Source organism: Koromonas soli (genome assembly GCF_059726265.1).
The window spans coordinates 1953398-2011068 of record NZ_AP040872.1; the positions used below are offsets into that span (position 1 = coordinate 1953398).

General features: G+C 57.7%; 47 protein-coding genes (2 of these 47 running past the window's edge). 22 read left to right on the forward strand and 25 right to left on the reverse strand.

All coding sequences use genetic code 11. The features are described from left to right. A protein-coding gene (locus AC6IY8_RS08550; protein WP_497778373.1) for a transglycosylase domain-containing protein crosses the window boundary here: on the forward strand, positions 1-1315 show its 3' portion. It extends 1295 nt beyond the left edge of the window; only the last 1315 of its 2610 coding nucleotides appear in the window; its start codon lies off the left edge, out of view; its stop codon occupies positions 1313-1315. Positions 1316-1447: 132 nt separating this feature from the next. Beyond that, entirely contained in the window at positions 1448-2251 is an 804-nt protein-coding gene (locus tag AC6IY8_RS08555) for a tetratricopeptide repeat protein (protein ID WP_497778374.1), read from the forward strand. Between the two features lie 6 nt (positions 2252-2257). Here AC6IY8_RS08555 and AC6IY8_RS08560 read toward each other — a convergent pair whose 3' ends face one another. Next, the gene (locus tag AC6IY8_RS08560) at positions 2258-3112 is read right to left on the reverse strand and encodes an EcsC family protein (protein ID WP_497778375.1); all 855 of its coding nucleotides are present in this window, start codon (positions 3110-3112) and stop codon (positions 2258-2260) included. On the opposite strand from AC6IY8_RS08560, the gene AC6IY8_RS08565 reads away from it, so the two are divergent. The 6 genes from AC6IY8_RS08565 (at position 3111) to AC6IY8_RS08590 (ending at position 11778) form a co-directional block, all read left to right on the forward strand. After that, a complete protein-coding gene (locus AC6IY8_RS08565) occupies positions 3111-4781 on the forward strand; it encodes a ribonuclease J (RefSeq protein WP_497778376.1) in 1671 nt (556 codons plus the stop codon). The two genes, AC6IY8_RS08560 and AC6IY8_RS08565, sit on opposite strands and share 2 nt — an antisense overlap. Before the next feature lie 208 nt (positions 4782-4989). Further along, positions 4990-6210: an alpha/beta hydrolase family protein gene (locus AC6IY8_RS08570; protein WP_497778377.1), complete on the forward strand. Its 1221-nt coding sequence runs from the start codon at positions 4990-4992 to the stop codon at positions 6208-6210. Between the two features lie 13 nt (positions 6211-6223). Beyond that, entirely contained in the window at positions 6224-7195 is a 972-nt protein-coding gene (locus AC6IY8_RS08575) for a threonine ammonia-lyase (RefSeq protein WP_497778378.1), read from the forward strand. Further along, positions 7192-8187, forward strand: a complete 996-nt coding sequence (locus AC6IY8_RS08580; RefSeq protein ID WP_497778379.1) for a tetratricopeptide repeat protein — start codon at positions 7192-7194, stop codon at positions 8185-8187. Before AC6IY8_RS08575 ends, AC6IY8_RS08580 begins: the two co-directional genes overlap by 4 nt. Positions 8188-8238: 51 nt before the next feature. Then, a complete protein-coding gene (locus AC6IY8_RS08585; protein ID WP_497778380.1) occupies positions 8239-9105 on the forward strand; it encodes an undecaprenyl-diphosphate phosphatase in 867 nt (288 codons plus the stop codon). Between the two features lie 195 nt (positions 9106-9300). Next, positions 9301-11778 (forward strand): DNA translocase FtsK, encoded by a 2478-nt coding sequence (locus tag AC6IY8_RS08590; RefSeq protein ID WP_497778381.1) that lies wholly within the window; start codon positions 9301-9303, stop codon positions 11776-11778. Between the two features lie 34 nt (positions 11779-11812). On the opposite strand, the gene AC6IY8_RS08595 is transcribed toward AC6IY8_RS08590, so the two are convergent. Both AC6IY8_RS08595 and AC6IY8_RS08600 read right to left on the reverse strand, forming a co-directional pair. Next, positions 11813-13135 (reverse strand): PQQ-dependent sugar dehydrogenase, encoded by a 1323-nt coding sequence (locus AC6IY8_RS08595; RefSeq protein WP_497778382.1) that lies wholly within the window; start codon positions 13133-13135, stop codon positions 11813-11815. Positions 13136-13180: 45 nt separating this feature from the next. Beyond that, positions 13181-15019 (reverse strand): DUF2339 domain-containing protein, encoded by a 1839-nt coding sequence (locus AC6IY8_RS08600; protein ID WP_497778383.1) that lies wholly within the window; start codon positions 15017-15019, stop codon positions 13181-13183. 63 nt (positions 15020-15082) lie between these two features. On the opposite strand from AC6IY8_RS08600, the gene AC6IY8_RS08605 reads away from it, so the two are divergent. From AC6IY8_RS08605 to AC6IY8_RS08620, 4 genes are all read left to right on the forward strand, one after another. Next, positions 15083-15496, forward strand: a complete 414-nt coding sequence (locus tag AC6IY8_RS08605; RefSeq protein WP_497778384.1) for a secondary thiamine-phosphate synthase enzyme YjbQ — start codon at positions 15083-15085, stop codon at positions 15494-15496. Between the two features lie 128 nt (positions 15497-15624). Beyond that, entirely contained in the window at positions 15625-16647 is a 1023-nt protein-coding gene (locus tag AC6IY8_RS08610) for an energy transducer TonB (RefSeq protein ID WP_497778385.1), read from the forward strand. Positions 16648-16668: 21 nt separating this feature from the next. Continuing rightward, positions 16669-18384, forward strand: coding sequence for a M48 family metalloprotease (locus AC6IY8_RS08615; protein WP_497778386.1), 1716 nt, complete (start codon positions 16669-16671; stop codon positions 18382-18384). A gap of 105 nt (positions 18385-18489) precedes the next feature. Beyond that, positions 18490-20304 (forward strand): ABC transporter ATP-binding protein, encoded by a 1815-nt coding sequence (locus AC6IY8_RS08620; protein WP_497778387.1) that lies wholly within the window; start codon positions 18490-18492, stop codon positions 20302-20304. Positions 20305-20308: 4 nt separating this feature from the next. Here the strand turns inward: AC6IY8_RS08620 and AC6IY8_RS08625 are convergent, their stop codons facing one another. Continuing rightward, positions 20309-21271: a PIG-L family deacetylase gene (locus tag AC6IY8_RS08625; RefSeq protein WP_497778388.1), complete on the reverse strand. Its 963-nt coding sequence runs from the start codon at positions 21269-21271 to the stop codon at positions 20309-20311. Positions 21272-21389: 118 nt separating this feature from the next. On the opposite strand from AC6IY8_RS08625, the gene AC6IY8_RS08630 reads away from it, so the two are divergent. Next, positions 21390-22847, forward strand: a complete 1458-nt coding sequence (locus AC6IY8_RS08630; protein WP_497778389.1) for an APC family permease — start codon at positions 21390-21392, stop codon at positions 22845-22847. A gap of 25 nt (positions 22848-22872) precedes the next feature. Here AC6IY8_RS08630 and AC6IY8_RS08635 read toward each other — a convergent pair whose 3' ends face one another. The 3 genes from AC6IY8_RS08635 to AC6IY8_RS08645 form a co-directional block, all read right to left on the reverse strand. Then, a complete protein-coding gene (locus tag AC6IY8_RS08635) occupies positions 22873-25086 on the reverse strand; it encodes a TonB-dependent receptor (RefSeq protein WP_497778390.1) in 2214 nt (737 codons plus the stop codon). Positions 25087-25394: 308 nt separating this feature from the next. Next, positions 25395-25808 carry a nickel-responsive transcriptional regulator NikR gene (gene nikR, locus AC6IY8_RS08640; protein WP_497778391.1) on the reverse strand — a complete coding sequence of 138 codons (414 nt, stop codon included), beginning with the start codon at positions 25806-25808 and terminating at the stop codon, positions 25395-25397. 18 nt (positions 25809-25826) lie between these two features. Beyond that, positions 25827-28049, reverse strand: a complete 2223-nt coding sequence (locus AC6IY8_RS08645; RefSeq protein WP_497778392.1) for a glycoside hydrolase family 57 protein — start codon at positions 28047-28049, stop codon at positions 25827-25829. A 128-nt stretch (positions 28050-28177) separates the two neighbouring features. On the opposite strand from AC6IY8_RS08645, the gene lptF reads away from it, so the two are divergent. Next, positions 28178-30553: an LPS export ABC transporter permease LptF gene (gene lptF / locus AC6IY8_RS08650; protein WP_497778393.1), complete on the forward strand. Its 2376-nt coding sequence runs from the start codon at positions 28178-28180 to the stop codon at positions 30551-30553. Positions 30554-30662: 109 nt separating this feature from the next. Continuing rightward, positions 30663-32426, forward strand: coding sequence for an ABC transporter ATP-binding protein (locus AC6IY8_RS08655; protein ID WP_497778614.1), 1764 nt, complete (start codon positions 30663-30665; stop codon positions 32424-32426). Here AC6IY8_RS08655 and AC6IY8_RS08660 read toward each other — a convergent pair. Together AC6IY8_RS08660 and AC6IY8_RS08665 are read right to left on the reverse strand one after the other, a co-directional pair. After that, a complete protein-coding gene (locus AC6IY8_RS08660; protein ID WP_497778394.1) occupies positions 32423-33112 on the reverse strand; it encodes a methyltransferase domain-containing protein in 690 nt (229 codons plus the stop codon). The genes AC6IY8_RS08655 and AC6IY8_RS08660 overlap by 4 nt on opposite strands. Positions 33113-33141: 29 nt before the next feature. Next, a complete protein-coding gene (locus AC6IY8_RS08665) occupies positions 33142-33708 on the reverse strand; it encodes a bactofilin family protein (protein WP_497778395.1) in 567 nt (188 codons plus the stop codon). Positions 33709-34010: 302 nt separating this feature from the next. Here AC6IY8_RS08665 and AC6IY8_RS08670 point away from each other — a divergent pair, with 302 nt between their 5' ends. Further along, positions 34011-34877 (forward strand): hypothetical protein, encoded by an 867-nt coding sequence (locus AC6IY8_RS08670; RefSeq protein ID WP_497778396.1) that lies wholly within the window; start codon positions 34011-34013, stop codon positions 34875-34877. Here the strand turns inward: AC6IY8_RS08670 and menC are convergent. Genes menC through AC6IY8_RS08685 form a run of 3 tightly spaced genes read right to left on the reverse strand, consistent with a single transcriptional unit; the run spans position 34867 to position 38034 of the window. Further along, positions 34867-36009, reverse strand: coding sequence for an o-succinylbenzoate synthase (menC, locus tag AC6IY8_RS08675; protein WP_497778397.1), 1143 nt, complete (start codon positions 36007-36009; stop codon positions 34867-34869). The two genes, AC6IY8_RS08670 and menC, sit on opposite strands and share 11 nt — an antisense overlap. A gap of 18 nt (positions 36010-36027) precedes the next feature. After that, entirely contained in the window at positions 36028-36963 is a 936-nt protein-coding gene (locus AC6IY8_RS08680; protein ID WP_497778398.1) for a DUF5996 family protein, read from the reverse strand. 54 nt (positions 36964-37017) lie between these two features. Further along, positions 37018-38034 (reverse strand): SpoIIE family protein phosphatase, encoded by a 1017-nt coding sequence (locus tag AC6IY8_RS08685; RefSeq protein WP_497778399.1) that lies wholly within the window; start codon positions 38032-38034, stop codon positions 37018-37020. A 118-nt stretch (positions 38035-38152) separates the two neighbouring features. Here AC6IY8_RS08685 and def point away from each other — a divergent pair, with 118 nt between their 5' ends. After that, positions 38153-38734, forward strand: coding sequence for a peptide deformylase (gene def, locus AC6IY8_RS08690; RefSeq protein ID WP_497778400.1), 582 nt, complete (start codon positions 38153-38155; stop codon positions 38732-38734). An 11-nt stretch (positions 38735-38745) separates the two neighbouring features. On the opposite strand, the gene AC6IY8_RS08695 is transcribed toward def, so the two are convergent. The 3 genes from AC6IY8_RS08695 to mazG are packed head-to-tail and all read right to left on the reverse strand — an operon-like array spanning position 38746 to position 42029. Beyond that, complete coding sequence (locus AC6IY8_RS08695) at positions 38746-39522, reverse strand: GNAT family N-acetyltransferase (protein WP_497778401.1); 777 nt, start codon at positions 39520-39522, stop codon at positions 38746-38748. A 39-nt stretch (positions 39523-39561) separates the two neighbouring features. After that, positions 39562-41097: a 4-alpha-glucanotransferase gene (gene malQ, locus AC6IY8_RS08700; RefSeq protein WP_497778402.1), complete on the reverse strand. Its 1536-nt coding sequence runs from the start codon at positions 41095-41097 to the stop codon at positions 39562-39564. A 59-nt stretch (positions 41098-41156) separates the two neighbouring features. Continuing rightward, positions 41157-42029, reverse strand: coding sequence for a nucleoside triphosphate pyrophosphohydrolase (gene mazG, locus AC6IY8_RS08705; RefSeq protein WP_497778403.1), 873 nt, complete (start codon positions 42027-42029; stop codon positions 41157-41159). A gap of 112 nt (positions 42030-42141) precedes the next feature. Here mazG and AC6IY8_RS08710 point away from each other — a divergent pair, with 112 nt between their 5' ends. Both AC6IY8_RS08710 and AC6IY8_RS08715 read left to right on the forward strand, forming a co-directional pair. Next, entirely contained in the window at positions 42142-43788 is a 1647-nt protein-coding gene (locus AC6IY8_RS08710) for an FAD-dependent oxidoreductase (RefSeq protein WP_497778404.1), read from the forward strand. Between the two features lie 59 nt (positions 43789-43847). Next, a complete protein-coding gene (locus AC6IY8_RS08715; RefSeq protein ID WP_497778405.1) occupies positions 43848-44288 on the forward strand; it encodes a phosphatase domain-containing protein in 441 nt (146 codons plus the stop codon). Between the two features lie 8 nt (positions 44289-44296). Here AC6IY8_RS08715 and AC6IY8_RS08720 read toward each other — a convergent pair whose 3' ends face one another. The 3 genes from AC6IY8_RS08720 to bshC all read right to left on the reverse strand — a co-directional run bounded on the left by AC6IY8_RS08720 (position 44297) and on the right by bshC (position 47053). Next, complete coding sequence (locus AC6IY8_RS08720) at positions 44297-44992, reverse strand: glycerophosphodiester phosphodiesterase (RefSeq protein ID WP_497778406.1); 696 nt, start codon at positions 44990-44992, stop codon at positions 44297-44299. A 71-nt stretch (positions 44993-45063) separates the two neighbouring features. Continuing rightward, entirely contained in the window at positions 45064-45393 is a 330-nt protein-coding gene (locus AC6IY8_RS08725) for a hypothetical protein (protein ID WP_497778407.1), read from the reverse strand. Between the two features lie 76 nt (positions 45394-45469). Beyond that, entirely contained in the window at positions 45470-47053 is a 1584-nt protein-coding gene (gene bshC / locus AC6IY8_RS08730; RefSeq protein WP_497778408.1) for a bacillithiol biosynthesis cysteine-adding enzyme BshC, read from the reverse strand. A gap of 276 nt (positions 47054-47329) precedes the next feature. Here bshC and AC6IY8_RS08735 point away from each other — a divergent pair, with 276 nt between their 5' ends. The 3 genes from AC6IY8_RS08735 (at position 47330) to mqnC (ending at position 49592) form a co-directional block, all read left to right on the forward strand. After that, the gene (locus AC6IY8_RS08735) at positions 47330-47980 is read left to right on the forward strand and encodes a YqaA family protein (protein WP_497778409.1); all 651 of its coding nucleotides are present in this window, start codon (positions 47330-47332) and stop codon (positions 47978-47980) included. A gap of 54 nt (positions 47981-48034) precedes the next feature. Beyond that, entirely contained in the window at positions 48035-48433 is a 399-nt protein-coding gene (locus AC6IY8_RS08740; RefSeq protein WP_497778410.1) for a ComEA family DNA-binding protein, read from the forward strand. Between the two features lie 112 nt (positions 48434-48545). Then, positions 48546-49592: a cyclic dehypoxanthinyl futalosine synthase gene (gene mqnC, locus AC6IY8_RS08745; RefSeq protein WP_497778411.1), complete on the forward strand. Its 1047-nt coding sequence runs from the start codon at positions 48546-48548 to the stop codon at positions 49590-49592. Between the two features lie 60 nt (positions 49593-49652). On the opposite strand, the gene AC6IY8_RS08750 is transcribed toward mqnC, so the two are convergent. From AC6IY8_RS08750 to leuS, 7 genes are all read right to left on the reverse strand, one after another. Continuing rightward, positions 49653-50993, reverse strand: a complete 1341-nt coding sequence (locus AC6IY8_RS08750; protein WP_497778412.1) for an MFS transporter — start codon at positions 50991-50993, stop codon at positions 49653-49655. A 200-nt stretch (positions 50994-51193) separates the two neighbouring features. Further along, positions 51194-51700: a chemotaxis protein CheX gene (locus tag AC6IY8_RS08755; RefSeq protein ID WP_497778413.1), complete on the reverse strand. Its 507-nt coding sequence runs from the start codon at positions 51698-51700 to the stop codon at positions 51194-51196. Between the two features lie 64 nt (positions 51701-51764). Next, on the reverse strand, positions 51765-53180 hold the full coding sequence (locus AC6IY8_RS08760; RefSeq protein ID WP_497778414.1) for a rhomboid family intramembrane serine protease: 1416 nt from the start codon (positions 53178-53180) through the stop codon (positions 51765-51767). Between the two features lie 107 nt (positions 53181-53287). Then, positions 53288-53599: a hypothetical protein gene (locus tag AC6IY8_RS08765; RefSeq protein ID WP_497778415.1), complete on the reverse strand. Its 312-nt coding sequence runs from the start codon at positions 53597-53599 to the stop codon at positions 53288-53290. A 182-nt stretch (positions 53600-53781) separates the two neighbouring features. Continuing rightward, entirely contained in the window at positions 53782-55338 is a 1557-nt protein-coding gene (guaA, locus tag AC6IY8_RS08770) for a glutamine-hydrolyzing GMP synthase (RefSeq protein WP_497778416.1), read from the reverse strand. Between the two features lie 39 nt (positions 55339-55377). Continuing rightward, positions 55378-56331, reverse strand: coding sequence for a hypothetical protein (locus AC6IY8_RS08775; protein ID WP_497778417.1), 954 nt, complete (start codon positions 56329-56331; stop codon positions 55378-55380). Between the two features lie 97 nt (positions 56332-56428). After that, positions 56429-57671, reverse strand: partial view of a leucine--tRNA ligase gene (leuS, locus tag AC6IY8_RS08780; protein WP_497778418.1) — the end only. It continues 1499 nt past the right edge of the window; 1243 of the gene's 2742 nt are visible here — the last part of the coding sequence; the start codon falls outside the window, past its right edge — the gene reads right to left on this strand; the stop codon is at positions 56429-56431.

Sequence of the window (57671 nt, forward strand, 5' to 3'; positions counted from 1 at the left end):
GCGAGTGAAAATCGGCAAAGGCAAGGACGCGAAGGTGCAGGAGACGAAGGTCTCAGGCCCGATTCCCCAGGTTGCCCTCGTAGCTCTCGACCCGCACACAGGAGAAGTGCTGGCTCTGGTAGGCGGCCGCAATTACGGCTTCAGCCAATTGAACCATGCGATTGCAAAGCGGCCCACGGGATCGATCTTCAAGCCATTCGTCTACGCCGCGGCCATGAATTCCGCGATCACCGCGCAAGGCACCGATCCGGTGTTTACGCAGGTTTCCCTGCTTGATGACTCGCCAACGACTTTCGAATTCGATGGCAAGGTTTACGATCCGCGTAATTACAAGAACGAGTACCACGGGCAGGTCACCGCACGTTACGCGCTGCAGATGTCGTTGAACAATGCCACCGTGAGAATGGCTGAGATGACTGGCTACGACAAAGTTGCAGAGCTGGCAAGAAATGCCGGCATCGCAAGCGTTAAAGCCACTCCGGCTGCGGCGCTTGGAGCTTACGATGCCAGCCCGGTCGAGATGGCCGGTGCCTACACGGTGCTCGCAAACGGCGGCGTCAGATTGGATCCATTGCTGGTTCACTCCATGCGCGCCGCCAACGGCGACGTGGTAGAGGACTTCCACAACGGCAGCCGTCCAGTGCTGGATCCTCGTGTCTCTTACGTCGTCACCAACATGATGCAGAACGTGATCGATCACGGTACTGGCTACACGGTTCGCGCGAGAGGATTCACAGCTCCCGCGGCCGGCAAGACGGGCACCTCTCACGACGCCTGGTTTGCGGGATACACTTCAAACCTGCTCTGCATAGTGTGGGTTGGCTACGACGACTACAGCGATCTGAAACTGGCAGGCGGAACCACTGCTGGGCCGATCTGGGCTGAGTTCATGAAGCGGGCGGTTCGCTTGCCTCAGTACAGCAACACGAAGGACTTCACACCCCCTACCGGAGTTGTCACAGTAACTCTCGACAAGGCGACCAATCTGCTCGCAACTGCGAGCTGTCCAGAAGCCTACAATTCCGTATTCGTGGAAGGCTCGGAACCGAAAGACACCTGCGATCACGCCGATCAGCGCAACATCTTCCAGAAGATCTTCGGCGGCGCGCCTACTCCTCCTCCGCCAGTGAACCAACCCGGACACGTGATTTCCCCAAATCAACCCAGACAGGCTCCGGGAGCACCAGTTGCGGGACAACAGCCACCTGCTCAGGGCGAACCAGCTGAGAAGAAGAAGGGGTTCTGGGGCAAGTTGGGAGGAATCTTCGGCTCTGGAGATGACAAGGACAAGGATAAGGACAAAGATCGAAAATAAAGCGAAAAAAGGAACAATATCAGGCCGAGATCGGTCTAATATTCTCAGGCGCGTCTAGCAAGTTCCTGGACGTAAGTTTCAGATCCGCCTGGGGGTAGAGATATGGCTCTCGGTTCGCTCCAAATCGGCTGCTTGTTTCTTGTCACTTTTGGCCTCAATGCTGGAATCGGACAGCAAGCGAATTCAACGAGCCCGAATTCCAGCGCGCCCGCCGCGCAGATTGCTACTGTAGTTCCCGCCGTGGCGCCATCGTTGCCAGAAATGCGCGCGATGAGCGCCGAGCAACTGGATGCCGAGGGCGACCGCCTGCGGGCAGCCAAAAACTTTCTGGCCGCCATCGACTGCTATCGCGAGGCCATTCGCAAGCACGCCACCGCCGATTACTACAACAAGATCGCGATTGCTGAGCTGCAGTTGAGGCATGCCGCAGAAGCCGAGAAAGCCGCAAAGAAAGCAGTCCGCAAAAATAAGCGCTTGGCAGAAGCCTGGAACAACCTGGCCGTGAGCTACTATATGCGGCACAAACTCAATGACGCGATCCGAACCTATCAGCGCGCCATCTCACTGAAGTCTGACAGCGCGTCTTTCCATAACAATCTTGCGGCTGCGCTGATGGACAACAAGCAGTTTGACCGCGGAATGGCTGAGTACCGTAAGGCTTTCGAGCTCGACCCATCTTTCTTCGAGCATGCTTCGCGTAACGGGATCAGCGCCCACATGAGTTCGCCGCAGGATCGCGCACAGTTTTCGTTTGTGATGGCTCGATTGTTCGCCGCCAATGGAGACCTCGACCGCGCACTGCATTTCCTGCGCAGCGCGATGGAGGACGGCTATCCCCGAATCGAAGAAGTGTACAAGGAGAAAGAGTTCGCCTCGGTCGTGAAAGATGAGCGCTTCCAGGCGATGATGAAAGATCGCCCTGTGGCAATTCGCTAACCGCGATTACTCCAACCCCGAAGCCGGGAGCAGAATCGTCTGGTTGGAACGACGCGCGCGTTCTTCCATGTGCCGTTCGCGGAAATGAGCCAGGGCGCGATTGCCCCAGGCTCGCACGAAGTAGTAATTCAGCACTGCTCCCACCGCGGAGCTCAATACTGGGACGGCACGGGCCACCATCTTCTCTGCAAACTCGGCACTGAAACGCGACGCCATTCGCCCGATAACCCGCTGCACGAACTTCTTAAGTACAGCTCGCTCGATGAGGTCTTTGCTCACGTCAACCCCGGCCGCGGTGGCGGCGGCAATCCAGAGTTCTGCAACCTCCTCATCGGTGTTGTACTGGAAACCGTAGATGAGACTGAGCTTCTGCACCGTGCGCATCGTGATCGCAGCCAGGATCCCCAAGTCAGGCACTATGGTTATGAAGCCGCCGAGCCCGAAGCCCGCTCCCTGCGCTCCGGCCATTTTCATCGCCCCGCGGACGGTCTGGGCCGCGATGGAATCGAGTTCCGTTACAGGCAACGAGAACAATCCTTCATAGCTGGCTACCGGCACGGCATGCTCGCTCCGAAGCTCCATCAGGTACTCGTCGGGATCGACGCGCACCCCCTGATACGCGCGATTAAGTGCCGACCTGACTGCCATCTCCAGTCGCCGCGCCACCCATGAATCGTTCTCTACTGTTTCACGCATAAGCCACCAGTCTATTCGGATGCGGAAGAAGCGAAAAGGTGGCATATGCAGACGTTCGCGGCGTATGAAACGTTGGGAATTCACGCGCCGGAATGATGCATAACCAGGACGCGAGGCAAGCTGTCCGCCGCCGCCCTGTATGTATGTGCTAGCATCAAAGGTCATGCCTGCTGGAAAGCTTCACATAGTACCTCTCGGTGGCCTGGGCGAGTTCGGAATGAACTGCATGGCCATTCGCTGGAATAACGACATCATCATCATCGACGCGGGAATGATGTTCCCTGAAGGCGAATTGCTTGGCGTGGATATCGTGGTTCCCGCGCTCACCTATCTCACCGAAAATCGGGACAAGGTTCGCGGCGTACTGCTCACGCACGGTCACGAAGACCACATCGGAGGTGTTCCATGGCTCATCTCCGAGCTCAACGTGCCGATCTACGGCACGGAATTCACGCTCGCCTATGTGGAAGACAAGCTGGAAGAGCACGGCTTGCTCGATAATGCCGAGCTAAACGAGATGCTGCCGGGTAAGCGATTTCAGATCGGCCCGTTTACGATTCATCCCATTCAAGTGACCCACTCGGTGGTGGATGCAGTTTCGCTCGCCATACATACTCCTCTCGGCGTGCTGATCCATACCGGCGACTTCAAAATCGATCCCACGCCCACGGATAACAAGATGTTTGATCTGCACACCTTTGCCGAATATGGCAAAGAGGGCGTGCTGGCCCTATTGCAGGACTCCACCAACGTGGAGCGGCCCGGATACACGCCGAGCGAGCGGGCTGTCAGACCTAAATTTGAAGAGATATTTGTACAGGCGAAGAAAAGGCTGTTCGTATCGTGCTTCTCGTCCTCCATCCACAGGATCAAGATGGCGACCGAGATGGCGCACCAGTTCCACCGCAAGATTGCGCTGGTCGGCCGCAGCCTGACCGAGTCCACGGAAATTGCCCAGGATCTGGGGTACATCAATCTGCCGTCTTCGGCGTTCATCTCTCCGGGGCAGATTCGCGATTTTCCGCCCGAGCAGGTTCTGGTGATGATCAGCGGCACACAGGGCGAACCGATGAGCGCGCTGTCTCGTGCTGCGGTTGACAATCACCGGCATGCCAAGATCGAGCCCGGAGACACGGTTGTTCTCAGTTCGCGCGTCATTCCGGGGAACGAAAAAGGCATCTACCGCGTTATCGATCACCTGTTCCGCCGCGACGCGAAGGTGATTTACGACGACGGCTCGAAGCCTCCGGTGCACGTGAGCGGACACGCCAGCCAGGAAGAACTAAAGCTGCTGATCAACCTTGTGCGGCCGCAGTATTTCATACCTGTTCACGGTGAATATCGGCAACTGAAACGTCATGCCGAGCTGGCCGCGGGAATGAAGGGAGCGGTCGGTAGCGTCATCATGATCGAGACAGGCGACATCCTCGAGTTCGACGAGCTCGGAGCGCGGCGCGTAGGCGAGGCTCCCGTAGGACGGGTCTGCATCGACTCGGGCTCAAACTCAGACATCGTCGAAGACCTCATTATCCGCGATCGCAAACACCTGAGCGAAGACGGCTTCGTCATGCCCATCCTCGCAATCAACAAACTGACAGGAAAACTCGAAGGCATTCCGGAGATCGTGATGCGCGGCTTTGCCGGTGCTCCCGACGATAATGGATTCGTGGACGAGGCGCGAGGGACGGTGCGACGGACGTTGGAACACTCAACCAAGGAAGAGGTCGCCGACTACGGGTTGATCAAGGAAAAGATCCGGGTCGATTTGAAGCGTTATATCAACCGAAACACCTCGCGGCGACCGTTGATTATTCCGGTTATCGTTGAAATCTAGGTACAAAGTATCGCGGTTTAGGTAAAGTAAGTGTCTCAATATGAGTTGGGAAGGTGTGCCGAACTTGGTACGCCTTCTTTTTTGGCTGTTTCTGCAGATCGCGCGAACTTTCCCTGCATCAGAACCTAAGGTTTCCTTGCCCGTGAGCTGAGCAAAAACTTACGAGCGGGCCTTCCCTTGTTGAGGGCAGGCAGAGTACAACGATTGTATGTCTCCTGCTGCAGCAGCCCCGGCGTTAGCACCCGTAGCGCGTCCAGCGCCACTGCCGGCACCACCGACTCCAGTCATCCGGCCCATTCCCCGGATCTTCGTCATACTGTCCTTCTTCCCGCTTCTAGTTCTTGCGCTTGCGCCGACCGTATATAACCACGTGCGCGCAGCGTCCATCCTGATGGTCATCGCCGACATGCCTGACTCAGCGGTGTCGCGGTTTGATTCGAATCCCGTAACCGAAGAGGAAATCACATTTCCCACGACTCACACCGCGCGAGCAAGGATCTATCAACCACTCGGGATCGCACATCCCAGTCCTGTCGTAGTTGTCCCGGGCGTGCACCACATGGGCATGAATGAGCCACGATTGCAGCGGTTTGCGCGGGCGCTCGCTTCTCATGGATATCTCGTGCTGACGCCGCAGGTGGACGATCTCGCCGATTACAACATCACCAAGGATTCCGCTGTTGTAATCGGAGATTCTGTGCATGAACTGGCACGGCGGAGCGGCGCTCCAAAGGTGGCGCTGCTCGGTCTTAGCTTTGCCGGTGGCATGTCGCTGATTGCTGCCAGCGATGAACGGGTTCAACAGCAGCTATCAGGAGTGATCGCAATTGGAGCGCATGACGACCTGAATCGCGTGCTGGAGTTCTTCGAAACCGATGAGACCAAGGCTCCCGATGGCACCGTGCTGAAGATGAAAGCACACGAGTATGGCTCACTGGTAACTGCCTATTCGCATGCTTCGGCGTATTTCGCGCCAAGAGATGTGCCAAAGGCACGCAAGGCGCTCCGCACGCTGCTGTGGGAAGACGTACCCGAGGCTCACGCCGAGGCCGAGAAATTGAGCCGCCCGGGCCGTGAGCGCATGGAATTGCTCTTCGATCACAATACGAAGTCGCTGGTGGAAGATACGCAACGCGCACTGGCGTGCGTGCAACCGGAGTTGGAAGCGGCCTCACCGCACTACTATTTGTCCAATGTCCACGTCCCCGTCATGTTGCTTCATGGTGCGTCGGACAACGTGGTGCCTCCGACGGAAACGTTGTGGCTGGAGCGCGACCTGCCAAAGGGCGTGTTGAAAGCAAGACTGATTTCTCCAGCTATCGGGCATGTGGAAGTTGGCGGCGCCAACGCCATGGACAAAGTCCGGCTGATACATTGGATGAAGCAAATGCTGGACGTACTGGATACTTCAACCGCTCAGCACAGCTAAGACAATTCACGCGATGATCACACTCACAGACTTGCAGCAGGCGCAGCAACGACTGAATGGCATTGCCGTGCGCACGCCTCTCGTGCGCTACTTTGGTCCGGCCTCAGGCCCTGCAGATGAACAGCTCTATTTGAAACCCGAAAGCCTGCAGCCGATTGGCAGCTTCAAAATACGCGGCGCCTACAACAAGATTGCCTCGCTGAGCGCAGAAGAGCGCGGTCGAGGCGTTATCACGTATTCCTCAGGTAACCACGCGCAAGGCGTGGCCTATGCCGCACGTGCGCTGGGCGCTAAGGCGGTGATCGTGATGCCGCGTACGTCTCCGAAGGTCAAAATCGACGCCACGGCGGCTCTGGGAGCAGAAATCGTGATGGTCGGCAGCGGCAGCGATGAGCGCCGTGAGAAGGCTCTGCAACTCGCCGCCGAACACGGCTATGTTGTGATTCCGCCGTACGATGATGAATACATCATCGCTGGTCAGGGCACGGCGGGATTGGAAATCTTCGAAGATACGCCAGACGTGGACCTTGTGCTTGTGCCGATCGGCGGAGGAGGACTCTCAAGCGGTGTGGCATCGGCCATAAAGTTACGCGGGAGCCGGGCAAAAGTCATCGGCGTTGAGCCTGCACTTGCCAATGACGCCCAGCAAAGCTTGCGCGAGGGCCGCATTGTGGCGATAGCCGCCGAACAGGCGGCCAGCACGATTGCCGACGGCCTGAGAACTCAGAGCATCGGGCGGGCAAACTTTGAGCATCTCACAAACTACCTCGATGGAGTCGTCACTGTAGGCGAGGATGAGATTCGCCGGGCAATGCGGCAGGTGATTAGCGGCGCGCGGCTCATAGCAGAACCAAGTGGCGCAGTTACCATGGCAGCATGGATGTTCCATCGCAGCGAACTGCCCGAAAGCCGGAAAACAGTGGCGATCATTAGCGGCGGAAACGCCGATCCGCAGCAGATAGCTGAGGTACTGGAGAGTCGATGACTGCAAAGGCGCGTCCCGTGGTTGCGAAACTTGTGTTTTGGCGTACGTTCTCGATGTGCCTGCTGGTTTGCGCCTCGCTGAGCAGTGTCGCGATGGCGACCGAACGCGGAACCGTCATTCGCCGGGCTATTCTCTACGTGGCTCCCGACGTGACCAGCGCAAAACTGGCTACGGCTGACCGGGGTCGCGAAGCGGTAGTTCTGGAGCGCACCAAGGGCTGGGTTCACGTAATCGCCACGCTGATGGATGCCCCCTACAACCCTGATCCTGAGGCTACCGGCGAACGCAACGTCACCGGGTGGATTCTGGAAAAGGGTTATATCAGCGACCAGACTCCGAAGGGCGATGAGATTCTTTTCGGCGAAGCGGCGGCCTGCGAGGAAGAGGCCAGCCAGGCGCACGGACGCAAAGGCGCGGCAGGCGATGCCAAGCGACTCTACTATCGCGTCTATGACATCTTCCCAAAATCCCCTCTTGCCGGTGAGGCGCTGTTCCGCGCGGCCGATATACAGTGGCAACTGGACAAAGAAGACATGCGAACGCGCCCTTCCTACAAGGCAATGAGTCCCAACGACCGAACGCCGATAGATGAGCAGGCAATGCGCATGGTGCAGAAGAAGTTCCCCGGGACGAAATGGGCGGACATGGCGGCCTTCGAAATGCTCGAAAACAAGATGTGCGGCGACTGGGCGGGAGCCTCGAAGTGTCCGGAGCGGGAAGCTGAGGTTTACGAGAAGTACGCCAATGAGCATCCCAATTCCCCGAATGCAGCCGAAGCCTATTGCAACGCGGCAGAGCGCTGGGCGGCCGTCATGGTGATATACAACGGCGAGGGGCAATCGAAGAAGATTCCTGAGGCGCAGCGGCGTGCTGTGGCTGCGGCGCAAAAGGCGCTATCGAAAAACAGCAGCCCGGAATGGAATGCCAAAGCTGAACGCCTGCTCTACGTTGCGCAAAACGATGTTCCTGTTTACGGATCGGCAGTGGAATAAACGAAAACGTTCACCGCGCGCATTGTGAGCTGATACACTCAAAACACAGTCATGCACAACTATGTTCTAGCCCTCGTCCTCGGAATTGTTGAGGGGTTGACCGAGTTTCTTCCCGTCAGTTCCACCGCTCACCTTCGTATCTGCGAGTCTCTGTTCGGTATCGCTCTGGACGATGGCTATTGGAAGATGTTCGCCATTGTCATCCAGTTGGGCGCGATTTTGACGCTGCCCATCTACTTCCGGGCGCGCATCGCCAAATTCGTAGCAACATTTCCTAACGGCGAGCGTGGCAATCGCACTGTACTGACCCATCCCCTGACACTGGTGGTCATCGCGTTTCTGTGCACGGCGGCACCGGCATTTTTGTTGACGAAGATCATCGGTAAGCATCTTGAAAGCCTGGTGATCATGGGCTCTTCCCTGCTGATCGGTGGCGTCATCATGTGGGTGGTCGATGCACTGTATTCGCGTGGAGCACTGGCGCACAACACCGACCATGTCGAGGAAATGTCGCTGGGACAGGCTGTGTGGATCGGCCTCTGTCAGACGCTTTCCGCCGTGTTCCCCGGCACCTCGCGTTCGATGTCAACGATCGCCGCGGGACAACTGGCGTCGATGTCGCGTGCGTCGGCCCTTGAATTCTCGTTCTTCCTGTCGATCCCCACAATGGTGGTCGCCACCTGCTATGACCTGTTCAAGAGCGTGCGACCGCACCACGGCGAACCTGCCGCAATCGGTCATCTCGCCATGAATGGCCAATCCTGGCTCACGCTGGGCATTGGATTTGCGGTCAGCTTCGTGGTGGCCTACGGCGTGGTCGCGTGGTTCATGAACTGGGTTCGCACTAGAGGCTTCGTGCCTTTCGCTGCTTACCGGATCGTGGTCGGGTGTGCGGTTCTCTGGTGGGCTCTGAAATAGCCGAGCTGGCGTCGGGGTCGAGCGTAAGGAAACGTCCCGCCGGGAATCCTTCTCATAACCGGGGTAAGCTGATTCGGATTCGTTTTCCGCACTGATTGCGTCATAATGATCTAGCTCTGGCGTTGATCGGACGGGTTTTGGCGTAGTTTCACGCCCAGGCTCTTGTGCGTCCGGTCGCTGTCCTGCACGCCACATATGATGGTTCTCTCCCGATTGTTTGTTCCCACGCAGAGCAAGAGGCTCAACGAGCTGATCGGCATCCTGCTGCTTGCGCTCGCTATGCTCATGACGCTGGCGCTCGTTTCGTACTCTCCCATGGACCGCTCGTTGAACACGGCGACCAATCCCCCGGTTGGCCGTCCGGCACACAACTGGATCGGCCTTGTAGGAGCGTACTCCGCCGACCTGGTCCTGCAAGCGCTCGGCGTAATGGCCTTTCTGGTCCCGATCATGCTCGTGTTTCTGGCCGTACGCTGGATGCGTTCACGAACGGTTGAGAATCCAGTGGTGACCGCCTTGGGGGGCGTCGCTCTGCTGGCCTTTATGAGCGCGCTGCTTGCGTTGCTGCCCTGGCCGGTGCGATGGATGCACGCCGTACCCATCGAGGGATTGCTAGGACGGTTGCTAGGCGACCTGATGGTGCATTACCTGAACTATGCGGGAGCCTACATCGTAGCGTTCACTGCGATTGCCGCTGCGCTTTATCTTGCGACGGCGTTCTCGCTGAGCAGCCTTCGCCTCTGGATGCAGACACGGCTGACGTTCTTCTACGCGTTGCGAGACCGTTACAGAGAATGGCAGGAGCGCAGAGTCAAGGCTCGCGAACTGAAGCTGCTCGAGAAGAAGCAGCGCATGCGTGAGAAGCAGGACCAGGCTGCAGCCGCCGTAAAAGCTCGCGCCGCCGCGAAGCAGAACGCGCGCGAAACCGAGTCGCCCATCCTTTCGGCTCCTCTACAGGCAGAACCGGCGGTGCAGGCCACATTTGCTGAGGCGGTCGAGACCGCGGAACGCGATTTGCAACCCACCTATCGTCCTCCAGAGCGAGTTAGCGAGCGGCGCCCCTCGGCAATCGATCGCATGCAGGTGGATGAGTTCGAGCAAGATACGCCCATCCCTGCAGAGTCCAATGAGGCTATTTCGTTTGGGACACGCGCCGATACAGGACAGACGCAAACGCGGACAACTTTGCCGAAGCAACAGGGCTCATGGAAGCTACCTTCGAGCACACTACTGAAGCGTCCCGAGGCGAGGCAGGCGTATGACGAGGACGAACTCAAGGAACTCGCGCTGACGCTGACCCAGAAATGTCAGGAGTTCGGCGTCCTCGGCTCGGTTGTGCAGATCAATCCCGGGCCTGTGGTGACTACCTTTGAGTTCAAACCCGAGGCCGGAATCAAGTACAGCCGAATCGTGGGACTGCAAGATGACCTCTGTCTTGCGATGCGCGCCGAAAGCATTCTCATCGAGCGCGTGGCGGGGAAATCGACCGTCGGCATCCAGGTTCCGAATGAAAAGCGCGAGACCATTTGGCTCCGCGAAGTCGTGGAGAGCCCCGAGTTCAGCGCTTCAAAATCGCGGCTCACCATCGCCCTTGGCAAAGACATTAACGGCCGATTGATGACGACCGAGATGAACTCCATGCCGCACCTGCTGATCGCCGGATCCACGGGCAGCGGCAAGTCGGTGGCGATCAATGCCTTCATCATGTCGCTGCTCTACAAGAGCACGCCCGACCAGGTGCGACTGATTCTGGTTGATCCGAAGCGTGTAGAACTGGGCAACTACGATGGTGTCCCGCACCTTTACACGCCAATCATCGCCGAGCCAAAGCAGGCGAGCAACGCTCTGCGCAACGCCGTTCGCGAGATGGAGCGCCGCCTGAAGCTGCTGGCGCAAAAGGGCGTCCGCAATATCGATCAGTACAACAAACTCTTCGAAGAGGGCTACACACCCTCACTCTTCGAGGATGGCACAGAAGAGAAGCCGCTTCCCTACATCGTGATCATCGTCGATGAGTTGGCCGACCTGATGATGGTGGATGGAGCAAACGTTGAAGAGTCCATTACTCGCCTCGCCCAGATGGCTCGCGCCATCGGCATTCATCTCGTGCTTGCGACGCAACGGCCTTCGGTCGATGTCATCACCGGCTTGATCAAAGCGAACTTCCCTGCCCGCATGTCGTTCCGCGTGGCGACAAAGATCGACTCGCGAACGATTCTCGATGCGAACGGTGCTGAGTCATTGCTGGGACGCGGCGATATGCTCTACCTTCCCAGCGGTTCTTCGCGCGTGCTCCGCGTCCATGCACCATTTGTGACCGAAAAAGAGATTGCCGCAACGGTGGAGTTCTGGAAAGCTCAGGCACCGGCGCAGTATGAACACGGCTTCCTTGCCGCTCCGAAGGAAGAAGGCAACAGCGTAATGGACGAGGCCGGACTCGAAGCTGACGCCGACGACAACGACCCGCTGTTCAACGATGCAGTGCGGTTAGTGTTCGAGTTCGGCAAAGCCTCGACTTCCCTGCTCCAGCGTCGCCTGCGCATCGGATACGGGCGCGCCGCACACCTGATCGACTTAATGGAGCGGGATGGAATCGTCGGCCCGGCCGACGGTCCGAAGCCGAGGGAAATTCTAAAGCCACCAAATTGGATTTCAGAGCTAGAGCAGAACTAAAAACAGGCGCGGATCAACTCCGCGCCTGAGCTATTTAAGGCTTGCTCACACGCCACACAACATCTTCTCCATCATCGCTCACCAGCAGACTGCCGTCCGCCGCAACGGCAACCCCTACGGGCCTTCCCCAGACCTTGCCTTCAGGCGTTACGAATCCGGTGAGGAAATCCTCGTAGCTTCCATCGGCGCGAGTGCCTCCGTGCATGGGAATGCGAATCACTTCGTATCCGGTGCGCGTATCACGATTCCACGACCCGTGCTCCGCAGCAAAAATGTCTCCCCTGTACTGCTGCGGAAACTGCTGTCCCTGGTAGAAGACCATCTCAAGCGAGGCATCGTGCGGTTGCACGAGAACGTCAGGCGTGATGACCTTAGCCTTCAGTTCCGGATGTTTTCCCTTGCGCCGCGGATCCTGCACTCCACCCATGTAAAACCATGGCCAGCCATAAAACCCATTCGGCTCCAAGTGAGTGATGTAATCCGGCACAAGGTTGTCGCCGAGTTCATCGCGCTCGTTGACGGATGCCCAGAGCTCGCCGCTGGTCGGATGAACCGCGATCCCCACCGCATTGCGAATGCCCCACGCAAACACCTTCTCTCCGCTGCCGTCTGGATTGAATTGCAGGATGTCGGCACGATTCTTCTCTGCCGCATGCGTGTCGGAATCATCGACATTGGAGTGCGATCCTACAGATACATACATCGTCTTACCATCGGGAGAGAAGGCGATGTCGCGGGTCCAGTGACCGCCACCGCGCAGACGTCCGCCTCCCGGAAGGTCGCAAATCTTCTCGGCAGAGCCTCGAGCTTTCAAATCGCCATTTTGATATGGGAAGCGCACAACTGAATCGGTATTAGTCACATAAACGTACCGAGGATTCGGCCCTGGAGGATAGAACGCGATTCCAAAAGGTTGGGCCAGCCCGTAGGCAAATACTTCTACCTGCTTAACAGCTCCTTTGCCATCGATTCCACGCAGAACTTTGATATCGCCCGCATAGCTTTCGGCGAGGAACACATCACCGTTTGGAGCGGTACGCAACAGCCGTGGGTTCTTCAACCCCGTGGCATAGAGTTGAACCGAGAAACCTTCCGGCGCCTTCGGCCATGCTTCCGCGGGACGCGGGATCACGCTCGATGGTGTATCGGCAGACTCGGTGGCGAAGGGCTTGGGCAGGTCTTGAACCGTAATGTGGTGCACTCGCCCCGGCAACTGCGCGCGGAAATCCGTAAACGGAGTCGAAGCTGCCGCAACGTGGTCGCGATTGAGCGAACGGTGATAGAGAAAGAAGGAACCAAACAGAAGCAGTGTGAGGGTGAACAGCCAAACGTAGCGCTGCAGATCACGCGATCTCATGCAGGTTTAGATGCAGCGCCTCATGAGCCGGTTCGGGCGACAACTTCATCCAACGCGCGGTCGTTGCAGTCCAAGCCAATCGCGCTGGTACGCATAGGAAACCGCGAGCAGCAGCACGCCAAGAATGATAAAGCTCAACACACGCCAGGCGTGTTCCAGCTCCGAAACATCGAACAGAAACACCTTCAGCACCGTGACTCCAATCAGCAGAATCGCCTGCCAGCGAAGCGCTGCCCACTTTCGCATGAACCCCGTCCACATGAGCGCCGCGCCGTAGAACATGAATAGCGCCGAGTAGGAGAAGTTTCGCGCGATGGCGAGCGAGTGGCTTATTTGGAGTCCATTGCCTGCAGCGGCCAGACGAGCGTTGATCGACAACTGGAAGTAATCGTGGATTTCCAACCCGAGTGCCACCAGCGCAAGCACGTTCACCACAATCACTCCGACCACTTCGACAGAGCCCTCCCTGTCGCGGTCGAGATACCCCATCCAAAGCAGGACAGCGATAGCAACCAGGAACGTCGCAAATCGTGCATTGAAGATCAATAACTGCAGTCCCCAATCCATGAGGTCGAGCGTCAGAAGACGAAGCGTGGCGAGCGCAACCACAACCGTCCCAAAGAGTTTGATCCGGAGGCGGCCAGTGCGCGCTCCGGCCCAGAACAACATTGCGCCTTCGAGCAGCCATCCGAGTGTAATCCAGTGCTGTTCCAGCCTGAGTGCGATGGCTACGGTCAAGAACGAGATCGCCAGGCCGTAGTGCGCCATCGGCAGCAGACGCTCCACGCCGGGATGCTCCGCAACGCGCCGTTCCAGCGCAAGCGCCAGTGAGAGGAATACGACTGCAAGCCAAAAGCTATACGCTGCCGCCCTCGGTTGCACGGCGCGACCGGAGGTCAGCAACATAGAGTAAATGAAGGCGAAATAGGTGCCCGCGTTGAGAATTGCTAGCAATAGCCCGGTCTGCCGCGTCGGACGGTCGCGCTCAGGCTCCAGAATCGAGTACAGAGGAGCGACGGCAAAGAGCGCAAACAACAATGACAGGAAGAAAAGTGTTTCGCCGAACTGAGCGTCAGTGTAGAACTTGTCGAACCATCCGGCTGCCAGCAATGCGCTGCCGACGAAAGCTGCGAACAGTATGCGAGGCCAGGGCTTTACCCTTTGCAGGACAAATGCTCCCACGGTAAGTAAAAGCAGGTAGCTGAAGAGCGTAGCCTCGTGATTTTCTCGAGTGCTGCACAACACTGGCGTCAGCAGGCCGCCAAGCAGCGCCAATCCGGCGAGCAATTCGGCGTCCTGCGCGAGAGCCATTACCGCTGTCGCCGCAGTCACCAGCACCATGGCTAGGAACGCAATCGTGTCAGGAATCAGGCTGTAGAGCTGAAACGAAGCCCAGAGCGAAAGGTACAGGATGCCGATTCCTACTGCCTTGAGCGAATACGAAAATGTTTGCGACTCGGGACGCCGGAAGCGCTCGCTCCACCAGCACAAGCCCGCGCCGCAGATCAACCCAATGATAACGCGCAGGCCAGGGCTGATCCATCCGTAGTCAAATGCCAACTTAAGGAAATATGAGACACCGACCAGAACAGCGATAACACCTACGCGATTCAGCCATTGCGAACAGATACGTCGCTCAAGGGACTCAGCTTGCGACACACGCGAGACCTTCGAGAACTCTGGCCGATACTGTGACTGCGGAGGAGGAGCAATCGGGACTTGAGCAATCAGCGGTCCCGTGGGTGCGACAGTGGTGGAAGCACTCTCAGCTGCGGAATCGGCCATCGTCGAGGTGCGCTGCGCGAGTTGCTCGAGGTGGTAAACGCGTTCGGTGAGCCTCGCGATAAGTTCTCGTAACTCGACGATCTCGTCCTGTTTGGCCATCGCGGGGATTATACCCGCCGATCACGGCAAATCAATGCCTCGTTCTGGCTTACACTTACGCGTATGAAATCGCACACCGAGTACCTGACCTTCAACACGCGCAACGAACACGAATACGTACATATCACGCCGCAGGTGGAGAAGATCGTTCGGCAGAGCGGCATCCAGGAAGGGCTGGCGCTGGTTTCGGCCATGCATATCACGGCCGGCGTCTACGTCAACGATAACGAAGAGGGCCTGATCGAGGACATCGAAACCTGGCTCGAGAAACTCGCTCCAGCAAATCCCGCATATAAGCATCACCAGACCGGCGAGACCAATGGAGATGCCCACCTGAAGTCGATGCTGGTCCACCACCAGGTCATCGTTCCCATCACAGCGGGACGGCTCGATCTTGGTCCGTGGCAACGTGTGTTCTACGCAGAGTTTGACGGACGCAGAAATAAGCGGGTCCTGGTGAAAGTGATTGGGGAGTGAGGCCTAGGTAGGAGGCTAAAACTCCGGTAACTTGACCATTCCCAAGAAGCAGCTCCATCCTAAATACCTACACCGATAACAAGCAGCTCGGCGATGCGACGCCGTGTTCTGTTCAGATGGGGATTAGGATGAGCGGTTCAGTCGGCCCTTTGTTCGCGAGTGTGCAAGACACTTCGAACAAGGTTCAATGGGGATGTCTTGGATTGAGCTACATCGTGCAGGCGACCGCGCTGGCAGCGTTGGTCGTATGCACTGTGGCCGCTCCGGCCATTGCTCCCAAGAGGGCGACAAAGATCGATCTAGTCGTACCAGCGCCGGAAAGCGCTCCCGCCGTATCCGTAGCCAAGGTCAAATCCGCCACCTATCCCGTAGCGGTAGAACTCTCGCAGCCGAAGCTCGAAGTGCCCCAAGCGCCGCTGCAAGCGCCACAAAGAATAAATCGACCTACCCCGGTAGCCGAGGTCGCACAACCGCAACTCGCAGCCCCAAAGCTCGATCCGAAATTGTTGAGTGTGGCTCCCCCGCAGAAGGCTATTCCGCGAATTGTCGCTACGAATACGTTCCCGGGAACGATGGACTCCGCGCCTCAGAAAGTAGCCTCCAACAAGGTTCAGAGCGCGGGCTTTGGCGATCCGAACGGAGTCGCTACAGCAAAGCGAGGCAGCACTCAGCCGACGCTCGCGGCCACTGGTGCTTTCGACGCGCCGCGCCATGATGTCCCCACCAGCGTGCGCGGAAACGTTTCCAGCGCAGGATTTGGCAACACCGTGACCGCCTCGGCCAGCCCGGCCCGGCCACAGGCGCGCATTCAATCAACCGGCTTTGGCGATTCAGCGACAACAACAGCATCGAGCGCTCCGCGTCGGCAGAGCACGCAATCGGCAACGACGGCGGTCTCAATTCAAAGTAAGCCGATCCCCGTATATACCCCCGAAGCACTCCAGCTTAGAGTGGAAGGGGAAGTCTTGCTCAACGTGGTTTTCACTGCAAGCGGACAGGTCCGCGTACTCAACGTAATTCGCGGGCTTGGTCATGGGCTCGACGAATCTGCACAACGCGCGGCTCAGGGATTAAAGTTCAGTCCGGCCATGCGCGACGGACATCCCGTGGATTCGACTGCAACATTGCGCATTGTTTTTCAGCTCTCATAGGAAACTGGATCGAGGATAGAGATGGATCGAAGACTGAAATATCTGCTGCTGTGTGCCGCAATGGCGGCGACCAGTGCTGCTTTTGCTGCTGATAAGCCTTCCCCGGCGCCCATTGCCACGACGTCATCGGCATTCGACCGCGTTGTGGACCGCGTGCTTGCTCGCGAAACAGAAAACGTGAAAACCTTGCGCACGTTTTCGCCGCTCGTTGAGACCTATCTTCAATCCATGCGCCCGGACAAAGAACTCGGGCTGGTTCCTTATGGCGACCAATATTTCCTCACTCGCGTCGCATTCAGGAAATCGCTGGAGGACATCTCCTTCCAGCCTCAGCCAGGATTCCTGTCTCGAGCCGTTAGCGGTATCACGAAGGGATTTAAGAGCCAGTTTGTAGCGCAAGGCTTCTCCTGGATGATGCTGATGGATATGCGCGGCGTGGACCGCGCCCATTACACCTTCGACTACCAGGGCCGTGAATTCGTCGGCGATCTGCGCTGCATCGTGATCGACGTTACGCCGAAACCGCACTCGGGCTCGGCACGATTTGTGGGCCGCATCTGGGTCGAGGACCGCGATTACAACATCGTCCGATTCAACGGCACATTCTCCTCGGGCAGCGCGGGACAGTACCTGCATTTCGATACCTGGCGGCTCAACATGCAGCCCGGCGTTTGGCTGCCCGCATACATCTACACCGAAGATCACGACTCCAAGGTCCGTGGCGGCGTTTATAAGGCTGAGACCCGCATCTGGGGATATAACGTCGGGAAGGGCCATGCCGAAAACGAATTCACCGAGGTGCTCGTCGATGACTCCAGCGCGGTGAAGGACAACAGCGAAGCCGTGCAGGACCTTCCACCTGTGGCCGCTCAGCGCGCGTGGCAGCGCCAGGCAGAAGACAACGTTGTCGAACGCCTGGAGCGCGGAGGATTGCTGGCAAGAACCGGCGAGGTGGACAAGGTTCTCAACACGGTGATCAACAACCTGGAGATTACGAATAATCTCGACATTGAGCCCGAAGTTCGCTGCCGCGTCCTGTTGACCTCGCCCGTCGAGAGCTTCACGATGGGGCACACCATCTTCGTCAGCCGGGGATTGCTGGATGTGCTTCCCGATGAGGCATCGCTGGCCGCGGTGCTCTCGCATGAATTGGCCCACATTGTGCTTGGCCATCCAACTGACACGACCTTCGCGTTCAAGGATCGCACCATCGTGCCGGACCAGCAGCTTCTGCGACGCATGCATTTCACCCGCACGCTGGAAGAGGAGCGCGAAGCAGACTCGAAGGCTTTGGCTTTGCTCCAGAACTCTCCCTATCACGACAAGCTGGATACGGTTGGCCTGTTCCTGCGCCAAGTCGAAGCACGCCGCAATTCGCTCTCACATCTGATTCGCTCTGAGATGGGCAACTCCCTGGCGATGGGTAGCTCGGGCGATCTCCGCATGCGCGCTCTGACCACCACCGCCCCGCGGCTTGAACCGAGGAAGGTCACGCAAATCGCCGCACTTCCGCTGGGTGGCCGCATCAAGGTCGATCCTTGGAACAACCGCATCGAAATCACGCGAAATAAGCCGGTTCCACTGCTCACGGCGCGAGAGAAGATGCCGTTCGAGGTAACGCCGATGTTCCCGCACCTGAGCCGCATCGCAACCGACACGCCGGAACTTAAGCCTGCTGAAAACGCGCAACCTGTGGACCAGCAGCCGCTCGCAACGGCTCCGGCTGCCACCGAATAGATTGCGAAAGATCACGTTTTAATCAGGGTCCGCTTCGGCGAACCCTTTTTTGCGTGTTGAAAGTAGGATTTCTTAGTGAGAGGCCCTAGATGAGAGAATACGGAGGTGCATTATAGGTCCAGCTCCGAACCCTACAAGGGCCCTCCGATAAAAGTATTCAAAGCACTTCCCGAGATCTGGGCGCTCATGCGTCCCCGGCGCAGGCTGCTCGTTGTCGGCTTTATCTTGATGGTGATCAACCGCATCACCGGCCTTGTGCTGCCAGCCTCGACCAAATTCCTTGTGGATGACGTCGTGGGTAAGCATCACGCCTGGCTGTTGGGGCCGCTGGTGGGAACAGTGCTGCTTGCGACAATCGTGCAGGGCATCACATCCTTCGCCCTCACTCAAACGCTCTCCAAGGCCGCACAGAAGCTCATTGCTGAACTGCGCAGTCGCGTGCAGGAGCACGTTGGGCGATTGCCACTCCAGTACTTCGATTCCAACAAAGTCGGAACTCTAGTGTCACGCATCATGACCGACGTGGAAGGCGTGCGCAACCTGATTGGCACCGGCCTGATCGATTTTGTTGGCGGCCTGCTCACGGCAGTCATTGCGTTCGTCGTACTGGTACGCATAAGCCCGGTGATGACGGCCATCGCATTCGGATTCCTGCTGGTGTTCGGAGTAGTGCTGCGCAAGGCCTTCAAGATCATTCGTCCTATCTTTCGCGAGCGCGGCAAGATCAACGCTGAAGTCACTGGACGCCTCACCGAATCCCTCGGCGGAGTTCGCGTCGTAAAGGGATACCACGCCGAAGCCAGAGAGCACGACGTATTTGCCGCCGGCATCGACCGCCTGCTACAAAACGTCTTCCGCACCCTGACTGCCTCCTCGCTCATGGGTCTGTCGTCGGCCATGCTGATGGGCGTCGTGGGTGCCATCGTCATGTTCATGGGTTCGCGCCAGATTCTTGCCGGCAAGCTCACCATGGGCGGCTATTTCACTTACATCATGTTCCTTGGCTATCTCGCCGCGCCGCTGTTCCAGGTAGTTGGCATTGGCACGCAGATCACTGAAGCGCTGGCTGGGCTGGAACGCACTCGCGAGGTGCTGAACGAGCATCCCGAGGACGAAGACCCTGAGCGCACGCAGACAATGGGCCGGATCGAAGGAGAGATCGAGTTCCGCGATGTGACCTTTGGCTACACGCGCGAAAAGACCGTGCTGCACTCCGTAAGCTTCGAGGCGTCACCCGGAACTTTGACTGCTCTCGTCGGCTCCTCTGGTTCAGGCAAATCGACCATCATTTCCCTGCTCGCAGCATTTCATAAACCGCAATCGGGTCAGGTGCTGGTGGATGGAATTGATCTGTCGAAAGTGCGGCTCGAGACCTACCGCAGCCAGCTCGGTGTGGTGTTGCAGGACTCATTCCTCTTCGACGGCACGATTCGCGAAAACGTGGCTTTCTCTCGCCCTGGTGCTACCGAAGAACAGATCATGGAAGCCTGCCGCATCGCGCGCGTCGATGAGTTTGCCGAATCCTTCGACGACGGATACAACACGATCATCGGTGAGCGTGGCGTCAAGCTAAGCGGCGGTCAGCGCCAGCGACTCTCCATTGCCAGGGCGATCCTGGCCGACCCGCGAATCCTGATACTCGACGAGGCGACGTCGAGTCTCGATTCCGAGTCGGAAGCCATTATCCAGAGCGGCCTCGCATACCTCATGCGCGGGCGCACCACATTCGTCATCGCACATCGACTCTCCACAATTCGCAAAGCGGACCAGATTCTGGTTGTCGAGGCGGGACGTATCGTGGAGCGCGGCACCCATGCGAAGCTGCTGCTGCACGAGGGCCGCTATTACGATCTCTACACGCGCCAGCACGGTCTGGAAGAAAACCTGTTTCTGGCGCCCGGAGAAGGCGATCCGCGCTGATGCACTAAGGCTTAGCCGCCTCAGCATGAGCATGGGTTGGTGCGACTCCCGCGGGATGCGCGGCGTGTTCGGAGAGCTGATGAAACAGAGCCGCCGCTCGCGCCGTATCCTCGGGAGTGCCCGTCTCCAGCACGACAAAGTCTTCGCGGTCCGCTCTGTTCACATTTGCCTGGAAAGCTCCCTGTGATTTATGCGCTGCCACTTCCCAGCTCACGACGATGCGGTAGTCGAGAGCATTGTTGAATCCGAACTTCACAGTGCGATCTGTAGAAAAGACTTGCGGCAGTGCGGTTATCGGGTGCTTCGGGCTCTGAAATGGCTGCCATGCCAATTTCGTCTCTGAGTCGCTGCGCGTCGCCTGGCACCCCAGCACGACGGGCTTGCGTCCCGTCAACTGCTGAACGGCATTGATCGCCGTGACGGTCGCTGCCTTGTGGCCGCCATGAGTTTGCGGCGATGGAAAAAGCGTGAATACAAAATCATAATTACCCGACGCAAGCCGCCGTCCTATTGCTGGCAGCACTACGCCCGGGTGCCAGTGCTGGCCTAGCACCTCTTCGATATCCTGCGTGTAGCGGAGGTCTGGCTCGTCGAGGAAAAAATGATTCGCAATCCCCAGCACGCGCCCCGCTTCCAGCAGTTCCCGTTTTCGGATCTCCGGCAGAGCGGCGTGTCCCGTAGCCTCATCCGTAAGTGCGACACCGTAGTAGGACTCGGCCAGCAGCGAATAACGATATCCGCCTTCGCCATTGGTGACCACCAGTTGATCGACTGTACCACCAAGATTGTGCGTGATCTCATACACGGTTGCGGCAAAGCAGGTCTCATCATCCGGATGTGCTACGACAATCAGGGCACGAATTGGCGATGCTGTCGTGGCGGGCTGTTGCGCAACGGCGATTCCTGTCAGCAGCAGGAAAATCAGTGAGAACACGATCGCACGCACGACCGAAAACGATTTCTCCATCAAACGCTCCGAAAGTGAATCAGATGTTGCGTCTCTGAGTGTAGTCGCAAGCGGCGCATCACACCAAGCAGGCACTCCGGTTTGGGGGATTCGCGTAACACGAAGTATATTCAAAGCAATGCACACGAGCCCTCAGCAAGGTCCTCCCGCAGCACCGAATGGCAAGTCGGGACTGGAACGCGGACTGACATTGCTTCCGGCAACTGCGCTCAACATGGTGGACATGATCGGCGTCGGTCCTTTCGTGACGCTACCCCTCATGGTCGCCGCCATGCATGGTCCGCAGGCCGTTTATGGCTGGATCGCCGGAGCCGTGCTGGCCCTTAGCGATGGCCTCATCTGGGCCGAACTCGGTGCCGCAATGCCGCGCGCTGGCGGGTCGTATGAGTACCTGAAGCAAATCTACGGACCGCAAAAATTCGGACGGCTGCTTTCATTCTTGTTTGTGTTTCAACTCGTGTTCAGCGCTCCGGTCTCCATGGCCACCGGATGCATCGGGCTTGGGGGCTACGCGGCCTACATCGTGCCTGCCCTTGCAAAGGTCTTCTGGCACACAACCGTCGCCTTCCCCATGATGGGAACAGTACGGCTGGTCTTTGAACTCTCGGGCGCCACGCTGCTCGCCATGTTGGCCGCGGCCTTCGCGACGTTTCTCGTGTACCGGCATATAAGCGGCGTGGGTCGCGTCTCGAAATTCCTATGGGTGGGAGTGCTGGGCACGCTTGCCTTTGTCATCTACGTTGGGCTCTCGCATTTCAACTACTCTCTGGCCTTCCCAACCGGATGGGCCAAGCCCGTTCCCGGATTCAGCGCGGCCTTTGCCGGCGCACTGCTGGTAGCTCTCTACGACTACTGGGGCTACTACAACATCTGCTTTCTTGGCGAAGAAGTAGTCGATCCCGCACGCACAATCCCGCGCTCGATGCTGCTCTCGATTGCCGCCGTTGCGACGCTCTACATCGCCATGAACGTCAGCGTGCTGGGCGTGATGCCTGTGTCGCAAATCGCGGCGATGTCTGGCAGCACTGCGCACAACTCCGTTGTGGCAAAAGCTGCCGAGATCATCTACGGACGCTGGGCCGGCACGCTGGTTTCGTTACTGGTGATCTGGACGGCCTTCGCCTCGGTCTTCTCGTTGCTGGCGGGGTACTCAAGAATTCCCTTCGCTGCCGCACGAGATGGAAATTTCTTCGCACTGTTTCGCCGCGTGCATCCTAGCGGACACTTCCCCACCGCGAGCGTTCTGCTGCTTGGCGGACTCGCCTGCTTGTTCTGCATCTTCCAACTGCGCGATCTCGTCAGCGCACTCGTTGTAATCCGAATTCTGCTGCTCTTCCTGCTTCAGGCCGTTGGCGCAGTGGTGTGGCGCATCACACATCCAGCACAGCCCAGACCCTTCCGCATGTGGCTCTACCCTCTTCCTGTTTTGATAACGATCAGTGGTTTCTCGCTCGTACTGCTGGACAAGTTGCCACTTGTGGGCCGCGCAATGATTTTCGCCGGAGTTGGCATCGTTGCGTTTCTATTGCTCTCGCTGCGGACAAAGAATTGGCCCTTCGCCACCTCGCAGGAATAACGAGCAAAGCGGGCAGTGAAGTTCGTCACTGGAAGTGCAACGTAAGCCCTGCACTCAATCCAAACGGATAGCCGGGAGTGCCGTGAATCCGCGCTTCCACCGGTGCGCCTGGCACGATGCGTGAGTCAAACAGATTCTGCGTCTCGTAATAGCGCTTGTTGTTCAGATTATCGATCGCCAGGTTCCAGTCGAGCCCGTGACGCAATCGTTTGGTCAGCGCGAAATCGATGACATCGAGCCCGCTAGCGTGTCCGAACGCCGAAGTCGAGTATGGCCCCGCGGCGGCTACCGAAGTCTCATCCGAATTCACCAGCAGGTAGCGGCTGATGTGGCGATAGCGAATTGAACTGAACAGGCCGTGCCACCCGTTCAGTGTCAGGCTGGAGTTAGCGACCGTATGTGGCGCACTATCGACGTATTGGCGCGGACGCGTACCAAGATAAAATGCGTTTGATACCTGCGTCACGCCCGCCATCCAGCTCAGATGTTGAGTGAGTTGCGCCGACGCTTTGATCTCCCACCCATAGGAACGGCTCGGCCCCTGATACTGCATAGTCCCGTTATCCGCGTCGTACACATCCTCGTGTTGGCGATTGATCAAAAACAAGTCCGTGCTGGCTGAAAATCGCTTCAGGTTATGCGAAGTTCCCAGCATAAAGAAGTCCGTCGCTGCCGCTTTTGGCGACGATGGCGCAAGCGCAATGCCACGTGCGTCCTGACTCGTGACCGCACGCCCGTAGTTGAAGTGCAACGACGTCGGAACTCGCTCCGAAGGCGTGTACACCACATTCACTTTTGGCTCGGCATAGCCTGAGTAGCTGAGCCCATCAACCCGCGAGCCAACCCGGTCCACCACGTTAAAACGATAGCCGTCATATCGAAGGCCGAGTTCCATGTGAACGTGCGGCAAGTCGATTCCCTGCTGCGCATAGAATGCACTATTCGTAATGTGCGCGTTATCTTCCATCCATGGAATGCCCTCGACAGGAGCAATGATTCTGCGATCCTGCTGATGGAAGAGACCGACATTGATCCAGCTGTCGAACAGGTTGCCCCCGGCTACAAGGAGAGCGGGCCGCCCCAGCAGCTTTCCCGCATGAACAAACTGCGCGCTCGTCCCGTCCTGCAGACGAGAATCGTGTTGCTGAATGCCGTCGCCGTGAACTGGATCGTTAAGGAAGAATGTGAAATCCGAGTACAGATCGAACAAAGAACGTGTGACGAACGCATCGACACGAAGCGTGTCATTCGCCGACAGGTTTGCTTTGTAGTACGCCGACGCAGTCGCATTGCGAGCCCTTCCTCCATCGCTCGGATCCATGTATCCAAAACGATCCAGCCTGCCCAGCATCACCTGATCGAGCGGAAGCTGCCCCGAAGAATCGAATTGATTGTGGCCAACATTGAATCGCACTCCGAGAGACTGCGCGCCGTTCAACTTCACCGTGTAATTCCCGGTCAGGTTGTCGCGCACATAATGCAACGGGAGCTTGAACGGCCCATTGGTATAAGCGTGCTCCCATGCCAGGAAGCTGTCCGTTTTCGCAAGCCGCGGACTCCACGAAGCAAACGTCCGATAGGCATCAAACGATCCGCCTTGAACGCGCAGGTTCCAGACGTTTTCAAGCCGCTCTTTCTGCCGGATATGGACCACTCCCAATGCCGAGAAGTCACCATACTCCGCGTTGAAAGGCCCATTCACAATATCGACGCCGTCCACCAGTTCCGGACTTACCGACTTGAGTGCTCCGAGATAGCCCTGTCCATGCGCCTGCGTCCCCTGGTTCTGGGGAACATCGTCCACCAGCACTTTCAGACCGCCATTTGCACCACCATGATCGAGGTTGAATCCGAAGCGACGTACCTCCAGCGATTTGCCTCCGCCCTCGTGTTGCCCGGCGTTGATGCCGCTATCGAGTGTTTCCATCAACTGATCATCGCGAGAGAAAAGCGTTTCCTGGTACACCGTTCCGTCTCGCCGATCGATCGATGGATCAGCGGCTTTGGCCGTGATAACCAGGCTCTCCTGCGCCATTGGGATGGCATAACGAACCTGCAGACGAAGCGCACTCGTTGATGTGTAGGACGCGATTTCCTGATGCAGCGGTGCGATGAACTTGCCGGTTACCGAGATTTTTGATGAGCCCTGCGGTACACACAACCGAAACAAACCATGCGCATCGGCGCTGGATTGCACGAGACCACCCTCGGCGCGCACCGAAACATTTACGCCCGGCACTGCCTCTCCGCGATCATTCACGACTATGCCGGAGATAATGCGACAGTCCGTGTTCGTTTGCGCGAGGAGGATAGATGGAGCAAACACTACAAGCAGGTGCAGCAGAAAACTCGCACTAGACCTGAACCTCAGTCGCCAGAGGCAAATTTCGCGCAACTTCGGTTTGTGCACACTGCGCCCCTGTCTGCGATAAGTGGGAAGGACAGATGTGGATCTGCTCTACAAAGATGATGTCATATGTAACACGATTCTGTAAATCGTGTGATCGCCAAATCGGGGCTATTCGGCGGAAATGCATTTCGAAGTAATTACAAGCTTTCGCCAGTCGTGGTCATCACGAGCTTGCCGTGCTTGACGCCTTTCATGCTGAGCATGTGGTCGGCCAGATGTTTTACCTCGCCTGCGCGGCCTTTCATGATAACGACCTCAAGGCAGTTGTTCTTGTCGAGGTGGACATGTGTGGCCGCCAACACATTTCCATGATGATGGTGCTGCGCAGCATTGAGCTTGTTCGACAACTCGGGCCGATGGTGGTCATACACCATGGAAAGCGTTGCAACGACCGGCTTATTGACGCTGATGTCTTCAGCCACCAGCATCTCGCGAATCAGATCGCGCAACGCTTCAGAGCGATTGCCATAGCCGCGTTTGGCAATAACTTTGTCGAATTTCTCCAGAAGATCCTGCTCGATGGAAACACCGGTTCTAATCAGTTCAGCCATTCCGCCGTCCTCTGCGCCTCATTGCGTTTGATACGCGATTTCCACCAGCACGTCTTCGGGTGCCACCTGGATTTCCAGCGAGCCTTCCTGCGGCACGGCGTCAATAGGCAACCGGTCGCGATAGAGCACGAAGCGCAGGTTGAAAGTGTTTCCTTCTTCTGCGTCTACAAGCTTCATCGGTACTTTGATCTCCAGGACCTTCCCAATCGCAATCTCCACGCCTTGTGCCTTACTCTGCGAAGCTATAATGCTCTTCCCGTTGCGCAGCTTCCAATTCGTAAGCTGCTCGTTCACCAATTCGATATCGAGATGATATGTCTTCAGTATCTGCTCGCCATCGCGCAAGGCCAGTTGCAGCGCAGCCGTGCTGTTACCGTCCGGCAGCTTGGCAGTGAAATCCAGGCGTGCATAGAGATTTGTCTCGTCGATGCCTGCAAACAGCGCCTCAAGTACGAAGAGCTTGCCATGCATGCTGCCGCCGCGGCGGTCGCTCGAGAACATAGCAGCGCCCATCCAGTCGAAATAGCTACTGACCTGTCCGTCGATGCTGGGCCGCACATACGCCGTCTGAGGAACGAATGTCGAACGAGTCAGCACGCCGGAGATAGGGCGCGCAAGGTGATCGGGAGGAACTCCGCCCAAAGCCGTGTACACATTGGAGAGATGCTTGCGATAGAGCTCATCGAAATCGCGGTCGTTTGCCGAGTGATGCTCCGGACCATACCACCAGTTCCAGTCACTTCCCTCTGCGATCAGCAACTCCTCGTACGCAAGATCGCGATCGGCACTCTTGGCTCGGCTTGAGTTGGCCTCAAAGAAGTCGCGTGCCTGGTTCAGATAATCCCATGCCTTATTATCTTCCGGCGCACCAATCCAAACATTGAAGTTCGCATTGATCCACGATCCCGGAACCAGCCCGCGCAACTTGCCAACCGACTCCGGCTGTTGCCGCTCGATGGCCTCCGAGACTGTGATCGGCTCAATCTGAGAATCGCGTTGCAGTCCGTCGTAGAAACGGCGCAGGAAATCGCGCCCGTTTCCGTCATAGCTTTCCCAGGCGTTTTCGCCATCGAGAATAATCGAGAGCACTGCGTCACGGCCGGTTTCTACAACCGGCGCAGCTGCCCGCTTGATGCTGTTCAACAAATGCCCCGCAGCATCAGCCGAGCTCATGCCTGCATACACAAACCCAAGCAGATCGCTGATGCGGTGATCGCGGAACACCAGGTTCATCGCCGAGTTGTCGCGCTCCCAGCAGTAAATGTTGTAGAGCTTTTCGGCGCTGTTGCGATCGAGGAATCCATCTCCGTCGCGCAGCATTTCATGGCCAATGCTGCGTCCAAGCACACCTTCGTCGGTTGCCATCCACTTCACGCCAAGCTGTGCGGCAATGCTCAACGCCTCATCCGAGACCGAACCTTCGCTCGGCCACATGCCTGCCGGACGCACGCCAAAGGTGCGCTCATGCGAATTCAGCGCACGGCGAATCTGTTCCTCTGCATCTTCCGGACGGCGGAATCGCTCTGTTGGCAGCGGCAGCCCTGGTACAGACTCCCGGCCTGCATTGGTGTCGCAAACCAGCGGCAGAATCGGGTGATAGTACGGTGTCGCCGACAACTCGACCGATCCTCGTCTGGCTGCCTCTCGATACGTCGGCAGGACGCCCCGGAGAATCTCGTGCTGCTTGCTCAGTACGAAACGCTGGTCTTCGTCGCTAAAATCCTGACCTTTATCGATCAGCGCTTTTACACCTGCGTCCTCAAGGTAGTACTCGTCGAACCAGGCAATCTGCGAAAGTACCTGCAAGTCGCGATAATCACGTTCGGAAAATGTGATTGCGGCATTGGCCGGGTCTGGTCCTGCGGCGCGCACCTGCTCCCACAGACTTCGGTAGCGCGGATATCTGCCGATCATGTGCTCGCCATGCGCCTGAAAGAAGTACGTCAGGGCAAAGTGCTTTTCGTCGAGGCTCAACTCTGATGCGGGCTTGGCGGCCACGTCCCAGAAAGGGTCGCGGAACATCCCAGAGTTGTAATCCTCAATCTGCGCCACCAGCGAAGGCACGAGATTGAAGTTCTGATGAACCTGCGGGAACTCTTCCAGCAGCTTCACCATCCCGTAATAGTCTTTGAGCGCGTGCAAACGCACCCAGGGAAGGCGATATTCGCCACTGACCAGATCCTTGTAAAAAGGCTGGTGCATATGCCAGAGAAGGAGAAGTCGGATTTTACCTTGAGCCATCGAATGTGAACGAAACGGTACAGAATGCCAGGAACTTGATTAGGATAGCAGCCCCGCAGCTTTCACCGCCATGCTAGACTCACGAAAGAACATTAGTCTCAACAAAAGGTTTTTTGCCGGTTGCGCCCGTGAAGATTCTCTCGCGCTACATTCTTAGCGAAATCGTGCAGCACGCCCTGATCGGCGCATCCCTGTTCACCTTCGTCATCTTCATGCGCGATCTCGGCAAGCTCCTGGAGATTGTCGTTCGCAACAGCGCTCCACTTCCGAGCGTAGCCGAGCTTTTCTTCCTCACCCTCCCCGTCGCCTGCACCATCACCATTCCAATGGGCCTGCTGGTCGGAGTGTTGCTCGGCCTGAGCAGGCTCGCTGCCGACAGCGAAATCACCGCCATGCGCGCCAGCGGGTTAGGTGCCTGGAGATTCGTACGCATCATCTCAATCTTCGCCGTTGCGACCTGGCTCATGGCATTAGCCAACAGTGTCTGGCTCGCGCCAATGTCTTCGGCTGCGTTGGCACGCCTGCAAAATAAGCTAAAGAGCTCGCAAGCATCCTTTGAAGTGCAGCCCCGAGTTTTCTACGAAGACTTCAAGAACATGGTGCTATACGTCGAGGACGTTCGTGCGGGATCGAATGCATCTGAGTGGCGTGGAGTCTTCTTAGCCGACGTTTCCGATCCAACCGCCCCGAAGATCACCGTAGCGCGAAACGGCTTGATCATCTCCGATGGCCCCGACCTGATACGCATGCACCTGAATCAGGGCTCGCAGCAGGTGGTGCAATCACGTCACCCTGAACAGTACGAGATTTCTACTTTCGGTCACACCGATATCCCCATTTCGCTACCCAAGCCCGATGAAGCCAAGCAGGAATTGGTGCCGGTAAGTGAAATGAGCACCGCGGAACTTTGGTATCGCGGGCACCATCCTGAGGCGGACAAAACAAAGCCGCGCAATGCTCAGGACACTCCCGCCGCCCGAGCCCGCTGGAACCTCGTCGAATTCCATCGCCGTTTCGCCTTGCCGACCTCATGCCTCGTCCTGGCGCTGGTTGGAATTCCACTTGGACTGTCGTCGAAGAAGGGCGGCAAGAGCATGGGATTCGTGCTCACCATTGCGCTGGTCTTCCTGTACTACTTCGTCTCCCTTACAGGAATCTCGCTCGGACGCAGTGGAAAGATTCCTCCCGGCATTGGCGTGTGGAGCGCAAACGTCCTCTTCTTCTTCGCTGGAGTCTTTCTGCTCTACCGCATGGATCGCGCCATTATCGACATTGGCTCGCTTCGCGGTTTGTGGGACTCGATACGTGAGCGCTTCACTCCGCGTGAACAGGAAAAAGAACCGCGGAAAACTATCTTGGGAATCTCGCGAGCGAGCGACAAACCATTCTGCCGGGGCAAGTACAGCCTGCGCTATCCGTTGCTCCTCGATGAACTCATCCTGCGCGACTTTGCCATGTACCTCGGGATGATCCTGGTTTCCTTCATCCTGCTAACGCTGATTTTTACCTTCTTCGAACTGCTCGGCGACATCGTTCGCAATCGCATTCCGCTCGTCATGGTCGGCAAGTATCTGCTCAACGTGACGCCGTCGATGATTTACATCATGACGCCGCTGAGCGTGCTCCTGGCTGTCCTCACCACCATCGGCCTCCTGCAGAAGAGCAACGAGATCACCGCGATGAAGGCTACCGGAACCAGCATCTATCGCGTAATCTTCCCCGTACTCGTAATCGCCGCCATCCTCAGCGTGGGATTGTTCTTCTTCGACCAGTTCTATATTCCCGGAGCCAATCAGCGTCAGGAAACGATTCGCAACCAGATCAAAGGCAAGCCCGCGCAGACTTATCTGCGCCCCGACCGAAAGTGGATCTTCGGCGAACACCACACGATCTACTACTACGAGTTCTTCGACCCTGATCAGAACACGTTCGTTAACGTGACGGCCTTCCAGTTCGATCCAACCACGTTCGAGTTGACCGGAAGAGTTCACGCCGCGCGCGCTCACTGGTCTGAGGAGATGAGCAAGTGGATCTTCGAGCAAGGTTGGGCGAGAGGGTTCCGCGGCGCGGCTATTCAGGACTTCCATCAGTTCGACGCGCAGACCTTCCCCACGCTCGTTGAGCCGCCAATGTACTTCAAGAAGGAAGTGCGCCAGAGTTCCGAGATGAACTATCAGGAGCTGCGCTCCTACATCGCCGACCTGCAACAGAGCGGCTTTGATGTTGTCCGCCTGCGCGTGCAGTTGCAGAAAAAGTTTGCCTACCCGCTCATCACGCTCGTGATGGCCATTCTCGCCGTGCCTTTCTCGTTGTCCGCAGGACGCAAAGGAGCGCTCACTGGAATTGCCGTAGCGCTTTCCGTTGCCATCGTGTACTTCGTCGCCGCCGGACTGTTCGAGGCCATGGGGAACGCCAGCCAACTGCCTGCAGCCATGGCGGCTTGGGCGCCAGACCTCATTTTCGGATTCCTCGGCGGCTACCTCCTTCTCAAGGTTCCAACATAGCCGCCGGTCGCTCGCGACCTCCGCTGTTACAATCGCATCTGTATAGAATCGACAGTTCCACAGGTGATTAGCTTTGCGATTGTCAGAATTCCGGCCACTGCTCCCCTATATGAAGCGTCACTGGAAGGGGTTTCTCGCCGGCACAGTTGCTGTTTTCTGCAATAACGGAATCTGGGTCCTCAGTCCGCTCCTCATCAAGCGCATCATCGACGACCTTAATCGCGGCGTCACTCATGGCAAGCTGCTCACATGGTGCTGCCTGCTTGTCGCTGTCGCCGCTGGCAAGGGCATATTCCAATTCCTGACGCGCTGGATCGTCATCGGAATCTCGCGCGAAATCGAGTTCGACCTGCGAAACGATCTCTTCCGCCACCTTGAGGCCCTCGACGGCGGATTCTACCAACGCACCCGTACCGGCGACATCATGGCCCGCGCCACCAACGATCTGAACGCGGTCCGCATGCTGCTTGGACCGGCGATCATGTATTCGGCCAACACCCTTGTATTCACCACAGGCGCGCTGATCTTCATGACCCGCATCAGCCCCAAGCTCACGCTCTGGGCCTTCTTACCGCTTCCCATCGCCAGCATCATCGTCCAGTACTTCGGCACCCGCATTCATGAGCGTTTCGAGCGCATCCAGGCCAAGTTCAGCGACATCAGCGCCCGCGCACAGGAGAACTTCTCCGGGGCTCGCCTCATTCGCGCCTACGCTCAGGAAGAAGCGGAAATCGCTCTCTTTGAAACCGAAAACATCGCCTACATCAATCGTTCTATGCCGCTCGCTAGGCTCATGGGAATGCTCTGGCCTACGCTGGAGATGATGCTGGGCTTCGCTCTGGTCATTGTGCTCTGGGTCGGCGGCAAAGAAGTGCTACTGCACCGAATCTCGGTCGGAAGCTTTGTCGCATTCACCACCTACATGGTTCAACTCACGTGGCCGATTATCGCCCTCGGTTGGGTCATCAACATCTTCCAGCGCGGCACCGCTTCCATGCAGCGCATCGACGAAATCCTGCGGCAGAAACCGGCCATTGCCGACAATCCAGCTCTAATTACCGCTCCGCCCGACACAGAAATCAGGGGCGAGATTGAATTCCGCAATCTGACTTTCGCCTACGACCGGCGTTCTACGCTGGCCAACTCCGGCCAACCAGCCACCGTAAAGCCCGGTACGCCCGTTCTGCGCAAGGTGAACCTGCGCGTCCCTGCCGGCACCAGCCTGGCGATCGTGGGTCCCACCGGTTCCGGAAAATCCACTCTGGTCTCGCTGATTCCCCGCATCGCCGATGCCGACCCCGGAGCGGTGCTGATCGATGGGCGCCCTATTCGCGAGTACCCGATTGAAACGCTGCGTCGCCAGATCGGATTCGTGCCGCAGGAAACCTTCCTGTTCAGCGCGACCATTCGCGAGAACATCACCTTCGGAACCGACAGCGCCACTGATGAGCAGGTACTTCGAGCTGCCCAGATCTCGCGCATTGCCGACGATGTCGAGAGCTTTCCCGAGAAGTACGACACCATGGTTGGCGAGCGCGGCCTCACTCTCTCCGGAGGTCAGAAGCAGCGCACAGCTATAGCGCGTGCCGTCATCCGCGAGCCTCGAATCCTTGTGCTGGATGACGCATTAGCCAGCGTCGATACCCAGACCGAAGACCACATCCTGAACGGCCTTCGCGGAATCATGCAGGGCCGCACGACCATCTTCATCTCTCACCGTGTTTCAACCGTGCGCAATGCAGACCGCATTGCAGTGCTGCACAAGGGCGAGATCGTGGAATACGGCACCCATGACGAGTTGATCGCTTTAAACGGGTACTACACGGACCTGCATGACAAGCAGCTTTTGGAAGAGGAGCTCGAAACCGCCTAGCGCACCAGCAACACTTCGCGGATGCTTTCCTTGCCGAGGAAGAATTTGATCGAGGTGTAGTCGTGGAAGAGGTTCTCCACGTGACGGTTCTGAAACACGCGTTGTAATTGGAAGTGGGGTCCCTGCTGTAATTCCAGAGTATCTTCCGCCGTGATATGGAATCGGTAGAACGGAGCTTCAGGCCCTGCGTCCCTTGTATGGAAGAAGGCCAGTAACACCGCCTTTGGCTTGGTGATCTGATAGATGCGGTCGATGACCGGTTTCACCACCGGTTCCGGCAGGTAATCGCAAACGTCCCACAGCAGCACAGCGTCAAAAGATTCGTTCTCATACTGCAAGTCTTCCGCCAGGAAACGGTCCACATCGACCGTGGTGCTACCTTCTTCAGGTCCGGGAACCACCAACCTGCTGGCATTCGCCTCCATCAGCACATCTTCGTTATAGGCCTTGTGGCCCAGTCCGGTGATGAACTGAATATTGCTGCTCGAGGTGGAACCAAGGTCCAGAATTCGTTGCCCGTCCGGGCGCAGGATAGACCGGGTAAACTGATGGAATCCGGTCGAGCGGCGGGGAATGCGTGGCGCACTTTCGCCAGCGACCGATTGCTGCTGTGCGCTACCCCCAAAGATGTTGCGAAAGAAGCCCAAGTGGAACCTGACCGGAGTGGGGAATGTGGGATCGGTCACTCGTTACGCCGATCCCAATACTCTCAATTCTACTTCTTTTCGGCCCCGGCTGATGCGCCGGAAGCTGGGCCATTGAACAGCGGCGTAGCAGCAGTGGCCGCAGCCTGCACCGTTGGGCGAGCTGGCTCGGCTTTCGCTTTGCCCTCTGCCTTCCGGATGTCGATGGAACCCTTGAAATATGCGCCATCTTCGATAACGATGCGCTGCGTGTTGATATCGCCGTTGAGCACAGCGGACTTTTTCAGCTCGACCTTTTCGACTCCGGTGACATTCCCGTCCACCTTGCCCTGAACAACCACGTCCTTGGCATACACGTTGGCGCGAACGCGACCATTGGGGCCGATCACCAGGTTGTGCTCGCGGAGATCGATGCTCCCCTCGACCTCACCGTCAAGGAAGAGGTCTTCGCTTCCGGTGAGTTCGCCTTTGATGATCACAGATTTACCGATGTGCGCCACATCAGTGCGATGGTTATCCACTTTTGGAATCTCCAGAGTGCGAGGTTGATACGATGTCGTTGCCGGGACCACCGGTGCCGGCGGCTGCGGAGTAGGTGTCGCGAACGGCTTTTCGTCTTCTCTGCGCGTTTTCCACATTTTGGGAACACTCCCATTCGTTCGGCGGCCGCAAGACGGAGGCCAGCCTTTTTCGCCATTCCCGGGGAATAGCAGAAATCTTCGGCTCACTTGACTATAGCGAACCGCGGAGCCAGCGGCAATTACCTACAAAATCATTTTACGCCTTTCACTGCCTTATTCCTGCCCGGCCCGCCCATAGAAATCCAGATGTTTTGCCCTGAAGCCACGTTCGTCTCATACGTTTGATTGGGAATAGCAAATGGGCTGCAACAACTCATCAAATTCGTGCTTCTAACTCACCCTGTCCGTGAATTGATTTTATGAAAAGCTCCAGCCATCGACGGCGCAGCACTATCTTCACAGCCCTATCCTGCCTGCTTGTCTCGCTTTCGTTTGCGGCAACCGTTCAGGTCCAGAACACCCCGCGTGACATCGTACGCAACGCGATCCAGCACGAGTTGCAGGACAGCACGAGAAGGGCTCGCCTCTTTACATGGAAAGAGCGCAAACATCGTGGTGGCGCAGTCGAGACCGAGCGCATCGTGGAAACTCCAAATGGGATACTGAGCCGGGTTGTGCTCATCAACGGCAAGCCCCTCACCCCCGAGCAGCAGCAGCAGGAAGAAGAACGCATCCGCAAGATGCGTGACCCCGCCCAACTTGAAAAGAAGAAGAAAGAGCATCAGGAGGATGATCAGCGCACCAGCAAGATGCTCGCCACCATCCCTGACGCATTCGACTTTCAGGAGCTTGAATCGACCCAGGCGCCCAACGGGCATCAGCTCACCCGCATACGGTTCGTGCCTCGCGCCGGCTTCGATCCACCTGGCCGCGAGTCAATGGTCTTCACCGGAATGCAGGGCGAGATGCTCATCGATGAGAGCGCAGGCCGCCTCGTCAAAATCGATGGCACGCTTTTCAAAGACGTAAGTTTCGGTTGGGGCATTCTTGGAAAGCTTTATAGAGGCGGACGCTTCGTCGTCGAGCAGAGCGAGATTACGCCTGGTCATTGGGACACCACCAGGATGATCCTTCACTTCGAAGGCAAAGCCCTGTTCGTTAAATCGATACACATCGATGAAGATGAAAGCTCATGGGACTATCGCCCGGTTCCGCCCATGTCTGTCGATCAGGCGCTGAACTACCTCAAAACCGAGAATCCTGAGAACGCGCAACTCATGCGTTAGGACGAATGGTCTCCTTGCGCACTGTCAGTTGTTCGATGAGGTCAAGTTTCAGCTCGTACCCACGCCCCGGCGCGTCGCTGACCGCAATGGTTCCTGTCGGTGAGACTACTACCTCCGGCTCGATGATGTCCTCGCGCCAGTAGCGTGCGGACGCCGATACGTCTCCGGGCAGCGAGAACCCTATAAGGGTCGAAAGCGCCAGGTTGTGCACGCGACCGAGTCCACTCTCCAGCATCCCTCCGCACCACACGGGAATCTCCGAAGCCAGAGCCACATCGTGCACGCGAATCGCCTCAGTAAAGCCGCCCACCCGTCCCAGCTTTATGTTCAAAATACGGCAGGCCTTCATCTCGATCGCCGCCAACGCATGCCGCGCATTCAGGATCGATTCGTCCAGGCAAAGACTCGTCGTAAGCTCACTCTGCAGCAGCGCGTGAAGATAAATCTCGTCGCTCCAGAGCGGCTGCTCGATCATCAACAGCCGGTATTGATCGAACTGCTTCAAGTGATCGACTTGATCGAGTGTGTAGCTGCTGTTCGCATCGCAGGAAAGCAGAATACTTGGCCACTTTGCGCGGATCTTCGCCAGCACTTCCAAATCCCAGCCCGGCTTCACCTTAACTTTGATCCGCTGATATCCCGCCGCAACTTCGACAGCAATCTTCTCCAGCAGTTGCTCATGCGAGTCTTGAATGCCTATCGACACTCCCGCCGCGATCTCTTTGCGCGTGCCACCCATGAGTTTCCAGAGTGGAACCTGCTTGGCTTGCGCTTCTGCATCCCACACCGCATTTTCGAGCGCAGCTTTCGCCATGCGATGCATACGCACCGCCGGCATCCGAAACGCCGCTTCGCGGCCGCTCTCGAGCGTCCTGCCGGCGAACACGGGAGCCAGATATTCCTTCAGGATGTACCACGCCGTGTCGGTTGATTCTTCGCAGTAGAACGGGTGCTCGCCTGCCGTACATTCTCCCCAGCCATCAACACCTTCGCAGTGAACAGTGACGAGAAGAATGCGGCGTTCGGTAGTGCGTCCAAAGCTGGTTTCGAAAAAGTGAACCAGCGGCATGCGGATTTCGCGAAGTGTGATGGCCTCGATCTTCATTCCGTGCACGCTATCAGAGCCGTGCACCGCTACGCAACTTCGCTATTACGCTGCGGTTCCCTGAGCCTCCAGCTCTGCTCTGTTCCAGTGTCCCAAGTCCGCCGCCGCTTCATACGTGCTTTGAAGGAACGCCATCAGCACTTCTTCCGGAGAAGCTGCTGCGCGCACGCGGTCATACATCAGAATGAATTCCTTTAGCTCCGGATGATAGAACGCATCTTCCGGGCGAATGCTTCGCTCGTTCAGTCCTGCCGGCTCGGGAGCCGCATAGCAATAGAATGCAGGCCCATCCACGCCGTTTCCGCCAGGCCACCATCCTGCGCTGATCACCTCGTGCGAGTACGCTTCGCGCGTGATCGGGTCGGCACCCGGCCTCTCCGGGGCGCGCTTTCCAGAGAATCTCGTGACTGCCAGATCAAAGCTTCCCCAGAAAAACTGCACGGGGCTGTTCTTCCCCGTAAATCGCGCCCGAAAGTGCTTGAACACTGCATCGCACGAGACCAGTATCCGCCAGAAGCGGTGCGCGGCATCAGCATCGTATGCGCGATAAAGGCGGTCCTCTGCAAACGGCGTCGGATTCGCGACCTCGACCGGCGTGCCATAGATCGAGACTTCGATTCCGAGCGATCTCAGCGCACCCATGAATTCGGAATAGAAATCCGCAACCGTACGCGGCACCAGATCGATCACCTTTCGCATGCCATCCGAGCGATCAATCAGCAATTTGTGATCGATGAAGTCAAACTGAATCTCAAACACCAAGTGAGCATACGGAATGGGGCTTGTGGTTAACCCCCGTGCGCTCACATACAGCGGCACATTCCACCAGTGGTTTGTGCGGTCCGTCAGCTCAAGACGTACCTTGCCCACGATCTGAGCCCACATGTGCAGATTGTGGTAAGTCTCCTGCCAATCGCGCAGAGGCAGCGCAGGCCAGGCTTCTGAAGGGGTGATGGCGACAATGCGCGAGTTCTGATCCATGGCGGCGCTCCATTCAACAATATGTAGGGCCTTCGCGGCGAAGGCGCCTGAATGTCAGATGCGTTTTTGCACCACCATCAATGTCTGATCATCAAACACCGGAGCCGATCCAAGAAAAGCCTCCAGATTCTCTATGCACTTGGAAACCACGTCGCAAGCATCAAGTCCTGCACAACTTTGCACAGCTTCGGCCAGCCGATCATAGCCGTAATCTTCGTCCTCAATCCGCGCCTCAGAAACGCCGTCGCTGAATAGCACCAGTGAGTTGCCTTGCTCGATCTCAAACCGCGATGTGGTGAACTTCTGCTCCGCAAACAGTCCCAGCGGCAATCCATGCGATCCCACTTGCCTCACATGATCGCCCGCGACCACCAGCGCCGGAACATGCCCTGCGCTGCACAGTTCCAGAGCTCCACCGTGCATTCCCTTGCCGCATATCAGCGTTGCAAACTGCGTTGGCAAAGTGCTCTCGGTGAAAATGCGATTCGCTCGCTCCATCAACTCTGCCAGCGGCAGTCCAAGTGGAATCAGGGCACGGAAGATTGCGCTAAGGTTCGACATCAGCATCGATGCCGCCACGCCTTTCCCAGCCACATCGCCCACAATGAAGTACAACTGCTCATCCGGACCGATTACCAGATCGCAGTAATCTCCGCTCACAATTCCCAGCGGCTTGTAGTGGTAAGCCACACACCACCCATCGCATTGAAAGTTCGATCGCGGCAGCAGCCGGCACTGAATCTGCGCCGCTAGTTCGAGGTCTCTCTCCAGCACTGCCTGTTCTTTCGGAGGCAGGTGATCGAGGCAGAACTTTACCAAGGGGTCGGCCAGCAAACGGCCATCCTCTACCGTGTCGTGGCAGACCTCACATATCCCATAAGTGCCTCCCGAGAGCCTGTCCAGTGCTGCGTCCACTTCATGCAACAGATGAACGATCTGCGCACCTTCCGGAGCTGTTTCCACGGCTTGTGCCAGCACTGCCCGGCGGTGTTCAAGCTGGCGGTGCAGGGCGCTATGTAGAGCATCATCAGTACGGGATGTTTGCTGGATGGGATAATCTCTCGCAGCCATACCTTCCCCCTTCCCATCGAATACAGATGTCAAACAGCGCAGAGGGATTCTGTATTCTTACCCTTCTGGTGCTCTCTGCGCCTCGGGCTACAATGCTGAGGAGGAGAAGCTTACACCCATGAAGCTCGAGATTGTCCAGGCAGGCGACCCGGTACTCAGACAACCCGCACGTCCGCTCAGCGCGGAAGAGATCGCCAGCCCAAATATTCAGCAAACCATAGCGGATATGCTCGAAACCCTGCGCATTGCCCCGGGTGTCGGCCTCGCAGCACCTCAAATCGGCCTCGGCGTGCAGCTCGCAATCATCGAGGATCGCGCGCAGTATCACGCATCGTGGAGCGCCGAGCAGCTAAAAGCACGCGAGCGCGTGCCAGTCGATTTTCATGTACTCATCAATCCCCGGTTGGAGATTCCGGACAACTCGCAAGTCGAATTCTTCGAGGGCTGTCTAAGTGTTGAGGGCTATACCGCTGAGGTTCCTCGTTATCGCAACGTGCGCGTGCGTTATTTGGATGAGCACGGCACAGCTCGCACCGTAGTTGCCGAGGGATGGTACGCGCGCATTCTGCAACACGAAATCGACCACTTGAACGGAACCCTGTACATCGATCGCATGAAGCCGCGCACGTTCATGTCAGTGAAAAACTACACCGATCGCTGGCGCAATGCCGAACGAGAAGCTCGCAGCATTTTCGGTTAGCCGCAAACAAGCTACCACGCCGCCTCATTCCAGAGCCCCAGCAGAAAGCAACCATCGCCCCTGCTCGTCTGTTCGTAACCTACAACGCACAAGCCCTGATCGAAATACTTCTGCAACGCTTCGCGATTGCGACGCTGCACCTCAGCCGCGCGCGAACGAGTTTCCGGCTGCGCTTTCCACTCGGAAACTTCCAACGGCACTTCGACTTTTTCGATGACCGCAACTTCCGGCCGTCTATTGCTGGCCAGCGTCTTTTCAACCCTCGGAGACTCCAGCCACCACTCGGCGATCAGGCGATCGCTCGGGAGGCCGCCCTGCAGCGGAGACGACGTAATCCCATACTGATTGACCACATAACGATGCACCACTGCACCGAGTTTTTCGAGATTAAAATATGCGTTCTTGATCTCCAGCGGATCAAACGTCCACTCGATCAGATCGAAACCCTGGCTGATCGCAAGCTCCCGCTGGAACAATTTCATTTCCCGTCCCAGCCCCGTGTTGCGATGCGTGTCTTTCACGCCGAGCATGTGCGAATGAACGTACGAACGCCCCTCGCGCATTCCAACCAGGCCGTAAGCGAAAGCCACCAGCGTTGAGCCATCATATGCTCCAAGCACATGGCCGCCGATCTTTTCTCCCACTACGAAGAGTCGCGTGGGAACAAGTTCGATGTCGTCGAACTGCCAGATTTCTTTCTGCAGCGCAACAACCTGCCTGAACTCACCTACCGCGTGACAGGTGCGCAGAGCGAGTCCCTGCCACTCTCTTTCCGCATGTGCTCCCAAGCCTTTCTCCTCTAGAAGCGAAGGACTGCATTGTACAACTCACCGGTCGTAGAGCTCGGTGAGCTCCCGCAACCGCTGCGCCATCTCCGGCTTCATTTGCTCGCGGTCATACCGCCACTTCCAGTTTCCGCTCATCCGCCCCGGCAAGTTCATCCGAGCCTCGCTCCCCAATCCCAGGATGTCCTGCATTGGCACCAGCACCGTGTCTGCTACCGAGGCCATCAGCGTGCGAATCATCGCCCACTGAATCTCCTCATTCTCCGAGAGATGCAAATACGCGCTGGCAAATGCGTGCTCGCGACGAAGGTCATCCTCGCTGCGCGTCGAGCCCTCGATGCCGCTGTTCCACCACCCCAGCGTGGTGTCATTATCGTGCCCGCCGGTATAAGCGACTAGATTGCGCACGTAATTATGCGGGCGGAAGCTAGGCCCTTGCGGGTCAGTACCAAACGCAAACTGCAGGATTGCCATCCCCGGATAATCGAACTCGTACCGAATCGCCTCGACCTCCGGAGTAATGTTGCCAAGATTCTCCGCAATGATCGGCAACTGCCCAAACTCGCGCTCGAGAACCTCGAACAGTTCCCTGCCCGGCCCTTTGATCCATACGCCGTTCACAGCTGTAGTTTCTCCCGCAGGAATCTCGAAGTACGCCTCGAATCCACGGAAGTGATCGATGCGAACCAGGTCAAACATCTTGAGCACGCCGCGCACACGCTCGATCCACCAGCGATATCCGTCCGCGCGCAGCACGTCCCAGCGATACGTCGGATTCCCCCACAACTGTCCGGTCGCACTGAAATAATCCGGCGGCACGCCCGACACCTTGAGCGGGTTTCCGTTCTCGTCCAGCCAGAACAGACCCCGCGCTGTCCACACGTCGGCGCTGTCGTGCGCCACGTAGATCGGCACGTCTCCCATAATGCGAATGCCGCGGGCATTACACGCGTCTCGCAGGGCGCTCCACTGGCGGAAGAACTCGAATTGCCAGAACTTGTACGCCGCAATCTCTGCTGCGAACTTCTCACGCGCACTCGCAAGCGCTTTCGGATCGCGCACTACCAGATCGTGTTCCCAGAAAGTCCAGCCCACTCCGCCATGCGCATCTTTCAGCGCCATGAACAGCGCATAGTCCTCCAGCCATGCCGACTGATGCAGGCAGAACTCTTTGTACGCGGCTCTCCGTGCATTGTTCGCTTCAAGGTCCAGGGTCGCGAAGAATCGCTCGGCTGCGCGCCGCAACATGGCAAAGCGGAATTCGATTACAGGTCCGTAATCGACATAGCGAGTTGGAAAGTTCGGTACAGCCGCCACATCGTCACAGCTCAACAGCTGCTGCTCAACCAGCAGATCAAGGCTGATCAGCAGCGGGTTTCCCGCGAAGGCCGAGAAGCACTGGTACGGAGAGTCCGCGTATCCCGTAGGATTTAGCGGCAGCACTTGCCAGATCTTCTGTCCGGCATCGGCCAGAAAATCGATGAAGGAGAAAGCTTCGGGCCCAAAATCACCCGCACCATACGGGCCCGGCAGCGAGGTCGGATGCAACAGGACTCCGGAGCTACGCTGAAATTTCATAACGAGCACACTACATTGTCAGTGGATCGACATGCAATACGGTAGAAACCGAGCCCTGATTACTCGACAGTCTTCGCCCCTTGCCAGTGCCTCTCCATCTCATCCAGCGAGGCCTCTGCAGGACTCTTCCCTTCCCGATGCAAGCTGCGCTCCACATGCGCGAAACGCTTGCGAAACTTTCGGTTCGTCTGACGCAGCGCCGACTCAGGATCGACTTCGAGATAACGCGCCAGATTAACGACCGTAAACAGTAAATCGCCAACCTCGTCCTCCAACCGCTGCTGCAACTCGGGTGGCGTCGGATTCCCCCGCGCCCCGGCAATACCCCTTCCGATCGGCTGCGGCCCCGGAGGAGGAATCTTTTCGACCTCGCACCTCAGTTCTGCAGCCTCCTCCTTGAGCTTGTCGAAGATTCCTTCCACCGATGGCCAGTCGAAACCTACGTGCGCCGCCTTGTTCGAAAGCTTCAGCCCTTCGAGCAGGGCCGGCATTGCGGTCGAAACGGAGGCGAGCAGCGATTTGGGTTCCTCGGCAGTTTGACTATCCGACTTCTGCGCGCGCTCCTGGGTTTTGATCGCCTCCCAGTTCTGCAGCACCTCGCGCGAAGTTTCCGCCTCTACGTCCCCAAAAACGTGAGGATGGCGACGAACCAGCTTGTCGCTAAGTGTCTGAAGTACATCGTCGATGGTGAAGTGTCCTTGTTCTTCGGCCATCTCCGCATAGAAGAGTACCTGAAGCAGCAGGTCTCCTAGCTCGCCCGGCAGTTCCTTCCAGTCCCGGTTCTCAATCGCTTCCAGAACCTCATAAGTCTCCTCGACCGTGTACTTCTTAATGCTGTCGAAGGTCTGCTCCCGATCCCACGGGCATCCACCCGGAGCGCGAAGGCGGTGCATGATCTCGACGGCGCGTTCAAATAGCTGGCCAGTTGTCATGGATACCAGTTTCCATGGCGCGGCGGTCGGGATGCAAGAGGTGCAGTTTTGATTCTCCGAGTTTCTCGCCTTCAGCCGACCCGTTTGATCCACAACGCATCTAATCTGCTCTATGCGCAGCTTCCTCGGACGCGGGCCTCTGCCGGAGCGGGTCGATATCACCATCATCGGTGGTGGCATCAGCGGCGTGGCTCTTGCCCGCGAATGCGCGCGCGCCCGCAAGTCCGTGATGCTGCTGGAGCGCGAGGACTTCGGCTCTGGCACCACCAGCCGTTGCACGCGGGTAGTTCAGGGCGGGCTGCAACATCTGGAACGCGGCGAGTTGAGCCTTCTGCGCGAGTCCTTGCGCGGACGTGAAACCCTTCTGCGCGAGCAGCCTCATCTAGTCGCGCCGCTTGAGTTCGCGCTGGCCCTCACCCCAAATGCCCGGTATTCCTCACTTGAGATCCGTGCCGCTCTATGGCTCTACCGCAAGCTGGGCAGGATTCCGTTATCTAACACCGATGAGCACGTCAAGGCGCTGCACCGGAGCCTCACCAGCGAGCAACGCTGGTCGATCTATCCGTACCAGGATGCAATATGCGAGTTCCCAGAGCGACTCGTAGCAGACTGGCTGGTTGAAGCCTGCGCCGAAGGCGCGGTGGCCCGCAATCACGCTGACGTCATATCAATCCGCACTTCTGAGGGTCGCGTGCGCGGAGTGCTCGTCCGAGACCAGCTTAATGCCACCGACAGCTACGTCGAGAGCGACTGGGTTATCAATGCCAGTGGTCCGTGGGCCGACCGCGTGCGCGACCTTACAGATCTGCCGGCCCACTCGCAGCTCGTCAGCGGCATGCGCACCACCCATCTCATGCTTCGTCGCTGGCCTGACGCGCCCACAATCGGACTGCACGTCGAGACTAGGAAAGGCCGCCCGGTCTCCATCGCTCCTTGGAACGGCATGATCCAGGTCGGTTCCGCGGAGATGGTCGAGGGTGGGGACCCCTCGCTGGTGCAGCCCGAGCGTGACGAGGTGGCCTCGCTGCTCGGTTCGTCCATGGCGCTTTTCCCAAGCGCTCAGCTTAGTTGGTCCGATATCGCCTTCAGCTACGCCGGAATCAGGCCGTTCCCGTACACAGGTTCACAGCGACCGGACGATACTTTGCTCGACTCAGGCGCTTGCCGTCATGTGCTGCACAATCATGCGGAAGAAGGCGCAATGGGCATGCTCACCATCTTCGGAGGAAACCTCACCACCGCCGTCTGGCTTGCCCGCAACACCACCAAAACCATGGGCCTTACCCCAAGTCCACTCGCGGCACGACATATTGCAATTGGCCAGTCCAGCGGTGTTGAGAGCACCGTGCAACAGTGGTCGTCGGCTGTACACGCCGTCACCGGAATTCCGCAGACCTCTGCCGAAGCTGTAGCTCGCTGGCATGGACGGCACGCCATGTGCGTCATTCAGACCGCGATGCACAATCCCATCATGCGCATGCCCATCGTCAATGGCCGTCCGCAGTTGGTGGCGCAGGCCGTCGAAGCCGTGGCTTATGAGCACGCCGTAACACTTGGCGACATCCTCTTGCGCCGCGTGCCCATGGCCCTGGACGAGCAGTGGGATTATGATTGCACGCGGCAGGCGGCCTCCCGTGTCGCTCCGGCACTGAACTGGAACGAGCGTCGCATGCGCGAAGAAATAGAGGCGTTCGAGGAAGAGCGCAACCGATTTCTGCACAAGCCCAAGAACCTGAGAGAAAACGGCGTTGCCGCCTGAGAGGCTCCGCAAAGCACCGCCCCAATTCAAACTTCCCATTGCCAGCACAGGGCCAAGCAGTGAGCAAGAAAATCGTCATCGTGGACATTGACGGAACGCTGGCCGATGTTCAACACCGTCTGCACTTCATCCAGGGATCCGGCAAGAAGAACTGGAAACAATTCTTCCGGAGGATGTCGCACGATACTCCGGTCGAGATCGTCGTGCGCTGGGTAAATAATCTCTCCCCGGAATATGACGCTGTGATCATCACCGGACGTCCTGACGAGTACCGCAAAACCACCGAAGAATGGCTTGCCCTTTACGGCATCCACTACTCGCGGCTGCTCATGCGTCGCTCAGGAGATTATCGTCCCGACACCATTGTTAAACGCGAACTGCTGGACAGCATCGGCCGAGATGCGGTTGCATTCGTCATCGATGATCGCCAATCCGTCTGCGAGATGTACCGGCAATGCGGCGTGCGGGTGTTTCAGGTATCGAGCGGAGAATCCTACTAAGCCATTCCTCAGTTCGCTGCTTTGCTCTCGGCCCGCGTGCGAGCAAGCAGCACAGGATCGTCGCCGATCATGCCATCCACTCCTGCTTCCACGAGCGATCGCATCGTGAGCGGATGATTCACCGTCCACGTCAGAACCTTCATACCTTCCGCGTGAAAGTGCCTCACGCGGGCGGGTGTAATCAGTCTTGCGCTCGGCTTCACGTACTGAATCGGCAGCGCCCGCCACACTTCGGGACGCGGCATGCGATCGAAAATAAAGGCCAGCGGCAACGTGGGATCAGCGCGATGCAACTCCAGCAGGATGCTGCGCCGAAACGAGGACACAATAAACCCGCGAGCAGGCGGATACCGGCGCAACAGCGAGATCACGTTCGCTGCAAGTCCGGGAACCTTCAGCTCAATGTCGATCCACGCCACCAGGGAATATCGCGCAAGCACCTCTTCCAGTTGGCAAAGGTCGATCACCGGAGCGCGAGGTAGTCGCCGCGCTAGCGCGCAGCGCTGGTGCAGGCTCGCATAGAGCTGGCGTGAAATAAAGCGTCCGCGCAGCCGCGCATCATGCCAGATGATCGGTACGGAGTCTGCTGTTCGGCGCACGTCCAACTCGAACCCATCGCATCCGCTTTGGAGGGCGTGGTCGAATGCGGCAAATGTGTTCTCTACGTATTCGCCGCGACAGCCTCGGTGTCCCAGCAGCAGCATGATTTATGAGATGCAGATCAGCGGTCCCACTCTGCTCGAGGGGACCGCTCGAATGGATGAACCGCCCTGCTTTAGTCCAAATCGTAATCGCGCAGGAAGGGCTTCGACAGATCGGGCGCTTCCTTTGCTTTCTTCACGGCTTCGGCAAATTTTTTTTCGAGCAGGTCGGCCTTATTCTTTTCGGCCTCGACCGACTGGCGGAAGATCGATTCCTTGCGCACATCGCCTTCCCGCATGGCTCGCGCAGCCGCTTCCATGTCGGCAAAGGTGCGAGCCGCAGGCTTCGGTGTGTGGGAGATCACGGCGCGAGTCACCGGATCGATCCGTAACGTCGCTTCGCAGCAGGGGCACATCACTTCAAATCCGATTTCGGGAGCGGAATTCTTCTGCTTCTTCGACATGACGCCCTATGGTAGCACTACCAATCCAGTTTAGAGACTCTGCTAACTCACTGCTGATCCCAATCACCCTGCCAGCTTACAACCGAATGATCTGATGCCCTGGGCATTGTGGCTCTGCGGCTTTCTTCAGCGCCGTAATCAGCTCCGGCCCATACTGCGACAGGAAATAAACCCCGGGTAGCACCCGCTCCTGAAGTTCCTTGTGCGGAAACAACTCGGTAAGCACCTTATGTGCGTCTCGTGTGAGCGATTCGCTCTGGCGTAGTTTTGCGCGAGCTGCCTTGCTGGCAATCTTCGAGAGCTGGTACAGCATCTTGCGTTCACTGCGCGATGCCGCATCCACCAGCGTGGGATCAAGTTTCTGCAGCGCATCTCGCAGTCCGGCGAGGTTGGACTCCAGCGACTCGCGTGTCGTGTGAAGTGCATCCTGCAACTCCGGCGCGAGCACTCGAGAGGAAAGCAGTTCGCACACCCCCGCCGTCCCGTGGAACAGGTCTTTGAAGCTCAGGCGATAGCGCGCCAGCAGGTCGCTCATCTCGGAATTGACAATCGTTGCCGAGAGACGCGGCATTACCGGAGTTGTGCGGCCAAGCAGCTTCTCATACACCACACCCGCCTGCGCAAAATACGCGATTTCGGCGGGTCCGCCAAAGTACACCGCCGTCGGAAACAGGTAATCCTGCACCACAGGGCGCAGCAGCACGTTTGCGCTGAACTGCTCAGGATGAGCTTTAATCTGGTCCAGCACCTGCTGACGCGGCACCCTCTGGGCGCCCAGCATGAAGTCATCTCCCGCCAGGTGGAGCACCGTGCGGCGATTGCCCTCCAGCGAAAACAGCAGGGTAGATTCCGGCGTTACTCGAACCTGCTCGTGGTAGCCAGCCTCGTGCAGAGCCTTACCTCGTTCGAGCAGCGCATGATCCAGTTCTTCGGCGCGCTCGGCAGCGGCGCTGAACAGCGGCTGCACAATCGCATGAAGATCGTCGTCCAGCGGATCGACGAGCACCATGCCCGTTTCGGCCACAATCCGCGTGAACATGCGAGCGAAGGCCGAGCTGTAAGTCTCCCCTGAACGATAGCTGTCGCGCAGAGCGTCCGTCATCCAGCCCGGGCCGAGCAGTTCGGCGGCACGGTTGACCATCGCATCGATGCGCCCATCCAGATGGATAGAACCGACTGGCGCTTCGGAGCCGGTCTGTTCCGTGGCCGTCAGCTTTTCGAGTTCGCACCCGCTCGGCAGCGTGACGCTGGCGATTTCGGCGAGGTCGTGGTCCTCGGTCGCGAGCCAGAAAACCGGGATGGCCGGAATCCCCATCGAGGTAAGCTCATCGGCCATCTGCATAGCCGAAACTGCTTTAAGGATCGAGTAGAACGGACCGCCAAAGACTCCCACCTGCTGCCCGCTGATGCACGCGACCGCCCCCTGCCTGAATTTCTCAATCGAGGCCAGAGCTGCCGGAGAAGCGCCCCAGCGGCGATTCTGCTTCTCGAGCACGTCTGCGACGCGGGCGCGCCGCTCTGCAGGAAACTGGAGCGTGCGCGCATAATCGAGCACTGCCTGCGAATGGGGACGATGCTGATAGAAGGCTTGGACCTTGTCAAACTGGAAAAGGAAATCTAGGAAAAGGCGGGAGTTGTGCGGAATTGCCGTAAACGGCATACACTCGGTTTTCACCGCGCCACCACCTTACATTGACACAACTCAAACATGCAGGCCACTTTCTCTGTCCTATGTTATCCGCTGGCGAATGGAGCTTCACCGGATTGGATGTTGCGGAGCTTCGCACGATGCACTGAACAGCGCGATCGCAACCAGCAACAACCCTGCTTTTGATTGTATCGAAACTTTGCGCATCGAAATGTCACAACCCGGGGAACTCACCAAAAGACGTTGCACTCTGGGTCACGGGACACTTCCTGTGCTTCTAACTGAAAGATGAGATTACTTTTCGCCGTAGCGTTCATGCAGGCCTTCTGGTCGTTTGTCCGCCGCTTTGGGGCCTTCATGTTCTTCCCTCTTGGATTCTTGGATATGTCGGTCATTCCGGCTCCGGGCAGCTTCGACGCATTGCTCGTCGTGCTCACTGCCTCGCATAAAGGACTCTGGTGGTACTACGCCTTGATGGCTACCGCAGGCTCGGTGGTTGGCGCATGGCCCACCTTCCGTTTGGGACGGAAAACAGGCGAAGAGGCATTGGAGAAGAAGCTGGGCCAGTCGAGATCGAAAAAGATTTTCCACGCATTCCAAAAGTGGGGCTTCTGGTCGATGTTAGTGGGAGCCATGGCTCCTCCACCTATGCCCGCCGCTGCCTTCATCATGACCGCGGGCGCCATGAAGTATCCCTGGCTCAAATTCCTGGCTTCATGGACATTGGGGCGCATAGTTCGTTTCGGATTGCTGGCGTGGATCACCGAGCGCTACGGCGGCGCCATCTTCAAGTGGATGCACGGATACTACCGGCCTGCGCTGTGGACCATATCTATCATCGGAGTGGTGGGTGGTGCTACGGCCCTATGGTTTTACCTCCGTGAGCGGCGCCGGCATGGAGCGCAGGGCCAAAATGAGCCGCAGCAACGGGCAGCGTAGAGCTGCATATGCACATCCTATGTGTGCGCCCACGTCTCTCAAAAGGAGAATGCAATGAAGAAGCATTACTTTGTGCTGAGCGTTCTGCTCGCCCTCGCGCTGTCCCTGCAGACCGCTATGGCGCAGACCGCCACCGCAACCCAGGGAGATCAGTCCAAGAGCGCCGCCCAGACCGCAGGCAGCGAAACGAAGAGTGCCGCCAAGAGTGCCGGAAAAGCGACCAAGAGCGGCACGCTGGCAGTCACCGACAAGATCCGGGACAAAGTTGACATCAACAGCGCCAGCAAAGACGACCTGATGAAGGTTCCAGGAATTGGCGAGGCAATCTCCGACAAGATCATCGCCGGACGCCCTTACAAGACCAAGCGGGACCTCGTCACTCGCAAGATCGTCAACCAGGCGACCTACGCCAAGATCAGTGACAAACTCGTCGCGCACGAACCCAAAAAGTAGTACCGGAGTTTTCTACCTTGGCCGCGTCTTCGGGCGCGGCTTTCTTTTGCCAAGCGTAAAACGGTACAAATCGCGCATCGCACTTTGCCCCGTTCCGGTATCATGGAAAGGTATGAGCCTTACGCGCCAACAAGCTCTGGAAATGTTCCGCTCCGATGACCTCATCGGCATCGGAATGGAAGCCGATGCGATCCGCCGCAAGCTGCACCCCGATGGGATCGTCAGTTACATCATCGACCGGAATATCAATTACACGAACATCTGCACCGAGTACTGCTCCTTCTGCGCCTTCTACGCGCCGGTGAAAGGGCCAGGCCGCGAGAAGGGCTACCTGCTCGACCTGGAAACGATCTACGACAAGATCGCCGAGACCGTCGAAATGGGTGGAACCGGAATTCTGATGCAGGGTGGAATCAATCCCGACCTGAAGATCGAATGGTTCGAAGCTCTGTTCCTCGGCATCAAGGAGCGCTTCCCGCAAGTGCATCTGCACTGCCTCTCCGCCAGCGAAATCATCGGCATCGCGGAGTACAGCGATCTTTCGATCGAAGATACAATCCGCCGACTGAGAGACGCGGGATTGCAGTCGATTCCTGGCGGCGGCGCAGAGATTCTCGACGATGAGGTTCGCTCGAAAGTGGCGCGCCTGAAGTGCACTACGCAGGATTGGCTCGATGTGCATCGCGCAGCTCACAAGCTGGGCATGAAGACCACGGCGACCATGATGTTTGGCGTGGGCGAAACCGTAGAGCACCGCGTGAACCACTTCCAGCGAATCTACGAGCTCCAGGAAGAGACCGGCGGATTCACCGCATTCATCCCTTGGACGTTCCAGCCCAAGCACACGGCTTTAGGAGGACGCGGTTGGCCCGAAGCGACGGCCGTCGAGTACCTCAAGACTCTCGCCATCTCGCGCATATTCCTCTCGAACTTCCCCAACGTTCAGTCAAGCTGGGTCACGCAGGGATTGAAGGTCTGCCAGATGGGATTGCGTTTCGGCGGCAATGATGTGGGCTCGGTGATGCTCGAGGAGAACGTCGTGAAAGCCGCGGGAACCAGCAACTGCACGACAGAGGAAGAACTGCGCCGCATCATTCGCGACGCTGGATTCCGTCCTGTACAGCGCGACACCCTGTACCGAACTTACTTCCTCAACTAATCGCACAAAAAGAAAGGGCGCCAACATTTCCAGTTGGCGCTCCTTTTGTGTTCCATTCGCCTACGCTGTTCTTGTCCCAAGTGCCGGACCGCGTTCCGGCGTACTAGGCGCGGCTCCAACACGAACCCGAAGATCCTTCGGGATGAAGAAGAACGTGATGATCGCCCCCAACAAGAGCATGCCGGCAATGATGTACAGCGCTGCCGACTTGTCGGCGGAAACCGCCTTCGCCCAGATCGGCACATTCGGCCCGACATAGCCTCCCAGGTTGCCAAGCGAGTTCACGATGCCAATTCCAGCCGCGGCAGCGGTTCCCGCAAGAAACGCCGACGGAATAGGCCAGAATAGCGGCATCGCGCCAATCACACCCAGTGTTGCAATCGACAGGAACACGATTGCCAGCACCGGATTGCTCGCGAAGACTCCGCTTAGAATCAGGCCGAGCGCTCCAGCAGAGGCCGTGAATACGTAATGCAGGCGCCGCTCGCCCGTCTTGTCCGAGTGAAGGCTGATCAGAATCATGCCGACAACGGCCACTCCGTAGGGGATCGCTGTGATCAACCCCACGCCAAGATATCCCTTGATGCCGAATGCCTTCACAATCGTAGGCAGCCAGAACGCGATGCCATAAAGCCCAATCATCAGTGTGAAGTAGATCGAGCACAGCACCCATACCTTGGCGCTCTTGAAAGCGTCGCTCAGATGCTGTTCCGTCTTGTGCTGATCTTCAGCCGCGAGATTGCGTTCGAGCAGTGATTTTTCTTCCGCAGTGAGCCACTTCGCTTCCTGAATGTTGCTCTCGAGGTAGTAGATCACGAAGAAGCCAACAATGATGGACGGAATTCCTTCGGCCAGGAACAGCCACTGCCATCCTGCCAGTCCGCCCTTCCCGGACAACGCATCCATGATCCATCCCGAGATCGGATTTCCGATCACGCCCGACACCGCGATCGCCGCTACAAACCAGGCCGTGCGCGTCGCCCGCATGCGCGACGGATACCACAGCGTCAGGTAGAAAATCACACCCGGAAAGAATCCGGCTTCGGCGATTCCGAGCAGGAAGCGTAACGCATGGAACGAGAACTCGCTCCGTACGAAGATCATGCAGGCCGAAACGATTCCCCACGTAATCATGATTCGGGCAATCCACCGGCGCGCGCCAAACTTTTTCAGCAGGACGTTGCTGGGCACTTCGAAGAAGAAATACCCGATGAAGAAGATTCCCGCTCCGGTCGCGAAGGCGGCGTCGGTCATGTTCAGTGCCTTAAGCATCTGCAACTTTGCGAAGCCTACGTTTACCCTGTCGAGATAGGCAAGGATGTAGCAGAAAAACAGAAACGGAACGAGTCGAAGATCAACCTTCCGGTAAGTGTTTTTCTCAAAACTGATATCTGAATTCATCCCCTTGATCCTCCGCGTCCGCGGCTTCCCAGCCGGAATTCTTTCTTGTGTTACCGGTGCGCTCCATCGATGCGCCGCGCAATTGTACTTTGGAAAAATCAATTCCGAACGTGAATCCTCCAAAGAACAGAGCTATAGATGCCCGTATTGGCGCGCGGGGTCCCTTGCAGAGGATCTCGATTGCAACGACTCTCTCGCCCTCAGGCGATCTTGTAGTTCAACCTCAGCCGAAGAGGGCCGTCCGGAGTCTGTACGACACACTCAATGCGATTGCCGTCAATCAGTGAGCGCACTTTGTAATCGTGACCATGAATCACCGTAGGAACGGACAATACCGAGCTCTCGCCGAGTTTGCCCAGCTTGCTCTTGAAGTTGCCGATAATCATGTTGCACAGCTCGCCGAGCGCGTCCCACACCTCGCCCCTTGCTTCGCTCCGATCCACGCCAAGCATGCCGCACGCGATTCCGCAGGCTGTTTTCTGATCGCAGCGGATCGAAAATACCGCATTCATCGGCCCTGCAACGCCGATCACAGCCGTGAACTCTCCGGCAGTTTGAGCCAGAGCCTGCCCGTAGGCCGACAAAGGCACGCCTACCATCATGGCGAACACCTCCTGCGTAGCCCCTAGCAGCAGTTGGTCCCAATTCTCAATGTTTTCTGGTGATGGTACGGCGACGGCGATGTTCGAATCTTCGTTCCCGGCCAAAGCTTCTCCCTCTCAGCCATCTCATCGGCTGGAAGGCCTAATCCTTTAGCGCTGATCGAGCCTGCTATTCGTCGTCAGACTCGCTGGCCAGCTTCTCGGCCTTCTGAGCCGAGGCTTCGGCTTCACGATTCATGCCCTTGGCCTTGTAAGCCGCAGAAAGCAGGCGCTCGGTATTCGCATCGTCGCCGTTCAGTTCGATCTCCTGCCGATACTCCGCTATCGCTCGATCGTCTTGCTTTAGCTGAGCCCAGCACTCTCCCTGCCGGGCATGAACATACTGCAGCCGTGGATTCAGCTCTCCAGCTCTGTCGTACTCCCGCTGCGCCGCTACATAGTCATTGCGCGCCAGTGCGACATCGCCCAATCCAAAGTGCGCAAGCGCATTCTGAGGATTCGCAGCCAGTAGTTGCTCGAACGCGCGTTGCGCATCATTTACTCTATGCTGCTCAAGACGCATCGTCCCCAGTTCATACCCAAATTCCTGATTATCAGGGGCGGCTGCGTATGCGCTCTGAAGCTCACGTTCAGCACTCGCGTACTCGTGCTTTTCGCCGTAGGCTCGCGCCAGCAGGTAATGCACCGAGGGAGCGGATTCAGGTTTCAGCTTTATCGCCCTTTGAAACAGCGGTAGAGCACGATCAATGTCTCCCGATGCCGCACTCTGGCTCGCGCGATACATGTAGGATTGAAACCCGCGGCTGCGCTCAAGCGAATACACGCCCACTCCGAGCAGAGCGGCAACCACCGCCATCACCACCAGTCGCGGAACCAGTCGGGATCCGGGTGCAGCCTTTGCGACAAGCGCGCCGAGCACAACTCCGGCGAGCAGTCCTCCGCCGTGCGCTGCATTGTCAGTCTGTCCGTAGAGCGCACCAAAAAGCACACTGTATCCCAGGAATGCGATCAGGCTCTGCAGCGTTCCCCGTGCCAAACCGCTGAAGGAGAACTCGCCGAATTTCAGCGATGCGATCAATGCCCCGGCTATACCAAAAAGCGCTCCCGAGGCTCCCGCGCTAACCGTGGCAGGTCTGTGCCAGAAGACAGATCCGAGACTGCCCGCAACGCCGCACAGCAAATAGATACATACGAATGTAAAGCGTCCATAGAAGCGCTCCGCCAGCGAGCCCAGCGACCACAGGCACCACATATTCATCGCGATGTGAATAATGCCGATGTGCACGAAGCACGAGGTGAGGAGTCGCCACCAGTCACCGCCCAACGTGTACGGCCCGTAGTTCGCGCCCCAGTTGAGCAGGCTCTCCGAAGAGGGTTCTAGAGGCGATGCCCCGGAGAGCAGCATTCCCACGAAAACGGCGACGTTGATTCCAAAGATCGCCTGCGTTACCAGCATGGGCATGGTTTCGCGTCGCGCCCACGGAGCGGACATTACGGGCTGGAACTCCGAGTCTTGGCCGCGCTGCGCAGCTTCGTGCTGCCTGCACCAGACGCATACCTTCTTGCCGAAACTGAATCCAGACATCGTACGGCCACAACGAACACACTTAGACATCAGCCTGCTTCAAGGGAGGAATCCTGCTGCTCAGTTTGACATGTTCTTGGGGAGAGACGAAATGATTTACAGCAGAGCTAGCCGACAATCGCCTGGAACGTGCCGTGCAGGGCACCATACGCGACCCAGGAAGCGGCGCCGGCCAACGACAGTACGCTGCAAATCATGACACCGTTCGAGGTGAGCCCTTCGTTGCGGCGGCTATAGAACCGAGCCAGAGGGAAAAGATAGAAGAACTGCACCAGCGCAAACAGCATGAAACCGATCAAGCGAGCTTCATTGCTAAGCATCTCAAAGCAAAAGAAAAGATATGCAAACTGGAAAAGGAGCGCCAACCCCATCCCCTTCCAGATACTGCCGCCCTTCGCTGATCCCTGTTCGCTGTTCATATCCATCCAATGCGGTTGCGCTTAGCTTGCCCCGGAAGTACATGTCCGAAAGCCGCTAAAGGTAACCATAATGGAAGGCAGAGTTGCAGCCAATCGAAAACATCGAGCCGAAAAAACGTAAGTAACCGATTGCCTCCGGCAGACTCAAATCCGCCGAAGGCAGGAATTCAGCTTCACGACCGCTACTCCCACTCAATCGTCCCCGGCGGCTTCGAGGTGATGTCGTAAACCACGCGATTAATTCCGGTGATCTCGTTCACGATACGGCTTGAGATGGTCTTCAAAACCTCGTGCGGCAGCGGAACCCAGTCGGCCGTCATTCCGTCTTCGCTGGTCACCGCGCGAATCGCGCAGGTGTACGCATACGTGCGCTGATCGCCCATAACTCCCACCGACATCACCGGAAGCAGCACAGCGAACGACTGCCAGATCTGCTCATATAGTCCGGCTCTCTTAATCTCGGTGACGACAATGTCGTCCGCTTCCTGTAGCAAGCGCACGCGCTCCGGCGTGACCTCCCCAAGGATGCGCACCGCCAGCCCTGGCCCGGGAAAAGGCTGTCGTTGCAGCATCTCGTCCGGCATTCCGAGGTCGCGCCCAATCCGGCGAACTTCGTCCTTGAACAGATCGCGTAGCGGCTCGATCAGCTTCAACTTCATCTTCGCCGGGAGCCCGCCTACGTTATGGTGGCTCTTGATTGTCACCGAGGGACCGCGCACGCTGACCGACTCGATCACGTCAGGATAGAGCGTTCCCTGCACCAGCCACTGAACTTCGCCATGCTCGCGCTTAATGCGCTGCGACTCTTCGTCGAAAACCTCGATGAACTCATTGCCGATAATCTTGCGCTTGCGTTCAGGATCCGTAACTCCTGCAAGCTTGGTAAGGAACCGTTCGCTCGCATCCACGGCATCGATGTTGAGTTTGAGCTTGGTGCGCAGGTTGTGCTGCACCTTCGCAAACTCATCTTTGCGCAGCACGCCATTGTTCACGAAAACGCAGGTCAGTCGATCCCCAATCGCGCGATGTACAAGTGTCGCCGCCACGCTCGAGTCAACGCCACCCGAGATAGCGCACAGCGCGCGCCCTTCTCCCACGATCTCGCGGATTTGGGCGACCGTAGAATCGATAAACTTTTGTGGCGTCCACGACGGCTCTGCCTGGCAGATTCCGAACACGAAATTCTTCAGCAGATTGGTGCCGAACTTCGTGTGGTGCACCTCAGGGTGGAACTGCACGGCGTAGTACCCGGCCGCAACATTTTCAATTGCCGCCACCGCGCTCGACGAACGCGCCACCAGCCGGAATCCGGGCGCAAGTTTGTCAGCCTCATCGCCGTGCGACATCCATACCGAAAGGGTCTCCGGCATTCCATCGAATAGCGCCGACGTTTCCAGTACCGCCACCTCTGCGTGTCCATACTCACGCTTGCTGGCCGCGTGTACGGTGCCTCCAAGTGTGTGCGTCATAAACTGCAGGCCGTAGCAGATTCCGAGCACCGGCAGTCCGAGATTCAGCACCTCAGGGTCGGCGGGCGGAGCGTCCACGTCATACACCGAGCAGGGCCCACCCGACAGAATGATGCCGACCGGATTGTAGCTGAGAACTTCCTGCACCTTGGCCGTGCATGGCAGGACAACGGAGAAGACGTTCTGCTCACGAATACGACGCGCGATCAGCTGCGTGTATTGCGAGCCGAAGTCCAGGACAACGATTGAAGGAAGGGCGGTGTGTTCCACACTCAAGGTTCGCAGAATTGAGGGCAGGCTGTAAAGCGGCTACCTCGCGGCGGTTCCCGAATGATCTGGAGAGAGCGCCCCGGCCTGCTTTCGTTCTCTGCAAGCAACCGAGACATACGCCGCGTGTCGCGCAAGCAGCAGCCCGTCCGACACCAGCAGGTACATCAGTGTTGCCACGGCCACTAGCACATAGCTCAACACCGGCGAGAGCACATTTCTCGCCGCAATGGCCGATAGCGCTGCAATGGAAACTACAATCGCCACCACACTGCGAATTCCTGCATTCGCCCAGGCCACAGAAGCAAGGCGCTGCCGTTGGCGGCGAACGAAAGAGATCGCCTCAACGATGGCATCCATGGCCGAGCGACCATCCGAAGCAACAAATATGGGCGCCAGCGACAGCACCCAGTTCACATACCCCCACACCACACACGCCACCGAGAGTGCGACAAAAACCACAAGCGACGAACCCAACACACTCTGCCCACCGACCAGCGCTGCCAAAAGTGCGCCGCCAAGGTAGCCGATCGCAAGGATCAGTGTCATAAGAACCCGGGCAAACATGATGATGGCGAATGTAGTCCAGCGCGGCGCATCCGGAGCGACGGCCACGCTGTTTTCGAACGCGATGCGCTGCACGAGCACTCGGGTAATGATGCCACGCCCAAGAGACGTAGCAGCAATCCACAGCACGCCACCAATCGTGAACACTTGCGCCACGGTGCGCAACAGCAGAGGCAGCGCTTGTCCAATAATGTTTGCGAGTGCCTGGGCAATGGCAAAAGGGTCTTGTCCCGCAAGCGCCGCCTGATCGGTGTCCGAGAGCAGAACGGCCTCGCGCAGGTGGGCGGAGGCGAAGAACACGAGCGCAATCAGGCCAAGTCCGAAGCTCCATCGCCACAGAAGCTCCATCGCAAACAGCGCCGGTTCGTGGCGGAGAATGCGAAAGCTTTCGCGGATGGCCTCGGCACTCATGCGTTGAGGATAGCGCATACGCTCGATTGGGAGTGGCGCGACCGAGCTTTAATCGCAACCACTCCCAATCCAGAACTCATCTCCACGTTCGGCTTGGCAAACGTGGGACTTGATATCAGCCTTTGACGACGATGTTCACCAGCTTGTTCTTGACCACGATCACCTTCACGATGACCTTGCCGACAAGCGCGTCCTTGATCTTTTCATCATTGAGCGCGGCCTGGCGCACGGTCTCATCGTCGGCGTCATGCGGAACAGTGAGACGCTGGCGCAATTTGCCGTTGAACTGAACCACGATCTCGACTTCGTCCTCTTTCGCGAGTTCGGGATCTCCCTGCGGCCACGGATGACGCAGCAGCGCATCGGCGTCTTCCCCAAGCATGGTCCAGAGTTCAGCGGCCAGGTAAGGCGCAAACGGGCTGAGTAACAGCACGAGTTTGTGCTGCACTTCGGCCTGGAACGCTTTTGGCGCACTTGAGTTTGCTCCGAACAGTTCCTGCTTCACCATGCAGGCATTCAGCAGCTCCATCATCGCCGCTACTGAAGTGTTGAAATGCCACCGCCCCTGAAAGTCGTCCGTGATGCGCAGAATCGTCTGGTGCATCTTGCGCAGTATCTGCCGGGCATCCTGCGAGAGGTCCGCGACCTTGTACTCGCGCGCATCCGCATCGCTCAGGCGCACCGGATTGTCGGTGATGAACCGATGCAGGCGCGAGAGGAACCGATACACGCCCTCCACACCCTGATCCTGCCAGTCGAGATCGCGATCCGGAGGCGCGGCAAACAGCGTGTACAAGCGCGTTGCATCGGCACCGTAGCGGGCCACCATATCATCCGGCGACACCACATTGCCCAGCGACTTCGACATCTTGGCGCCGTTCTTGATCACCATGCCCTGCGTGAACAGCCGTTTTGCTGGCTCGTCATTCTTGATCAGTCCAATATCGCGCATGAACTTCGTCCAGAATCGCGAATACATCAGGTGAAGAATTGCGTGCTCCACACCTCCGATGTACTGATCCATCGGGAACCAGTAGTTTGCGACCGTGCTGTCAAAAGGCGCGCTGTCGATCGGACTCGTGTAGCGATAGAAATACCAGCTCGAATCGACAAAGGTGTCCATCGTGTCCGACTCGCGCCGCGCAATCCCGCCGCACTTCGGGCATGGGACTTCATAGAATTCCTTCACCCGCGTCAAAGGCGATCCACCCGCCAGCGTGATCTCCACATTTTCCGGCAACAGCACTGGGAGCTGATCTTCCGGCACAGGCACGATGCCGCACTTCTCGCAGTACATCATCGGGATCGGCGTGCCCCAGTAGCGCTGCCGCGAGATACCCCAATCCTTCAAGCGATAC

Coding starts and splice junctions, on each gene's coding strand:
- AC6IY8_RS08610 (WP_497778385.1), top strand. CDS start 15,625: ATGAGCGGTTCAGTCGGCCCTTTGTTCGCGAGTGTGCAAGACACTTCG.
- AC6IY8_RS08600 (WP_497778383.1), bottom strand. CDS start 15,019: ATGGCCAAACAGGACGAGATCGTCGAGTTACGAGAACTTATCGCGAGG.
- AC6IY8_RS08625 (WP_497778388.1), bottom strand. CDS start 21,271: ATGGAGAAATCGTTTTCGGTCGTGCGTGCGATCGTGTTCTCACTGATT.
- AC6IY8_RS08725 (WP_497778407.1), bottom strand. CDS start 45,393: ATGTCGAAGAAGCAGAAGAATTCCGCTCCCGAAATCGGATTTGAAGTG.
- mqnC (WP_497778411.1), top strand. CDS start 48,546: ATGAGCCTTACGCGCCAACAAGCTCTGGAAATGTTCCGCTCCGATGAC.
- AC6IY8_RS08680 (WP_497778398.1), bottom strand. CDS start 36,963: ATGGATCAGAACTCGCGCATTGTCGCCATCACCCCTTCAGAAGCCTGG.
- AC6IY8_RS08580 (WP_497778379.1), top strand. CDS start 7,192: ATGACTGCAAAGGCGCGTCCCGTGGTTGCGAAACTTGTGTTTTGGCGT.
- AC6IY8_RS08765 (WP_497778415.1), bottom strand. CDS start 53,599: ATGAACAGCGAACAGGGATCAGCGAAGGGCGGCAGTATCTGGAAGGGG.
- AC6IY8_RS08665 (WP_497778395.1), bottom strand. CDS start 33,708: ATGTGGAAAACGCGCAGAGAAGACGAAAAGCCGTTCGCGACACCTACT.
- AC6IY8_RS08685 (WP_497778399.1), bottom strand. CDS start 38,034: ATGGCTGCGAGAGATTATCCCATCCAGCAAACATCCCGTACTGATGAT.
- nikR (WP_497778391.1), bottom strand. CDS start 25,808: ATGGCTGAACTGATTAGAACCGGTGTTTCCATCGAGCAGGATCTTCTG.
- malQ (WP_497778402.1), bottom strand. CDS start 41,097: ATGAAATTTCAGCGTAGCTCCGGAGTCCTGTTGCATCCGACCTCGCTG.
- def (WP_497778400.1), top strand. CDS start 38,153: ATGAAGCTCGAGATTGTCCAGGCAGGCGACCCGGTACTCAGACAACCC.
- AC6IY8_RS08760 (WP_497778414.1), bottom strand. CDS start 53,180: ATGTCTGGATTCAGTTTCGGCAAGAAGGTATGCGTCTGGTGCAGGCAG.
- AC6IY8_RS08560 (WP_497778375.1), bottom strand. CDS start 3,112: ATGACCTTTGATGCTAGCACATACATACAGGGCGGCGGCGGACAGCTT.
- AC6IY8_RS08605 (WP_497778384.1), top strand. CDS start 15,083: ATGAAATCGCACACCGAGTACCTGACCTTCAACACGCGCAACGAACAC.
- AC6IY8_RS08615 (WP_497778386.1), top strand. CDS start 16,669: ATGGATCGAAGACTGAAATATCTGCTGCTGTGTGCCGCAATGGCGGCG.
- AC6IY8_RS08750 (WP_497778412.1), bottom strand. CDS start 50,993: ATGAATTCAGATATCAGTTTTGAGAAAAACACTTACCGGAAGGTTGAT.
- AC6IY8_RS08570 (WP_497778377.1), top strand. CDS start 4,990: ATGTCTCCTGCTGCAGCAGCCCCGGCGTTAGCACCCGTAGCGCGTCCA.
- AC6IY8_RS08630 (WP_497778389.1), top strand. CDS start 21,390: ATGCACACGAGCCCTCAGCAAGGTCCTCCCGCAGCACCGAATGGCAAG.
- AC6IY8_RS08710 (WP_497778404.1), top strand. CDS start 42,142: ATGCGCAGCTTCCTCGGACGCGGGCCTCTGCCGGAGCGGGTCGATATC.
- AC6IY8_RS08575 (WP_497778378.1), top strand. CDS start 6,224: ATGATCACACTCACAGACTTGCAGCAGGCGCAGCAACGACTGAATGGC.
- bshC (WP_497778408.1), bottom strand. CDS start 47,053: ATGCCGTTTACGGCAATTCCGCACAACTCCCGCCTTTTCCTAGATTTC.
- AC6IY8_RS08720 (WP_497778406.1), bottom strand. CDS start 44,992: ATGCTGCTGCTGGGACACCGAGGCTGTCGCGGCGAATACGTAGAGAAC.
- AC6IY8_RS08590 (WP_497778381.1), top strand. CDS start 9,301: ATGATGGTTCTCTCCCGATTGTTTGTTCCCACGCAGAGCAAGAGGCTC.
- AC6IY8_RS08735 (WP_497778409.1), top strand. CDS start 47,330: ATGAGATTACTTTTCGCCGTAGCGTTCATGCAGGCCTTCTGGTCGTTT.
- AC6IY8_RS08740 (WP_497778410.1), top strand. CDS start 48,035: ATGAAGAAGCATTACTTTGTGCTGAGCGTTCTGCTCGCCCTCGCGCTG.
- AC6IY8_RS08655 (WP_497778614.1), top strand. CDS start 30,663: ATGAAGCGTCACTGGAAGGGGTTTCTCGCCGGCACAGTTGCTGTTTTC.
- AC6IY8_RS08670 (WP_497778396.1), top strand. CDS start 34,011: ATGAAAAGCTCCAGCCATCGACGGCGCAGCACTATCTTCACAGCCCTA.
- AC6IY8_RS08645 (WP_497778392.1), bottom strand. CDS start 28,049: ATGGCTCAAGGTAAAATCCGACTTCTCCTTCTCTGGCATATGCACCAG.
- AC6IY8_RS08595 (WP_497778382.1), bottom strand. CDS start 13,135: ATGAGATCGCGTGATCTGCAGCGCTACGTTTGGCTGTTCACCCTCACA.
- AC6IY8_RS08565 (WP_497778376.1), top strand. CDS start 3,111: ATGCCTGCTGGAAAGCTTCACATAGTACCTCTCGGTGGCCTGGGCGAG.
- AC6IY8_RS08775 (WP_497778417.1), bottom strand. CDS start 56,331: ATGCGCTATCCTCAACGCATGAGTGCCGAGGCCATCCGCGAAAGCTTT.
- mazG (WP_497778403.1), bottom strand. CDS start 42,029: ATGACAACTGGCCAGCTATTTGAACGCGCCGTCGAGATCATGCACCGC.
- AC6IY8_RS08585 (WP_497778380.1), top strand. CDS start 8,239: ATGCACAACTATGTTCTAGCCCTCGTCCTCGGAATTGTTGAGGGGTTG.